Origin of the sequence: Thiococcus pfennigii (assembly GCF_016583835.1) — a bacterium.
Classification (GTDB): domain Bacteria; phylum Pseudomonadota; class Gammaproteobacteria; order Chromatiales; family Chromatiaceae; genus Thiococcus; species Thiococcus pfennigii.
This window is the reverse complement of sequence record NZ_NRRW01000025.1, coordinates 1-54628: the sequence shown is the minus strand read 5'-3', so window position 1 is coordinate 54628 and position 54628 is coordinate 1. Positions and strand designations below refer to the sequence as shown.

Here is a 54628-nt window from a genome sequence, read left to right as displayed (position 1 = left end):
CGACCGAGGATCATATGAGTCTCGCTAAGTGATTGTTTTACAATACACAGCGCGACCTCATTGGAGACCTCTTGTCAAGTCTTTTTTGCTCGAATGGCGAGATTTTTTTGCGTTTCTCGATCGCCCCTTCAGAGGCTCTCAATCCACTGCGGGTCGAAAAACCACCCGGAGACGTGCCGCGCTCGCCTACGGCGTGCCAGGTCCCCGAGAGGGGACCTCATTCAACAGGTCCTGGCTTTTGGGACCGGACACCGTTGGTTCGGCGAATTCCGCGGCGATTCGCCGCGGCCTCATTGAAGCGGCATGCGGCTGACCGGGCGGCAGATTCACAGCGCCCTGAATTCCGCGGCGATTCGCCGCGGCCTCATTGAGGCTCTATTACGTTTAGCGTGGTGGTGTACGGTGGCTACGCGGCCAGGCGAAACGCGTTGGGAGCCTGTTTCAGGTCGAACGGTGAGGCGGGTAAGTGGGTGAGCTGAGCCTACCGACCACGAGGTAGGCGATGGTGATGAAATGACGCACGGTGCCGTGGCCCTTCGCGTTGGCGGCCTCGACGCTTACGCATCGGGCGTCCTAGCGGCCTTCACCTAGGGAGACGCTGATTTATTGGCCGTCCTGGCGAAAAGTCAGCACGGAAGTCGAAAGCGCGGCTTCAGCGACTTGAATCCATCATGAAGCGGTCAACTGCCGTTTTTAGGGTCAGACCTCCCAAACCCGCACCTCCGGCGCGATACCGGCTTCCCGCGCGGCTTTGCAAAATCTGCGATCAAGGGTGTGCAGCGTCGCGGTGCCGCTACTGGCCAGATGCATGGCATCGGCAAAATCACTGCCCGCTTCATACCATTCGATGGCCTTGGCAACCTGTTCGGAATTTTCGATCACTGTGTTCCACGGCTCGAAAATCCGCTTCAGAAACCGGGCGATGAGCTGACGATCAAAGCGGTAACTGTGCCGCAGCACCCATTCGGATTCCAGCAGCACGGTCTTGCTGATAAAGACCCGGTGGTCGCGCACCAAGCGTTCGGCGAGGTCGCTTTGCGCCGCGTTATCATCAACCACCAATCGAATGAGGAGATTGGTGTCCAAAGCGATCATTTCCGGTATTCCTGACATTCCTCATCGGTTAGTTCGACCGGTTTGCAAAGGTCTTCGGTGGAAATGGGCGGGCCATCGTACTTCAACATTCCGCGCAAGTCGGCCAGATTGAGCCGGTCGGCGGGTTTCTTGGACCGCACGGTTAAGCCGGTCGGTGTGGAGATCACTTCCAGTTCGGTACCGGGCTCCCAATGCAGTTCATCACGAATTTCCTTGGGGATGACGATTTGTCCTTTACTGGAAAGGGTAATGGTAGCAATGGTCATGGGGCAGCCTCTTTTGGTAAGGCCAAAAGTAAGTCCAATTATCGGCTTGCAAAGTACTGCCGACAAGCATCATGACGATGGGTCTTCGCTTGCTAGACCATCTAATGTTTCCACTTCGGCCGCATCGACCGGGCCGCGGGATGTTGGCGGATTCCCAAAGGTGGCTTTCGATCTGGTTGAGATTGATCGGAGCTTCGCGCATCGTTATCCGCTGACGCGTCTGGACGTCGAGTTCGGGGAGGACGTCACCGATTCCACGAAGGTCTCCTCCGGGGACGGCCGTCCGAAGAGGTAGCCCTGGAAGGCGTCGCAGCCTCGCGAGCGGAGGAATTGGTGCTGCTCGACCGTCTCGACCCCTTCGGCGACGGACCGGATCCGCAGACGCTGACACACGGCTAGGATCGCCTCGATGAGTGCGGCATCGCTGGTGTCACCGGGAACGTCCTGGACGAAGCCGCGGTCGATCTTGAGCTCGTCGATCGGCAGCCGTTTCAGATAGGTCAGAGAGGAATAGCCAGTGCCGAAGTCGTCGATGGACAGGTTCACGCCCAGACCTTTCAGCCCCGCCATTTTCTCGGCGGCAGTCTGCAGATCCTCGATCCAAACGCCCTCGGTGATCTCCAAGGTCAAGCGTTCTGGTGGGGCCCCGGTGTACGCGATGGTCTCGCGAACGGTCGTCAGGAGGTCGGAGCGGTGGAACTGCCGCGGGCTGACATTGACCGAGACTTGCAGATCGCAGCCGTAGGCGGTCGTATAGGCCAGGAACCGGCAAGCTTCCGCGAGCACCCAGCGACCGAGCGGGAGGATCAGTCCCGTTTCCTCGGCGAGCGGGATGAACGCCGAAGGGGAGATCAACCCTCGGCTCGGATGATGCCAGCGCACGAGCGCCTCGGCACCGGCGAGGCGGCCGGCCCGATCGACCTGTGGTTGATAATACAGCCGCAGCTCATCGCGGCTCAGTGCATGCCGCAACTCGCGCTCCAGATTGAAGCGCTCCTCGACCGCCCGTTGCATCCGGGGCTCGAAGAAGCGGATGCAGTTGCGCCCGCTGTCTTTCGCCTGATAGAGGGCCGTATCGGCTTGGCGCAGGACGTCGTGGACGCTGATCTCGTGGCCGCGGAACAGGGTGATACCGATACTCGCGGATGTGCTCGCCTCCCCTTCAGGCAGGCGAACCGGCGGCACGAGGGTTCGGCGCACCTTCTCGCCGACGAGATTGGCGAAGCGCGATGCGTCCGTCTCCGAGCGGCCTAGGCCAGTGATCAGGATGACGAACTCGTCGCCGCCGAACCGCGCGATCGTGTCTTGCTTGCGGAGCAGCGCACCGAGTCGCGCCGCAACCTGTTGCAGGAGCCGATCGCCGGCCTCGTGACCACGCGCATCGTTGATCTGCTTGAAGTTGTCGAGGTCCAGAAAGAAGACCGCACCGAAGGTGCCGTCGCGCTGGCTGGCCGCTCGGGCATTCGTCAATCGATCCAGAAACAGCCGTCGATTCGGTAGGTCCGTCAGCGGATCATAGTACGCGAGCCGGTGGATCGAGGCCTCGCTGACCTTGCGGTCGCTGATGTCGACGCAGGTCCCGGCGGCTCGGCGTGGGCGTCCGGCGTCATCGTAGTCGAAGCCCTTGCCGCGATCGAGCAGCCAGATCCACACCCCACCCTGGTGTCGAAAGCGATACTCGAGCTGCATCCTCGGACACCTGCCCGAGAGGGTGTCGTCGAACAGGCGCGTGACGGCGGGCAGATCCTCCGGGTGGATGCACGCCTGCCAGTCGGAGATCGTTCTCGGCACTTTGCTGGAATCGCCGCCGACGATGCGCACGAAGCGCTCGTCGTAGATGATCTCTGCGGTTTCCACATTGATGTCGTAAAGGCCGACCTCGGCGCCTTCGAGCGCGAGATCGAGTCGCTCTTGCAGGTGCCTCACCTCGGCCTCGGCCCGCTTCCTGGCGGAGATGTCGCGCGCTACGGCGAGGATACGCGGCTTCATGGTAGGGACGCGCTTCAGGGTGACCTCGGCCCAGAACGCGTGGCCTTCGGCGGTGTGCATCCGACTCTCGATCTGCTGAGGTCTCGCCCGCAGGACGGCTCGCCAGAGGCGCCTCCAGCGCGGGAGATCGGCGGGCATCACCCAGTTCGCCGGCTGCACGAATGGCAAGGTCTCCCGAGAGAAGGCGAACAACTCGAAGGCGCGCCGATTGGCGTCGACCACCGTCGTACCCTTGGTGTCCATCACCAGGATCGCGTCCTGCGCGCTGTCGAAGAGTTCGTGGTAGTTGGCCTCCGATTCGCGGAGGGCGGTCGTGATCACCCGGCGCTCCATCAGGTTGGCGAAGACCTTCAGGGCGGCCTCGGCGACGGCTTGGTCGCCTGGCTCGATGGGGCGCTCCGGTGCTGTGTCTCGTCGACGGTGGCCGATCGCGAGCACCCAGCCCAACGCCGGCGTGGCGACCCAGGCACCACTCGCGATCCCCAGTCGCTCGAGGAGATCGTTCGCGGGCTCGGGTTTCGCCGTGCCCGTCGCAGCGGGTTCGATCGACGAAACGGCCTGGCGCGTCAGGCCAACGGTCTCGATGACCGCGAAGCGGTCGATGTCCCGATCCCAGCGCAACAGCGCCGCTTGGTCGACCCGCAGCCGCTCGATCATCAGCATCAGCAGCTTCTCGCCGAGCGGTTGCTCGCCCAGATCGGCGCCGTCCAGGTCCTCGGCGAAGGCATGCAGCTGTTGGATGGTGCGCGCCAAGGCCTGGCTGCGTCGCGCCTTGCGCCTTGCCTGGGTCAGCTCCTCCTGCAGGCGCAATAGCCTGGCGCCAAGCTCGTCGCACTGCGCACGAAAATACTCGAGCGCCTTGTGCTGGTCGTCCATGGCCGTTGTCTATCCTCGATGAGAGAGCAGGAGCAGGACGCCGGTCCAGTCGAGTGGGCGTGCCCGGCCCTGGAAGGGTGCGATCTCGACGCCGGAATAGAAGCCCAGGAAGGGGCACAGGGCACCGATTTGCTGGCGCACGGGCGCGGACTCATCCTCCTCCATCCCGCTGAAGGCCATCGAGCGACCAGCGCAGTCGATGTAGATCCCACACAGGACGGCGTCGCGGTCGGTGGTCGCGAGGAGTCTCTGCGTCTGCGCGGCGGCGGACTCGATCATCCTGTCCGGCTCGTAGCTCATCAGCTGCACGCGCGAGCCGACCTCGAAGTCGGCCTCGAACAGGACCAATGCCTCATCGGCCGGGTCGAGGGCGATCACCAAGCGGTTGACATACTGACTGTCATTGAACGGGGCGTATGGATCACCGAGCTTCTCCCCGAGCGTGAGCGAAGGCAGCGGCTGGCGAGCGAGCAGCGCCGCGCGCGGCAGGCCCAAGCGCTCTGCCACGAGGGACAGTGCTGGCCGGCCGTCCAGCTCGAGCACGCGGGCACCATCGATCTTCGTGATCTGGAGGAAATCGCTGGCGGGGAGGCAGCCGTGCATGATGGTGTGATCGGCCGCGATGGACGGCGGCAGGACCACGGCTACCGCGGAATGCCTGACGGCCTGCTGGCCGTCGAAGACGTACGAGGCGGACAGCTCCACGTCCGCCAGCGTGCCCGCGCCGATGACCAGCGGTTGGTCGCCGCGCAAGCCTTCGTAGAGCCCTTCGAGCAGCCGGCTCCCGACGTGCAGCACCGGGGGCGGCGCGCTGCGGATCGAGTCGTAGAACAACAGGACGACGGCGCGTGGAGGCAGATCCAAGTCGCGGAGGCGGCCGCCCAAGCGGCGTCCGGCATCCGTTTCGTCGTGGTCGAGTCCATCGACACACAGGATCGCGGTCGGCTCGAGCGCTGAAGAAAAGAGCAGAATGCCGCACTCGTAGCCGGTTGCGCTTGCGCCAGCGATCGATATCAGGCCCGCGCCGCAGCCGCCGACGACGGGCAGCGGCCCGAGCTCCTCGCGAAGCCCACCGAGGAGCGCATCGGGCTCGTGCTGTCCGCCAGCGAAGACCAGCAGCCACGAAGGCTGATGATTGGGGGGCATTTGCTGGCGGGCGTCCCTGGCCGCCATGCGGGCGGCGACTCGGCTGTCCGCATTGAGGGCATGGCCAACGGCCACTGAGCGAGTCGGGGCGTCACTCGGCATCGCGCGGAAACCAGCTGCCGGGGGAGGTGACGCCTGGGCGGCATCGCTGGGCCCGGGTACCAGGGGCGCCCAATTCTTGCGGCTGGCGCCATGTCCAGCGGCTGGAGTCGTGATTCGGCTGGATGTGGGCCATCCGCGATCCCTCGCAACGCAGGTCTTCAGTATAGCGCTAGCGCCCGTTCGGAGATCCAACGGCCACGCAACGACGCCCGCCGGTGCAGTATATCGGAGAAACTGCTCGCCGACCTGCGGCCTGCCCACGCGCACATCGGTCAGAAGCCCCATCGACCGATCATCGCGCGGCGCTCACCCGCGTCAGTGCATCAGGTCCCGCAGAAGGTCTCCTGGACGACCTCGTGGGGCTCGGGCGGCAGCCTGTAACGCTGATACTCGGGGCGGTCCTCCCAGGGGTCGGTCACGACCCGCAGCAGCTCCTCGAAGGGCGCGAGGTCGCCATCGACCGCGGCCGCCAGCGTCGCCTCGACGCGGTGGTTGCGCGGGATCACCGCCGGATTCGCCCGGCGCATCCCGGCGGCGCGCTCCGCCGGGTTGGCCGCCTCGCGGGCGAGGCGGGCGCGCCAGTCCACGACCCAGGCGCCGAGGGCGCCGTCGCCGAACGGCGCCGGGGCTGGACCGTCGGTCTCCAGGGCGGCCGCGCAGAGGGCGCGGAAGCCGTTGGTGAAGTCGGCCCCCGTCTCGGCCATCGCCTTCAAGAGCCGCCCGATCAGGTCGGCATCGTCTTCATGGGCCTCGAACAGGCCGAGCTTGCGCCGGAAGGCATCGAGATAGGCCCGCTCGAAGCGCCCCGGGAAGGCATCGATCGCGGCCTGGGCCGCCTCGATGGCCTGCGCCTCGCTCGGGCCGAGCAACGGCAGCAGGGTCTGCGCGAGCCGCGCGAGGTTCCAGTGCGCGATTCGCGGCTGGTTGCCGTAGGCATAACGCCCCTGGTGGTCGATCGAGCTGAAGACAGTGGTGGGGTGATAGGCGTCCATGAAGGCGCAGGGGCCGTAGTCGATCGTCTCGCCGGCGATCGAGGTGTTGTCGGTGTTCATGACGCCATGGATGAAGCCGACGGCGAGCCACTGGGCGACCAGCTCGGCCTGGCGCCCGATGACGGCCTCGAGCAACGCCTGATAGGGCCGCTCGGCGTCGCGCACGTCCGGATAGTGCCGGGCGATGACATAGTCCGCGAGCTGGCCCAGGGCCTCCCGGTCGTCGCGCGCGCTGAAGTACTCGAAGGTACCGATCCGCACATGGCTGCGGGCGATGCGGGTCAGCACGGCGCCGGGCAGGGCCGTCTCGCGGTAGACCGGCTCGCCGGTCGCCGCGGCCGCGAGCGCGCGGGTCGTCGGGACGCCGAGGGCGTGCATCGCCTCGCCGATCAGGTACTCGCGCAGGACCGGACCGAGCCAGGCCCGCCCGTCGCCCGAGCGCGAGAAGGGGGTGCGGCCCGAACCCTTGAGCTGCACGTCGAAGCGCTCGCCGCTCGGGGCGACGAGTTCGCCCAGGAGGATGGCGCGGCCATCGCCGAGCTGGGGCACGAAGGCGCCGAACTGATGTCCGGCATAGGCCATGGCCAAGGGCTCGGCCCCCTCAGGGACCGCGTTGCCGGCCAGCACGGCGAGCCCGGCGGGCGCGCGCAGAGCCTCGACTGCGAGCCCGAGCTGTCGCGCCAGGGCCTCGTTCAGCGCGACCAGGCGCGGCCCCGCGACCGGTACGGGCGCGAGCCGCCGGTAGAAGCGCTCCGGCAACCTGGCGTAGCTGTTGTCGAACGGAAAGGTCATCGGCGGCTCCGGCTGAGGCTGTCCGCAGGAGATGGGGTTGGTCGGCACCAGCGCAAAGGCGTGGGAGGCGCCGGCCTACGGCGGAGCCGAGGACCGAGTTGCCGTGAAACAGGCGGCCGCCCGTCGGGTCGGGGCGCGCACGATCTCTTGTCTTCCCTGGTCTACCGTGCCGGCGCCGCCCGACCCGACGCGGCCGTGCCGATGTCGCCGGGGCCGGTCGGGTGAGCCCCGCGGGGCGTAACCCGACGGCCGGCAACACGGCTCCGACCGCGGTCCCGCCCGTCGATCGGCATCGCGGCGGGATGCGCTGCGCTTTCCCGTCTTACGGTACTGCCTCCCGATTCGGGGGGCGGCGGGATGCGCTGCGCTTTCCCGCCCTACGGCCGTCCGTCGTCGACGGCCAAGGATTACACGACCTGCGCTATCCCGATCATCAGGGCAGGCAAGAACAGGGACCCGTCGACCCTCAGGTCATACCAGCCCCTCGGGGTGTCCGGCCGCGCCAACGACAGGACGAGACCAGTGGCGATCAACCAGGGAAGGACGACCTCGGGCGGCGGGGCGGCAATCGTTGCGATCCACGCCGACCCGACCAGTAGCCAGGCAAGCCAAACCATCGCCAGGCAGGCCCGCCGCGTCCCTCGCACTCCGATGAGCACAGGCAGGGTGACGACCCCGGCCCGGCGATCCGACTCGATATCGCGGATATCGAATAGGTGGACATTGACTGCTAGAAACAGAAAGAGGAAAAGAAAGGTCGGGATCGCAGACGGCCCGATCGGAGCACCGGCATAGGCGAGCGGAAGGGTGACCAAGGCATAGGCAGCCATTCCAGACACGACCCATGCCTTCGAACCGGGAATATCTTTCAAACGCCGCCAGACGAGGCGTTTCGACCGCCGCCACGGAATCACGGGAAGCCCATACGCCAAGGGCACGATGCCGACGAGACTGAGCAGCAGGACGGTACGGTTGGATTGCATGAGCAAGACCGCTACCGCCACAGTTGCAGCCACCAGAATTAGCCATCCCCAACCATGGCGAAAGAATGCCTGCGCCTGACTGTCCGGGCTCGGTTGCAGGTAACTGTCCGCGATCCGGTCGAGATTGTAGAAGGCCAGCGCGAAGAAGAAGACCAGCAAGACGGGTTGCCGATCGTAATCGAGCCCCATGGTGTGCTGCACCAGAATCACGAGCGACGCGATTCCGGCGGCGACCCAGGCACTCGAATAGACCAGCACAGCCCTCAACGATCGACCAGGGACACTAACCAATGCGCCGGAAAGCGTTGACATAGACAGCTCTTCGCAACCACGGATGGGAGCTGTTCCTGGACTTCGTCCGTGGAAAATCGAAATCCAACGCGGATATCCGATAGGTGGTGGATATCGCGGCGGAAAAACAGGGCGCCGTCGTGGGGCTTGTTCCGCCGGAGGCCATCGCCGATGGACATCGCTGTGCTCGGCCCATCCGGCTGGGGCGCACACGGGGATCGGTGGGCTGGCGGCGCCCATCCGACGGGGAGGCCCTATCGGGGCGCTCGGCCCCGCCGGTCCGACTGCCGACCGACCGAGCGGGCACGGGGCGCAGCAAAAAGGGCGGGGCCTCCCTGCCCCGCGCGGGCGCCGCGACCGTTCGTGGCGCCCGCTAGGGGGACCCGGTCAGTGATCGCGGTCGGAGAACTGGGCCTCTTCGGTCGAACCGGTCAGGGCCGTGACCGACGAGGCGCCACCCTGGATCGTCATGGTCACGTCGTCGAAGTAGCCAGCGCCCACCTCCTGCTGGTGCGAGACGAAGGTGTAGCCCTTCTCGCGCGCGGCGAATTCGGGCTCCTGGACCTTCTCGACATAGTGGCGCATGCCCTCGCCGCGGGCGTAGTCGTAGGCCAGGTCGAACATGTTGAACCACATGCTGTGGATGCCGGCCAGCGTGATGAACTGGAATCGGTAGCCCATCTCCGCGATCTCGTCCTGGAACCGGGCGATGGCCCGGTCGTCGAGGTTCTTGCGCCAGTTGAACGACGGCGAGCAGTTGTAGGCGAGCAGCTTGTTCGGGTTGTCGGCGAGCACGGCCGCGGCAAACTCGCGGGCGAAGCCGAGGTCGGGCGTGCCCGTCTCGCACCAGACGAGATCGGCGTAGGGCGCGTAGGCGACACCGCGGCTGATCGCCTGCTCGAGGCCGTTGCGGACCTCGTAGAAGCCCTCAGCGGTGCGCTTGCCGGTCAGGAACGGCTGGTCGTTCGGATCGACGTCGGAGGTCAGCAGGTTCGCCGCCTCGGCATCGGTGCGCGCGAGCAGCAGGGTCGGCACGCCGCAGACGTCGGCGGCGAGGCGCGCCGCGGTGAGCTTCTGCACCGCCTCCTGGGTCGGCACGAGCACCTTGCCGCCCATGTGGCCGCACTTCTTGACCGCCGCGAGTTGGTCCTCGAAGTGCACGGCGGCCGCCCCGGCGGCGATCATGTTCTTGGTCAGCTCGAAGGCGTTCAGGACGCCGCCGAAGCCGGCCTCGGCATCGGCGACGATCGGTAGGAAGTAGTCGATGTAGCCCGCATCGCCGGGGCCGACGCCCTTCGCCCACTGGATCTCGTCGGCCCGTTTGAAGGTGTTGTTGATGCGCCGCACCATGGTCGGGACCGAGTCGTAGGCGTACAGCGACTGATCCGGGTACATGGTCTCGGAGGTGTTGCCGTCGGCGGCGACCTGCCAACCCGAGAGGTAGATGGCCTCGATGCCGGCCTTGGCCTGCTGCATGGCCTGACCGCCGGTGATCGCGCCCATGGCATTGACGTAGCCCTTCCTCGCCTCGCCATGGAGGAGGCGCCAGAGGCGCTCGGCGCCGCGCTCGGCGTACGTATGGGCGGGTTGCACGGAACCGCGCAACCGCACCACATCGGCGGCCGTGTAGCCGCGTCGCACGTCGCCCCAACGGCGGTTCTGCTCCCAGTCCTGCTCCAGCGCCCTGATCTGCTCGTCGCGGGTCATCGTTCGTTCCTCGGTAGCGGGTGTAGGCCTCGCCGCTGCGGCCGGAACCAGGCGGCCCCGGCGCGTCGGTCTATTGTCGACCATTTTGCTCGGTCTTGATTGTGCAAGATAGCCACTACCGCACTATTTGCAAGTCCAATTATCATAATCTTTTGCATTTGTATTGATAATTGTCTCTGCGCACGACCGACCCTCAGCTGCCCGCCTCGCGGACACGGGTGAGGCCGAGGGCATAGAGGTCGTTGCGCCGCGCCCCCGTGATGCGGGCGGCGAGTTCGGCCGCCTGCTTCAGCGGCAACGCCTCGGCGAGGATCCCGAGCACCCGGGCCTGCTCGCGGCGGGCCGCCTCGTCCTCGCCGGCCGGCGCACCGGCGACCAGGATCACGAGTTCCCCGAGGCGCTGCTCGGCGTCGGCGGCGAGGCGCTCGGCGAGCCCCGCCAGGTCGCCCTCGAGGAAGGTCTCGAACTGCTTGGTCAACTCGCGGGCGACGACGGCACGGCGCGCACCGCCGAGCACGGCGGCCAGGTCGGCGAGGGTGCGGGCGGCGCGCTTGCCGCTCTCGTAGAAGATCAGGGTCCCGGGCTCGTCGACCAGGTCGGCGAGCCAACTGCGGCAGCGCGCCGCGGTGCGCGGCGGAAAACCGACGAAGAGGAAGCGGTCGCTCGGCAGGCCCGCGGCCGAGAGGGCCGTGATCGCGGCGCTCGGGCCTGGGATCGGCACGACCGTTAGGCCCTGCTCGCGCGCCGCGCGCACGAGGACGAAGCCCGGATCGCTGATCAGCGGGGTCCCGGCGTCGCTGACCAGGGCCAGGTCCTCGCCACCCGCGAGCCGCTCGAGCAGGCGGGGCGTCAGCGCCGCCTCGTTGTGCTCATGATAGGCGATCAGCTCGGCGGCGATGCCGCAGTGCGTCAGCAGCCGCCGGGTGTGGCGCGTATCCTCGGCGGCGATCGCGGCGACGTCGCTCAGCACCTCGCGGGCGCGCTGGCTGAGGTCGGCGAGATTGCCGATCGGCGTGGCGACCACGTATAGTCGGCCTCGATCACTGCTCATTTGGTCTGCTCCGATGCTCGGTCCCCGCCGGCGGAGCGACGCCGATCCGATGGACCCGGATGAAGATACTGCCCATCAGCCGCCCAGCGCTCGGGGCCGAAAAGGAACGACTGGCCTGCCGCTTCCTCGAGGCGCGCGGTCTGCGCCTGGTGGCGCGCAACCACCGTTGTCGGCTCGGCGAGATCGATCTGGTGATGACCGACCGCGGCGTCCTGGTCTTCGTCGAGGTGCGCTATCGCCGCTCGGCGCGCTTCGCCGCCCCGGCCGAGACGGTCGGGCCGCGCAAGCGCCAAAGGCTCGCCGCCGCAGCAGGCCACTATCTGCAACAACACCCGACGCGTCTGCCCTGCCGCTTCGATGTGCTCGCGATCACCGGGCCGGATGCGATCGACTGGATCCAGGATGCCTTCCGTGTGGATGAATAGCTCGCCCCCCTCCCCGCTTGTCCGCCATCGCCCGCCGCCCCGGCTGGGTCGCCCCGTCGCCGCAATGCTGTTGCTCGCCGCGGCGCTCGCCGGCGCCGGCCTGCTCGCCGGGTGTGCCCCGGCCATCATCGGCGGCACCGCCGTCGGCGTCTCCGTCTTCCACGACCGGCGCCCGACGGAGATCATGCTCGCCGACCAGCGCATCGAACTGGCCGCGCTCGAGCGGTACAACCAGAACGCCGAGATCGCCGACTACAGCCGCATCTCGGCGACCAGTTACAACCGCGTCCTGCTGCTGACCGGGCAGGCCGAGACCGAGGAGATCCGCCGTCGCTACGCCGAGCTGGCCAGCCGCATCCCCGAGGTGAGGAAGGTCGTCGACCAGGTGACGATCGGACCCGTCGCGAGCCTGGCGCGCCAAGGCGAGGATGCCTACCTGACCAGCCGCGTCAAGGTCGCGCTGGCGAGCGTGCGGATCGCCGGTTTCGACCCGACGCGGGTCAAGGTCGTCACCGCCGCCGGCACCGTCCACCTGATGGGCCTGTTGACGCCCCAGGAGGCGCAGGCCGTGATCGCCAAGGTCCGCTACGTGCCCGGCGTCGTCCAGATAGTCAACCTCTTCGAGACCTACCCGAGGCCGGAGACCTGAGCCGGCCGTCGGGTTACGCCCTGAGGGGCTAACCCGACGACGACCCGGGCGAAGGCCGGCACGGCCCGTAGGTCGGGTTAGGCGCGCCGGCACAACCTTCGATGAGAACGAAGCGGTTGTGCGCGCCGTAACCCGACACCGACCTCCGCAAGCGCTGCGTGGCCGGCCGTCGGGTTACGCCCTGAGGGGCTAACCCGACCTACGGCCCCGGAGAAGGCCGGCACGGCCCGTAGGTCGGGTTAGGCGCGCCGGCACAACCTTCGATGAGAACGAAGCGGTTGTGCGCGCCGTAACCCGACACCGACCTCCGCAAGCGCCGCGTGGCCGGCCGTCGGGTTACGCCCTGAGGGGCTAACCCGACCTACGGCCCTGGCGAGGGCCGGCATGGCCCGGTCGGATTAGGCGCGCCCGCGCGGCGGTCGCCGAGAAGGACCAGCCCAGCGCGCGCCGTAATCCGACATGGGCCTCTGCCGGGCGCCGCGTTGCCGGCTGTCCGATTGCGCCCCGAGGGACCGAGTTTTACCGCTGATTCTCGAATCGTTCCCTGGTCCCGTTCCTCGTCTAGTACCTCGTTCTACCTTATTTTGCAGCCTCAGCGAGACGAGAAGCGGCCGGATGCTAGGCGCGCGAGCGCAGGAATAGCCCGTTCTATTTCAAGCGCGCGCAACAACGCAGACGGCCGCTTCTCGCCTCGCCCGAAGGGAGCCCCCCAAACGCGCCGATTCGGCGTTGCAGGCCTTGGAAATAGAATGGCTATTCCCTGCGGGCTGCGCCTTGTATCGCCACGTTTGGGGGTCTCTGAGAATGCAAAATAAGGTGGAACGAGGTACTAGCGCCCCGGACGCGTCAGACCACCGAGGCCGATCTCCTCGATCGCCTCGAGCAGGCGCCGGCGTACCGAGGCGGCGTCCTCGAGCGGCAGGACGCTCGTCAGGCATTCCCTCGCACGCGCCCGGCTCAGACTGCGGATCACGGCCTTGACCCGCAGCAGGCTGCCGGCGCTCATGCTCAGGCTGTGCACGCCCATGCCGAGCAGCAGCACGACGGCCAGCGGATCGCCGGCCATCTCGCCGCAGATGCTGACCTCGACACCCTCGGCCCGGGCGCCGTCGACGACCTCCATCAGCGCCCTCAGCACGGCCGGGTGCAGCTCGTCGTAGAGCGCGGCGACATGGCTGTTGTTGCGGTCGACGGCCAGCAGGTATTGGGTCAGGTCGTTGGTGCCGACCGACAGGAACTGGACCCGCTTGGCCAGCGACCCGACCTGGTAGACGGCCGCCGGCACCTCGATCATCGCCCCGACCGGGGGCAGCGCCACCGCCATGCCCTCGTCGCGCAGTTCAGCGTGGGCCCGCTTGATCAGCTTCAGCGCCTCCTCGACCTCGCCGACGGTGCTGATCATCGGCAACAGGATCCGCAGGTTCCCCAACCCGATCGCCGCACGCAGCATCGCCCGCACTTGGGTCAGGAAGATCTCCGGGTGATCGAGGGTGATGCGGATACCGCGCCAGCCGAGGAACGGGTTCGACTCGCTGACCGGAAAATAGGGCAGCGGCTTGTCGCCGCCGATATCGAGCGTGCGGATCGTCACCGGGCGCGGGGCGAAGGCCGCGAGGATCTCGCGGTAGATGTTCATCTGCACCTCCTCGCCCGGGAAACGATCCCGCACGATGAAGGGCAGCTCGGTGCGATAGAGGCCGATCCCGGCCGACTCCTCGATGCCGAGCGGGCGCGCCTCGGTGACGAGGCCGGTATTCAGATACAGGGGGAGGACATGGCCGTCGGTCGTCTCGGCGGGCAGGTGGCGCAGCCCCTCGAGCTCCGAGGTCAGGACCCGCTCCTCCTCGATCAGCTGGCGGTACTCGGTCTTGATGGCCTCGCGCGGGGCGACGTAGATGCGCCCGCGGTAGCCGTTGACGATGATCTCGCGACCGTCGACGCGACCGACCGGCAGCTCGCCGACCCCCATCACGGCCGGCACCCCGAGGCCCCGAGCGAGGATGGCGACGTGCGAGGAACCCGAGCCCGTCGTCGAGACGACCCCGGCGAGGGACTCGCGCGGCACGTCGGCGATCTGCATCGCGCTCAGCTCCTCGCCGACCAGGATGGTCGCCGGCGGGTAGGCGATCGGCTGCGCGCTCAGGTTCTGTAGATGCATCAGGATGCGCCGCCCGAGGTCGCGCACGTCGGCGCCGCGCTCGCGCAGGTAGCCGTCCTCCATCTGATCGAAGACCTTCACGTGCTCGCAGATGGTCGCCCGTAGGGCGCCGGGCGCCCAGTTGCCGGCCCGGATCCGCGCCAGCGTGTTATCGACCAGGACATCGCTCTCGAGCATCATCCGCCAGGCATCGAAGAGCGCCCGGTCCTCGAGGCTCAGCGCCCCGGAGAAGCGCACCGAGAGTTGCTCGAGGTCCTCGGCCACATCGTTGATCGCGCCCAGGAAGCGCTCGGCCTCGGCACCGGGTTCGGCGATCGCCTTGTCCGGCACCGCATCGAGATCGGCGAGCGGATAGACGACGACGGCCGTGCCGATCGCGAGCCCCGGCGAGGCGGCCAACCCCTGGAGGAAGTGGTTGGGCAGCCCGTTCGCATCCTGCAGGCGGGCGAGCTCGCCGCTGATGCGGGCGAAGGTGATGGCCCCGGCCAGTTGCGCGGCCAGCGTGACGACGAAGTTGACCTCGTCATCGCCGAAGCGGCGCGGCGCCCGTTGGCGCAGCGCCAACACGCCGAGGACCTTGCGGTTCTGGATGATCGGCGCGCCGAGGAAGCCGCGGAACTGCTGTTCGCCGGTGTCGTTGACGAAGACGTAGCGCGGGTGCTGGGAGCCGTCATCGAGGTTGATCGGCTCGGCCCGCTCGCAGACCAGCCCGATCAGGCCGCGGTTCAGCGGCAACCGCACGGTGCCGACCGAGCGCGGATCCAGGCCGTCTGTGGCCTGCAGGACGTGCTCGCGGGCCTCGAAATCGGTCAGGTAGACCGAGCAGACGTCGGCCCCGACAACCTGCTTGACGCTCTGGACGATAACCTCGAGGGCCTGCTCCAGGTCGGGTGCCTGGTTGACTTTCTGGACGATGCGACGCAGCGGCTCGAGCATTGACCCTCACTGACGGAAATACCGTGAAAACACCCCTGTCATCCGGCGGTGACGCCAGGTCTTGCGGGGTCTGCCCGCAGACGGCACCGAGGGCACCGTCGGCCCTGGTACCGAGCGGCAGGCGCGGGTTGGCGGCAGCGCCAGGCGCGCCGCACTAACGCAGCCGAGGCGGAGATTTCATCCTTCGGAAGGAACCGATCGCCATGGACGCAACCGGCGACACCAGACCCTGGCGGATGATTCCGAGGATCAACGGTGCCCGTGGCCAAGAAGGCCGACCTGCCCGGATGGACAGTCCCGCCGCTCGGGGACCCCGTCCGGATAGACGAGCGGGGCCAGCTCTTCGAGCGCCTGCAGGTAGACATGGCGCTTGAAGTAGACGACCTCGCGCAATGGCTGCCAGTACTTCACCCAGCGCCAGGCATCGAACTCCGGCTTTTCGGTGTGGTCGAGGCAGAAGGCCTGCTCGCCGCAATTGACCCGCAGCATGAACCAGATCTGTTTCTGGCCGATACAGACGGGCCCGCAGTGGCGGCGGATGAAGCGCTTGGGCAGGCGGTAGCGAAGCCAGCGCCGCGTGTACCCGAGGACCTCGACCTGACAGGGTCGCAGGCCGACCTCCTCCTCGAGTTCGCGATACATGGCCTCGATCGGGACCTCGTCGGCCCGGATCCCACCCTGCGGGAACTGCCACGCATTCTGCCCGACCCGCCGCCCCCAGAACAGGCGCTGCTGGTCGTTGCAGATGATGATCCCCACATTGGGTCTGAAACCGTCCGAATCGATCAAGGCCGCGCACCCTGCTGATTAGCGTCGCCATTTTTCCACATTCGCCGCAACACGGGCAACTTGCAAAATCGGCGCCCCCGCGTCCGAGGCGTTGCGTGTCCGCCGGGCACCGGACGGCGGTAGAATGGCGAGCGACCCCGGCCCCGCTAGGGTCGGCCGTTCCATGCATGCGGAGGATCCAGGTGGCGCTCGCGATATTCGACCTCGACAATACCCTGCTCGGCGGGGACTCGGACTATCTCTGGGGACGCTTCCTCGTCGAGCGCGGCGTCGTCGACGGTGCGGAGTACGACCGCCTCAACGAGCGCTTCTATCACGACTACCAGGCCGGCCACCTCGATATCATGGCCTTCCTGCGCTTCGCGCTGCGCCCGCTGCGCGACAACGATCCCGCCGACCTGCGCGCCTGGCGGGCCGAATTCATCGCCGAGAGGATCGAGCCGGTCGTGCTGCCGGCCGCCCTCGAACTGATCGAACGCCATCGCGGCCACGGCGACGAACTGCTCATCATCACCGCGACGAACGCCTTCGTGACCGCCCCGATCGCGGCGCGCTTCGGCATCGCGCACCTGATCGCGACCGTCCCCGAGCAGATCGACGGGCGCTTCACCGGCGAGGTCGCCGGGATTCCATCGTTCCGCGAGGGCAAGGTTGCGCGCCTCGAGCAGTGGCTCGCCGAGACCGGCCACGACCTCGCCGGCAGTCACTTCTACAGCGACTCCCACAACGACCTGCCGCTCCTCGCGCGCGTCGACCACCCGGTCGCCGTCGACCCCGACCCGATCCTCGCCGCCGAGGCCCGCGTGCGAGGCTGGCCAAGCCTCTCGCTGCGCCCCGAGGCCGCGACCTAGCAGCCTATAGATTCAGGGGATTGCCCGTCACGACGCCGTCACGCCCCCAACACAGGCCCGCAACAGAACCCCGATATCCTAGCCGTCTTCATCGACTCTCAATCGGGGACACTCTATGGCGGGTTCTGCGACGGCCCGGTCCGTCAAGCGCGGCGAACGACTCTTCGTCGAGCTTGCGGCCACGGAACGGGAGGTACGCGAGGCGCAGGCGTTGCGCTACCGGGTCTTCGGCGAGGAGCTTGGCGCCAAGCTCAAGGGCGGCGCGCCGGGCCTCGACGTCGATGAGTTCGACTCCTACTGCCAGCACCTGTTGGTGCGCGAGACCAGGACCGGGCGGGTCGTCGGCTGCACGCGAATCCTGACCGACGAGAATGCCGCCCGCCTCGGACGCTTCTACTCGGAGGGCGAGTTCGACCTGGGCCCCATCCCGCGCCTGCCGGGACGCCTCCTCGAGGTCGGGCGCACCTGCATCTCGCCCGAGCACCGCGCCGGCTCGGCCATCGCCGTGCTCTGGTCCGGGCTCGCCGGCTACATCAACCTGCACGGCTTCGATTACCTGTTCGGGTGCGCCAGCATGCCGCTCGGCGAGGACGACATCCAGGCCGCGGCCATCATGAATCGACTGCGCCGCCAGGCCATGGCGCCCGAGGCGATCCGCGTCGAACCGCGCGTACCGCTGTTGACGAACCTGACGCTCGACGACGTCCTCGACGCCCCGCTGCCGGCCCTGCTGCGCGCCTACACCCGCCTCGGGGCCAAGGCCTGCGGCGAGCCCTGCCGCGACCCGGACTTCGCCGTCGCCGACGTGCTGATGCTGCTGAATATCGACGACCTCAACCCCACCTATTCGAGACATTTCCTCGACAGGGCCAGCGACCTGTAACGACCGATGCCGCATGCCACCCGGACTTGGAGACTGCTGCGCCTCGCGGCGACCCTGATCGCGGGGCTCGCGGCGACGCTCGCGATCGCCGCCGGCGAGCGGTTCGGCCGTCGCCCGCGCACGACGCCGCGGGTCGTGCGCTGGTGGCACGGGCGGGTCTGCCGCGACCTCGGGCTGCGGGTCGAGGTCATCGGTACCCCGCTGCCGAACGCACTCCTGGTCGTCAACCACGTCTCCTGGCTCGACATCCCGGCGCTGGGCGCCCAGGGCGAGATCGACTTCCTCTCCAAGGCCGAGGTGCGCGACTGGCCGGTGGTCGGCTGGATGGCCACCGTCGCCGGCACCCTCTTCATCGAGCGCGGCGCCCATCAGACGGCGGGGCTCGCCGAGGCCATCGGGGCGCGCGTGCGGGCCGGTCGGCCGGTCGCCATCTTCCCCGAGGGGACCACGAGCGACGGCACCGCGTTGCTACGCTTCCACCCGCGGCTGTTCGCGAGCGGCCAACAGGCCGGCGTCGTCATCCAGCCGGTCGCGCTGCGCTACGGCACCGGGCCTGCGCCGGACCCGATCGCCCCCTTCATCGGCCGCGACACCCTGCTCGCCCACCTCGCCCGGGTGCTCGGCCACGGGCCACTCGACGTGCGCATCCAGTTCCTGGCGCCCATCGACCCGAGCCAGACCGACCGCCGCCAGCTCGCCGCGCAGGCACGCGCCGCGATCGCCCGGGCGCTCGGGCTGACGGGCGAGCACCCGCCTCGCATCCCGGGCGAGGGCGCCCCTTGCCGGGAGACACCGGCCTCGGCCCGCCGCAGCCTGGTGCCAGCGCAATGACGATGAGCAACACCCCCAAAGGCCTCTCGATCGCGGTCGTGACCGAGACCTATCCGCCCGAGATCAACGGCGTCGCCAACACGATGCGCCACCTGGTCGGCGGCCTCGCCCGTCGCGGCCACCGGGTCCACCTGGTCAGACCCCGCCAGGGGCAACGCGAACGGACCACCTCGCCAGGCGAGGTCGAAGGCCAGACCCTGGTCCCGGGCGTACCGCTGCCCGGCTACCGCGGGCTGCGCTTCGGCCTACCCGTCTACTGGCGCCTGCGCCGCCTGTGGCGCGCGAACCGCCCCGACGTCGCCTACATCGCCACCCAGGGGCCGCTCGGGCACGCTGCCCTGAACGCCACACGCGCGGCCGGGATCCCGGCCGTCACCGGTTTCCACACCCAGTTCGATCAGTACAGCCAGCACTACGGCCTCGGTCTGCTGACCCACCAGATCGGTCAGACCCTGAAGGACTTCCACAATCGCTCCGACGCGACCCTGGTACCGACCGCCGAACTCCGCCAGCAGCTCGCCGCGCAGGGTTTCCGCAACCTGCACCTCTTCGGGCGCGGCGTCGACACGCGGCTGTTCGACCCGGCCCGACGCGACCCGGCGCTGCGCGCCGCCTGGGGCTGCGGTGACGAAGACCTGGTCGTCCTCTACGTCGGACGCCTGGCCGCGGAGAAGAACCTCGACCTGGCCCTCGCGGCCTTCGCGGCGATCGCCGCACAGGAGCCGGCGGCCCGCTTCGTGCTGGTCGGCGACGGCCCCGGCCTCGAGCGGCTGCGCCGCGAGCATCCGCAATACCGCTTCGTCGGCCCCAAGGTCGGCGAGCAATTGGCCGCACACTATGCGAGCGGGGACTTGTTTCTCTTCCCCAGTCTGACCGAAACTTTCGGTAACGTGGTGCCGGAGGCCATGGCCAGCGGCCTGGCCGTCGTCGCCTTCGACTACGCGGCCGCCCACGCCTACCTTGCGCCCTGGCACAACGGGGTCACCGTCGCGACCGGCGATCGGGATGCCTTCATCGCCGCCGCCCTGGCGCTCGCTGGCGATCGCGCGCGGCTTCGGACGCTCGGCCGTCAGGCCCGCGTCGCGGCTGCCGATCTCGACTGGGATCGGGTCATCTGCGGTGTCGAGAGGCAGCTTCAGAGTGTTATTCGCCGTCGCAGCGGATCGGAGAATCGTCATGAGACTGTGGTTGCAACAACTCAATGAGATCGAGGCCCCGCTCTGCCGAGCCTGGACGACCCGGTCGTTGGAGCGCCGCTGGATCTATCGTCCGTTCGCCGTCGTCAGCCGCCTAGGTGACGGCATCTTCTGGTACAGCCTGATTGCGATCCTGCCCCTCGTCGACGGCTGGGACGGCCTCATCACGGGCGTGCACATGCTCGCGACCAGCTTCGTCGCCCTGGTCCTCTACAAATCGCTGAAGGGGACCACCCGCCGCGAGCGGCCCTGCCACTACGCCGCCGGCATCCGCCCGGGCGTCCCCCCGCTCGACCGCTACAGCTTCCCCTCCGGCCACACCCTCCAGGCGGTCGCCTTCACGACCATCGCCCTCTTCTACTATCCGTCGCTGGCCGTGATCCTGGTGCCCTTCACGCTGATGGTCGCCGCCTCGCGCGTCGTCCTCGGGCTGCACTACCCGAGCGACGTCCTCGTCGCCTCCGCGATCGGCCTCGCCCTCGGCCTGACCAGCATCGCACTGTTCGGCTAGGGCGGCCCTCCCCTTCCGCCTGCGCTGGATAGGGGTCGTAGCCCGAGGTATCCCCACAAGATCGGCCTCGACGGCGAGTCGGCACGAACTGGGGGCGCCGGCCTTCAGCCGGCTTCGCGCGCGGGGGGCTCGATGACCCCGGCGCGCGACCTTCGGCGCTGGAACCAGGAGATCACCGATAGGCGCCGCTGGATGGCCGCTGCGCACGTGCCCTTCTACCGGCCCAGACGCCGCCGACGCGGCATCGAGCCGCGACGGCGACGAGCCGGCTGGAAAGCCGGCGCTCCCAGTGAGCCGCGCGACGGCGAGATGGCTCAGATCGCGAGCGCCGGCTTCCGTCGGTCAGTCGACCTGAGCCACGGCGGTTTAGCCCTTCTATCCGGGGATACCTCAGGGTAGGAGCCCGCTTGCGGGCGAACGGGGCGAAGATTGCCTCGGTGGCCACCGCGTCGCCGGCCGTCGGGTTACGCCCTGCGGGGCTAACGCGACCTCGGCCTTCACCGGCACGCCCTGGCGTGTCGAGCTGGAAAAAGAACTGGCCCTGAAGAGCCAGCGGCTGGATGCCGTCATCATCGCGCGGCGCGATCCCCCGCCACCGGACGCCACGGCCCTCGACCTGCCCGATGGCCTCGAAGGCTTGCGCGCCCGCAATGTGCTGACCTACAAATCCCACCAGGAGCCGCTCGACGCCTGGGCACTCGATGAGCTGATCGGTCACTACGTCAACGACCGCAAGCTGCTCGCTGCCCCCGCCAGCGAACGGCTGCTCCCGGAGCCGGCCTTTCAGCTCTACGCCGTGGCGACCCGCACCCCGCGCAAGCTCGTCGACGCGTTGCCACCTGGCGCCGTGCAACCGACGGCTTGGCCGGGGGTCTATGATCTCCAGTGGGGGGCGCGCACGATCCGCCTCATCGTCCTCGGCGAGGTCGCCGAGCATCCGCGCAATGCCCCTTGGGAACTATTCAGCCTGCAACTCGACCGCCTGCGCCACGGCCTGACCCATTACCAGGCCCGCAGCGCGCTGGCCGGCGAACTGCTCTACCGCCTCTACCTGGCCTATCGCCTGGAGCTGCCGAACATGAGCTACACGATCGAAGAGTTCATCCGCGAGACCCACCGGGAGGTCATCGCCCACCTCACCCCGGAAGAGCGGCGCGCCATCCTCGAGCAGACGCCCCCCGAGGAACGCCTACGCGGTCTACCACCCGAGGAGCGCCTACGCGGTCTGCCACCCGAGGAGCGCCTACGCGGTCTGAAGCTCGATGAGCTCGACGCGAACGAACGTGCGACGCTCGAGGCGCTGCTGAAGAAGCTCAACTGAGAACCTGTCAGGAGATCGTCGCGCGCAGGGTCTTCGCCGCCGCGACCATGTTCGACAGCGCCGGGATGACCTCGTCCCACTGCCGGGTCTTGAGGCCGCAGTCCGGGTTCACCCACAGGCGCTCGGCCGCAATGCGCTCGGCGGCCTTCTGCATGAGCGCCACCATGTGCGCCTCGCTCGGGATGTTGGGCGAGTGGATGTCGTAGACGCCCGGCCCGATCTCGTTCGGGTAGTTGAAGTCGTCGAAGGCATCGAGCAGTTCCATGTCGGAGCGCGAAGTCTCGATGGTGATGACATCGGCGTCCATGTCGGCGATCGAGGCGATGATGTCGTTGAACTCCGAGTAGCACATGTGGGTGTGGATCTGGGTCTCGTCGGCGACGCCATTGGCCGTGATGCGGAAGCACTCGACGGCCCAATCGAGGTAGTCCTGCCATTGCGACCGGCGCAGTGGTAGGCCCTCGCGCAGCGCCGCCTCATCGATCTGGATCACCCGCACGCCGGCCCGCTCCAGGTCCAGCACCTCCTCGCGGACGGCCAGCGCCAACTGCCGGCAAGACACCGAGCGCGGCTGGTCGTCGCGCACGAAAGACCAGTTGAGGATGGTCACCGGACCGGTCAGCATGCCCTTCATCGGCTTGTCGGTCAGCGACTGGGCGTAGGTGATCCAGTCGACGGTCATCGACCTCGGGCGGCTGATGTCGCCGAACAGGATCGGCGGCTTGACGCAGCGCGAGCCGTAGGACTGTACCCAGCCGAACTGGCTGAAGGCATAGCCGTCGAGCTGCTCGCCGAAGTACTCGACCATGTCGTTGCGCTCGGGCTCGCCGTGCACGAGGACATCCAGCCCCAGTGACTCCTGCTCGCGCACGCAGCGCGCGATCTCGCCGCGCATGATCTCGGCGTAGGCGGCCTGATCGATCTCGCCCACCTTGAGCTGGCGGCGGGCCTGACGAATCTCGCTCGTCTGCGGGAAGGAGCCGATGGTCGTGGTGGGGAAGCTGGGCAGCCCCAGGCGTTCGGCCTGCTTGGCGGCTCGCTCGGCATAGGGGCGCTGACGCTGGCCGAGCTGGGCGTCGATCCGGGCGATCGCGGCCTTGACGTCGGGGTTGTGGACGCGCCGGGAGTTGCGGCGTGCCTCGCAGGCGGCGCGATTGGCGTCCAGCTCGGCCTTGACCGCGTCGCGCCCCTGATTCAGCGCGCTGGCCAGGACGCGCAGCTCCGCGAGCTTCTGCTTCGCGAAGGCGAGCCAGGAGCGGACCTCGCCATCGAGCTTGCGCTCGGTATCGAGGTCCACCGGCACGTGCAGTAGCGAGCAGGAGGGCGCGATCCATAGGCGCTCGCCGAGCTGCTGCTGGATGGGCTCCAGCCAGTCGAGCACCGCGTTCAGGTCGGTCTTCCAGATATTGCGTCCGTCGATGACGCCGAGCGACAGGGCCTTGCTCGAGGGCAGCAGATTCAGCAGCGGCATGACGTCGTCGCGCCCCCTGACTGCGTCGAGATGCAGGCCGGCCACCGGCAGGTTGGCGGCCAGGTAGGCCTGGTCCTGGAGCGCCCCGAAATAGGTCGCGAGCAACAGCTTGATCGGCGCGCCCTTGAGCTCGTGGTAGGCGACGTCGAAGGCATGGCGCCATGGTGCATCCAGCTCGGTGACGAGGATCGGCTCGTCGACCTGCACCCATTCCGCCCCCTGCGCGGCCAGGGCGGTCAGCAGCTCGGCATAGACGGGCAGCAGACGCTCGAGCAGCGCGAGCCGGTCCGAGCCGTCCTTGGTCTTCCCGAGCGCGAGGTAGGTCACCGGGCCGATGATGACCGGCTTGGCCGGGATGCCCTGGGCCTTGGCCTCGGCCAACTGCTCCAGCAGGCGCGAGGCGTCGAGCCTGAATTCCGTCTCGGCGGTGAATTCCGGCACGATGTAGTGGTAGTTGGTGTCGAACCACTTGGTCATCTCGCCGGCCACGATGCCACCGCACTGGACATCCGCATCCGCTACGGCGGCCGAGCGCCCACGTGCGACGCGGAAATAGTTGTCGAGCACATCCCCTGCGAAGCCGCGCACGCGCTCGGGCTGATTGCCCAGCGTGAAGCTCATATCGAGCATCTGGTCATAGAAGGCGAAATCGCCGACCGGCACCAGGTCGACACCCGCCTGCTCCCGCCAGTGGCGTGCGCGGAGCTCGACACCGACCGACTTGAGCGCCTCGAGCGTGGACTCACCCTTCCAGTAAGACTCCAGCGCGAATTTCAGCTCACGCTTGGCACCGATGCGGGGGAAGCCGAGATTGTGTGTGATCGCCATGTCGATTGTCCCAGTGGATGGATAACGGATGGGACCATTCTCGGGCGCTCATACCATGAAGTATAATGGTATTATCTCACCTAGACATGCACAAGGTTCATATATCGCCATGGCCCAGCTGGAGCGATCCCATTTGTCGATCATCCAGGCCGTCGATCAACACGGCTCGTTGACGGCCGCCGCCGAGCAGCTGCACCTCACCCAATCGGCACTGAGCCACGCGGTGCGCAAGCTCGAGGCGCAGCTCGGCGTCGCGATCTGGACCCGCGAAGGTCGCCGGTTGCGCCTAACGCAGGCAGGCGCCCATCTGTTGGCGGTCGCCAATCGCCTGCTCCCACAGCTCGCCCACGCAGAAGAGCGCCTGCGACAGTTCGCCCAGGGCGAGCGCGGCACATTGCGCATCGGCATCGAGTGCCACCCCTGCTACCAGTGGCTGCTCAAGGTGGTGTCGCCCTACCTCGCGGCCTGGCCGGATGTCGATGTGGATGTGAGGCAGGAGTTCCAGTTCGGTGGCATCGGCGCGCTCTTCGGCCACGAGATCGACCTGCTGGTGACGCCCGACCCGCTCTACGAGACCGGCCTGCGATTCGAGCCGGTGCTCGACTATGAACAGGTCCTCGTGGTTGGGCCGGGGCATCCCTTGCGTGGGGTCCCGTTCGCCCGACCGGAGCAGCTCGCACGGGAAACCCTGATCACCTATCCGGTCGCCATCGACCGGCTCGACATCTACACGCAGTTCCTCCTGCCAGCCGGCATCCGGCCAAAGCGTCACAAGCCGATCGAGACCACCGACATCATGCTGCAGATGGTCGCGAGCGGCCGCGGGGTCGCGGCCCTGCCGCGCTGGCTGGCGGAGGAGTACATCGGCAAGCTCGAGCTGAGCGTGATGCGCCTCGGCAAGCAGGGTATCGCGAAGCAGATCTTCATCGGCGTGCGCGAGCGCGAGACCGATACCGACTACCTGCGTGCCTTCGTCGAACTGGCGCGCGCGCACCGCGACCCCGGGCAAGAGAACGACACGACGCCCACGATGGATAACCAGCGAAAGAGCCGCGAGCGGCGGGATGGCTGCGGCTGACGGGGCATCGCCCGCCGCGAATATTCGTCAGCGGCGGGCCGTCGTCACGGTCAGTCGTACCGATGGTCGAAGGTCACGACGGTGCCGTCGGCTCGGACGAGCTCCCGCGCATAGATCTCGAGGGGCAGGTCATCATCGACGAACCCCCGCACTGTCACGGCCGCTCCCGGGCTCGCCGGAACGCGGTTGGGCCCGACGTAGACGCGCACCGATCCGGTGGCATCCGACATGACGAACTCATCCTCGTCGGTCAGTCGATCCAGGGTGCCCGAGATCGTGACATGGCTGTTGCGGACGAGATCGCCGATCGGAGTGATGGTCTCGGCCCAGACGGGCGTGAGGGAAAGCGCGGCGAGTGCGGCAAGGAATACGCGTTTCATCGCAGCCTCTTCAGTCGAGAGCCAGGAGGACAAGCAGGACGAGCGCAAGGCCGCCCGCGGCGAAGGCCCAACCGGGTATAGGGTCAGGGTCAACGGCGAGCGGAACCAGGACAGGACTGCGGTCGTGCCATTGCGGCTGGAATCGGTCGGATCTGGACTCATGGGACGTCACCTTTCATGATGGCGTACGGGTAAGCTCGTCTCCCAGGTCAGGGTCTTGTGGCCATCTTCCGGCACGATGCATGGGCTGGGAGATTGACACGCTTCTGGGGGTTTCCCAGCGGATGGTCAAGAGCGCGACTCGGCGATATAGACGGATTGCGGAAGCTGACCTCGCGCGGCGGGATACTACACTTTCGGCGTCGGCGACGATCGGCTGGGATTTGCAACGCAGGACGGCATCTTGGACTGCGTCTGCTGTCCACATCGCCGCGATGGTCGCTATCGGATTACCGACATGAGCCCAAAGCCCGATCTCTATCGCGACCCATTGCCCTGGCCCAGCGGTCAGCGCAAGGTGCTGCGGCATGCCAGCTGCGCGCCCTGCAGCGGCGAGATCATCGAGGCGATGCTGGCCTCGGAGATCGACGTGACGGTCCTTTTCTACAACCCCAACATCCATCCGCGTGCGGAGTACGGGCGACGCGAGGAGGAGATCATCCGCTTCGTCGACGAGCTCGCCGTGCCCTTCGTGAATGGCGACTATGAGCGCGACGCCTGGCTCGCGCGCACGCGCGGCCTGGAGCACGAACCCGAGCGCGGTGGCCGCTGCACCCTGTGCTTCGAGATGCGCCTGGCAGACACCGCACGCCATGCCCATGCGGGAGGGTTCCCCGTCATCGCCACCTCGCTGGGCATCTCGCGCTGGAAGGATCAGCAAGCGGTCAACGACTGAGACCACCGCGCCGCCGCTGGCTATCCGGGCCTGGCCTAATGGGACTGCAACTGGCGCAAGCAGGGCAGCTCGACGCGGATGACGACAATCAGACGGCGCGAGGGCTTCTATCGACAGCAATACTGTGTTTGCCCCTACCCGCTGCGTGACGCGGGCTCCGCACCCCTGGGCTCCAGCGCGAGCCCACAGACACGATCGCCGGCGAAACCTCCTCCGCAAAAGGTGCCACATGGTGCACGGCGCGCCCCAGCCTCCCGTCCCCTGCCGCGCCTGCAACGCCGCGAGAAGATTCAATCGACCGAGCACCGGTCACGACAGCAGCCCCGCGCCGGGTCTCTCGGGCACACCGGCGTCGCCCGGCTCGCCTTGCGGCGCGCCGGATCCCGGGTGTAACCTCCCGTGGAAGCGCGGCCACCTGTCGCTCGCTCTCCGTGGTCAGTTACTGCGACGAAAGATGCAAGCCTCCCCAGAAGCAGCCCCCTCGGATCGCCAGATCTTCCACCTGATCCTGATCACGCCCACCAAATACGACGAGGACGGCTATCCGTTGGTGTGGTGGCGCTCGGTCCTGCCGTCGAACTCGCTGGCCGCGCTGAACGGCCTCGGCCGCGACTGCCGAGAGCGCCATGTGCTCGGACCCGAGGTCGAGATCCGGCTGACCGCGATCGACGAGGCCAACCGCCTCATCCGGCCCCAGCAGATCATCCAGATGGTCCGGCGCGACGGCGGCAAGTGCCTGATCGCACTGGTCGGGGTGCAATCCAATCAGTTCCCGCGTGCCGTCGATCTCGCCCAGCCCTTCCTCGCAGCGGGCCTGCCGGTCTGCCTCGGCGGCTTCCACGTCTCCGGCTGCTTCGCGATGCTCCCCGAGACCACCCCGGAGATCCAGGCGGCCATGGATCAGGGCATCGCCCTGTTCCTCGGCGAGGCCGAGGAGGGGCGGCTCGACGAGGTGTTGCAGGATGCCTACCGGGGACGCCTGCGACCCATCTACAACTATCTGGATAAGCTGCCGACGATCGCCGGGGCACCGATCCCGATCCTCGACGAGGAAGACGTCAAGCGCACGATGGGCTGGATCTCCAGCTTCGATGTCGGCCGCGGCTGCCCCTACAAGTGCTCCTTCTGCACCATCATCAACGTCCACGGGCGCAAGAGCCGCTTCCGCACGGCCGAGGATCTGGAGCGGATCGTCGTCGAGAACGACGCCCAGGGGATCCGCCAGTTCTTCGTCACCGACGACAACCTGGCCCGCAACCAGAACTGGGCGGCCCTCTTCGATACCCTGATCCGGCTGCGCGAGGAGCGCGGCATCGTCCTGGAACTCTCGGTCCAGGTCGACACCCGCTGCCACCAGATCCCCGGCTTCATCGACAAGGCCGCCGCCGCCGGCGTCAACACCGTCTTCATCGGCCTGGAGAACATCAACCCGGACAACCTGGCGACGACCGGCAAGGCCCAGAACCGCATCACCGACTACCGCGAGATGCTGCTCGCCTGGAAAAGGCATCCGGTCACCATCTGCGCCGGCTACATCATCGGCCTGCCCTTCGATACGAAGGAGTCGCTGATGCGCGATGTCGAGATCATCAAGCGCGAGCTCGCGATCGATCACATCTTCTTCACGATGCTGACGCCGCTGCCGGGCTCGGCCGACCACGCGCGCATCTATCAGTCCGGCGAGTGGATGGACCCCGATCTCACGCGATACAACACCAACTTCCGGGTCATCCACCACCCGCGAATGACCGACGAGGAGTGGGACGGCGCCTATCGCGAGATGTGGCGCCGTTACTACTCGTGGGAGCACATGACGCGGATGCTCAGGCGCGCCCATGCCCTGCGCGGCGACATCCGCAAGACCCGCAACTACCTCGGTTGGTACCACCACTTCCCGATCAACCTAGGGCTCCACCCGCTCGAGGGCGGGCTGGTGCAGCTGCGCTCGCGGGTCGACCGCCGCCCCACCCTGCCGCGCGAGCACCCGCTGGTCTTCTACCCGAAGTACCTCTTACGCGAGGCCCGCAACATGCTGACCTTCTGGCGGATCGTGCGGCGCATGCACAAGATCGACGCGCGCATCGCCGCCGACCCCGAGCGCTTCGCCTACCGCGACGAGGCGATCACGCCACCGAGCGAGCAGGACTTCGAGGACCTCGGGCTCTTCAAGGACACGCGTGGCGGGCGCGAGGCGGTCGCGAAGGCCGCCGAACGCAAGGCCGCTGCGCCGCGTCGGCGCGTCGCCTGATCCTGGGCCGACGCCACCGCCCCTCATCCAAATTCAGACTCGGCAACGACCATGATGCGCAAGACGACGACCAGCGAGCCAGGCCGCGAGATCTTCCACCTGATCTTGATCGTCCCGGCGCGCTACGACGAGGAGGGCTATCCGCTGCAGTGGTGGCGCTCGTGCATGCCGGCCAACTCGCTCGCGACGCTGAACGGGCTCGGGCGCGACTGCCGCGACCGCCAGGTGCTGGGGCCGAACGTCGACATCCGTATCACCGCGATCGACGAGACCAACCATATCGTCAAGGCGCGCCAGCTGATCGGCATGATCCGCCGCGACGGCGGCAAGGGTCTGATCGCGATGGTCGGCGTGCAGTCGAATCAATTCCCCCGCTCGCTCGACCTGGCCCAACCCTTCGTCGCGGCCGGGGTGCCGGTCTGCATCGGCGGCTTCCACGTCTCCGGGATCATGGCCACGCTCAAGGAGCCGACCCCCGATATGCAGGCGGCCATCGAGCAGGGCATCGGCTTCTTCCTCGGCGAGGCCGAGGAGGGACGGCTCGATCAGGTGCTGAAGGACGCCTACGCCGGCCCCCTCCAGCCGATGTACAACTACCTGGAGAACCTGCCCGAGATCGCCGGGGCACCGATCCCGATCCTCGCCGAGGAAGACATCCGGCGCACGATCGGTTGGATCTCGAGCTTCGACGTCGGTCGCGGCTGCCCCTACCAGTGCTCCTTCTGCACCATCATCAACGTGCACGGCCGCAAGAGCCGCTTCCGCACGAAGGAGGATCTGGAGAAGATCATCCGTGAGAACAACGACCAAGGCATCCGCCAGTTCTTCGTCACCGACGACAACCTGGCGCGCAACAAGAACTGGCCCGAACTCCTCGACGGACTGATCGAACTACAGCAACGGATGGGCATCAAGCTGGAGCTCTCGATCCAGGTCGACACGCGCTGCCACCAGGTGCCGAACTTCATCCCCAAGGCCGTCGAGGCCGGCACCAAGATCGTCTTCGTCGGGCTGGAGAACATCAATCCGGACAATCTCAAGGCCGCCGGCAAGGCCCAGAACCGCATCACCGACTATCGCGAGATGCTGCTGGAGTGGAAAAAGTACCCGGTGGCGATCTCGGCCGGCTACATCGTCGGCTTCCCGTTCGACACCAAGGAGTCCCTGAAGCGCGATGTGGAGATCATCAAACGCGAACTCCCGGTCGACCACATCTACTTCACCCAGCTGACCCCGCTGCCGGGTTCGGCCGATCACGCCCGCCTCTACACGTCCGGCGAGTGGCTGGATCCGGACTTCAATCGCTACAACACCAACTACCGCGTGACCCACCACCCGGTCATGTCCGACGAGGACTGGGACGAGGCGTATCTGCACATGTGGCACAGCTACTACTCGTGGGATCACATGACGACCATCCTCAAGCGCGCCCACGCACTCGGCGGCGACATCCTCAAGACGCGCATGTACGTCGGCTGGTACCACCACTTCCCGGTCAACCTCGGCATCCACCCGGTCGAGGGCGGTCTGCTGCGACTGCCGGCGCGCACCCAGCGCCGCCCCGGCCTACCGCGCGAAAACCCGCTGATCTTCTACCCGCGCTACGTCTACCGCGAGATCCGCGACATCTTCACTTTCTGGCGCGTCGTGCGCCGGCTCCGGGCGATCGACCAGGCCATCGCCGCCGATCCCGAGCGACTCGAATACCGGGACGCGGCCATCACGCCGGCAACCGAGACCGACTACGAGAACCTGGGCCTCTACCAGACCACGCGGGGCGGCATGGATGCCGTGGCGAAGGCCGCCGCACGGGCCGCCGCGCAGGCCAAGCTGCGCCGGACCCACACCCGCCCAGCCGCCTGAGCGGTTCGAGCGACTGGCGAGGGCAGCGCAGCGCCACGCAGAAGCCCAACCCGCTCAAGGACTTCTCATCGCCGACGGCCCGCCGGCGGCGGCCCGTCGCCTTGCGATCGGAACCGCTGCGGGTGTAATCTTGTCGCGTTAAGCCCGCAAGAAGTTCCGCAGGGCGACAGGAGTCGCGTTGCGCCGACGCCCCCAGGCGGCATGGGACCTGTGGTGCCGACGGCGCGCGGGTTCGACGTTCGGCCTGGGCGCGCGCGAGGCGGCATCGAGGGACGCGTCGATCGATTCCGCGCCCCCGGGGGAGGCAGAGGATGCCCCTTCATCTGCATGCGACCGGGCATTCGAAGCTCGGAGGAAGCGGAAGACCGCCCCTGCCGCTTCGGTCGGTTTCTTGCCAGGACGGTCGATAGATCGGCTCTTCGCCAGAGAGGACTCGGACGACACGCGTCCCCCATCCGCATCAGGCCCGGATCGCTCCATGCTGCAACTGTTTCTCGCAACGACTGCCCGCGTGCTGTCGCTCCTCGTCACGAGCCTCGTACCGCGGCGCGGCACCGCCTCCGGTCCTTGGTCGTGGCGGCGCACCCTGGTGATGATCGGCTTCTTGCCCCTGTTCCTGCTGGTCCAGGCCATCCACTGGGTCGGCTTCGCCCTCGACGAGGTCTTCTTTCGCGGCTACCGCCGGGTCCAGGTGCGCGCGCCCCTCTTCATCCTCGGCGTACCGCGCAGCGGCACCACCCACCTGCACCGCGTCCTGGCCGAGGATCCGCAATTCACGACCTTCTCGACCTGGGAGTGCCTGTTCGCCCCATCGGTGACCGAGCGGCGCTTCTGGCTCGCGCTGGCGCGCCTCGACCGCCTCGTCGGCGCCCCGGCGGCGCGCCTCATCGGCTGGCTCGAGACCCACGCCTTCGGCGAGCTCGAGGCGATCCACCCGATGCGCCTCGGCGACCCGGAGGAGGACTACTTCGCGCTGACCCCGGTCCTCGCCTGCTTCATCCTCGTGCTGCCGTTCCCGCAGCTCGGACTCCTGTGGCGCATGGGCGCCTTCGACCGCGACATGCCGGCCGGCGAGCGCGAGCGACTGCTCGACTTCTACGAGGGCTGCCTCAAACGCCACCTCTACGTACACGGCCCCGACAGACGGCTCCTATCGAAGAACGCCGCCTTCGCCCCGCTCGCCGGCAGCCTGGCCGAGCGCTTCCCGGACGCCCGCTTCATCGCCTGCCTACGCCCGCCGGCCGAGACCCTGCCATCGCAGCTCAGTTCGCTGCGTTCGGGGCTCGACCTCTTCGAGGTCGAGGCCCTGGTCCCGGGCTTCGAGGCGCGACTCCTCGCGCAGCTCGCCTTCTACTACGAGAACCTCCACGCGGTCCTCGCCCGGTTGCCGGCCGAGCGACGCATCTGGATCGAGATGCGCGCCCTCGGGGCCGGGCTGACGGCGACGGTCGAGGACGCCTATCGGCGCTTCGACCTGCCCCTCGGCCCCGCGTTCCGGGAGCGCCTGGCGCTCGCCCAGGAGCGGGCGAACCGCTACCGCAGCCGTCATCGTCACGCCGATGGCCTCACGGACGCCGCGACGGCGCGAATCACGGAGCTACTCGCGACGCGCTTCGACGGCCTCTACGAGCGTTTCGGGCTCGGCCGCGACGAGGCCGCCGAGCGGTTCGCACCGCCGAGCCGACCCAGTGCACCGCGGCCCCAACCGAGCCTGCAAACGAGCGGGGGTACCTGATCCCATGTTGAACCTGTCCACGCTGGAGCCCTCGGCCGACGCCGACGAGGCACCCGCCATCAGGGGCCTCGACGCCGCCGGGCTGCGTGTCGCGATCGTCTCGGACGCGGCACCCGAGCGCAACGGCGTCGGCGCCTACTACCGCGACCTGGCCGAACACCTGCGGGCCGCCGGTGCCCAGGTGGAGCTGGTGGCGCCACGCTTCCGCGCCGGGCGCTGGTACGGGGGACTCACCCTGCCGCTACCGGGCGATCCGACCCAGAAGATCCTGGTGCCGCCCCTCTCGCTCGTCGGCCGGCGGCTCCGCCGGCTGGCGCCACACGCGATCGTCGTGCCGACCCCTGGCCCCTATGGCCTGCTCGGCATGCACTTCGCCGGACGCAAGCGCACGGCCCTGATCGTCGGCTTCCATACCCATTTCGAGCGTCTCACCGACCTCTTCCCGGGCTGGCGGGTGCGGGCGCGGATCGCCCAGGCCTGCCTGACCTTCTCGAACCGGCTGCTGTTCGCCAACAGCCAACTGGTGCTCGCCAATACCCAGGAGATGGTCGAGATCGCCCGCTCGATCGGCGCCGTCAATCTCGACGTGATGGGCACCTCGATCCCGCGGCGCTTCCTCGCCGACACGGCCCCGCCGCTCAACCCCGAGGTCCGCAAGGTCCTGTTCGCCGGGCGCCTCGCGCCGGAGAAGAATCTGGACGCGATCGTCGAGGCCGCACGACGCCTGCCGCAGATCGAATTCCAGATCGCCGGCGACGGTCCGCTGCGCGACTGGGTCCTCGCCCAGGCCGCGGACCTGCCGAACCTCCGCTACGTCGGCTGGGTCAAGCGACGCCAGATGTTGTCGCTGATCGACGGCGTCGACTGCCTGGCCCTGCCGTCGAAGGTCGAGTCGTTCGGCACGATCGCCCTGGAGGCGATGGCCCGCGGACGGCTCGTCGTCGTCTCGGCCCACTGCGGCATCACGAGCTGGGAACCGCTCAACCGCGGCCTCTTCCGGGTGCGCGACGGGGAGACCCTGGCCGATGTGCTGATGCGCATCGGCGGCCTCGACCGCGCCCTTCGCGAGCGCAAGGCCCAGATCGCCCGGACCGCGGCCCGCGAGATGAACGAGCGCAACCTGGCCCACTGGCTCGAGGTGCTGACACGCGGCCAGGCCCTGACGGCCCATGGCTGAGGGGATGCCTACCCGCGCCCTCGTCTCGGTGCACGACCTGATGCCCGAGACCCTGCCGGCGGTGCTGGAGATCCTCGCCTTCCTCGAGCGCCATGGCTGCCCGCCGGCGACCCTGCTGGTCGTGCCGGGCGGCGCCTGGTCGCCGGAGCAGCTCGCGACCCTGAAGGCGCTGGCCCGCGCCGGCCACCCCCTCGCCGGACATGGCTGGCACCATCGCATCGCCCGCCTCGGCGGCGCTGCCCACTGGCTCCACAGCCGGCTCATCTCGCGCAACGTCGCCGAGCACCTGGCCCTCGACGAGGACGGCATCGTCGACCTGATCGGCCGCTGCTTCGACTGGTTCGCCGATCAGGGGTTCGCCGCCCCGACCCTCTACGTCCCGCCCGCCTGGGCCATGGGGCGAATCGCTCGGGCGCGCCTCGCCGCCCTGCCGTTTCGCTACTACGAGGTCCTCAGCGGCGTCTACGACACAGATGAGGGGCGCCTGCGGCGCCTGCCGCTCCTCGGCTACGAGGCCGACACGGGGCTGCGCGCGGCCTTCCTGAGGTTTTCCAACGGCGCCAGCCGCGCCCTCGCCGGCCGCCGCCCGATCCGCATCGCGATCCACCCGTTCGACCTCGGCCTGCGGCTCGCCGACGACCTCGCCCGCGACCTGCACCGCTATACGCCGACGGGCTGGCCCGAGCCCCACGCGGCGCCCGCCTGACCCCGCCCGCACGCGCACGCCGATGATGCCGGCCAACGAGCTCCCGCCAGCGCGCTCGGGGACCACGCCGCCCGCGCACCGGCACCGCCGAGGGCTCGCCGCCGTGCTCGTCGCGACCGGCGTCGTCCTGGCCCTGGTCCTGGCCACGCGCCTGCCGGTCGCCGACTGGCTCGCCGCCTGGCGCCTGCACGCCGACGACCTCGGCCTCTGGGCACCGGTCGCGCTCATTGCGGTCTTCTATCTGCTCACGGTCGCGGCCCTGCCGACGCCGCTCGTCATCGCCGCCTCGGGCGCCACCCTCGGGCTGTGGGCCGGCTTCCTCGGGATCTGGCTCGGCTACATGCTGGCCGTGGCCACGGTCTGGGTGCTCAGCCGCTGGTGGGCCGCGCCGATCCGCGCCCGCTTCACCCGGCTGCACGCCGACGCCGAGCGCGTCCTCGCGGCGCTCGCGCGGCGCGGCGGCTGGCTGGTCTTCCTCACCCAGCTGCATCCGATGTCGCCGAACGGGGTCTTCAACTGGCTCTATCCGTCGCTCGGGATCAAGGCGCGCCACGCGCTGCCGGCGATCGGCCTCGGACGGGCGCCGACCCTCTGGCTCTATACGGCGCTCGGCGCCTGGTCCGTCGAGGGGGCGACGACCGACGACGGCGGCTGGTGGTGGCTGGTCTCGGCGCTCGTGGCCATCGCCATCCTCGCGGCGATCGCCCGGCTCGTCTCGCGCGCGCTGCGCGAGGCCCTCTGAACGCCGCTCCGGGTGGCGGTGATACCATTTTCGCGCGCCGCGGGCCGGCGAACGCCGACCATGGAGCGACTCGATAACCACTGGAGAACCGCATGAAGAACGCCATCGGCCTGTCGCTGTTGTTGACGGCCGCGACCCTGTCCGGATGCAAGGCGACCGTCGAGACCGAGGTCACCGTCCTCGATCTCTTCTACAGCAAGACCAGGATGATCTCGGCCGATCTCCACACCGAGGTCACCGACTGCGAGGGTGCGGCGGCCGCCCGCAGCGCCGAGGTCTCGGCGATCTTCGCCGACGCCGAGTACCTGGGCTGCGCCTCGGATGAGGGACGCGACGTCGCCCACTTCCGCATCCCGATCGCCCTCGACAAGGAGCTCGACGGCCGATTGGCCTCCGAGGAGCACATCAATCTCGTCTCGACCGAGGATGCCTTCCTCGTCCTCACGATCCCGCCAGCGCTCAAGGAGCGCCTGACGACGCCCGCCGGGCGGGCGCTGCGGGCCGGGACCCTACCGCTCGACGTGCGGATCCGGATCGACAATGACCACGGCAACGCGATCCCGATCCAGGTCTTTTCGGTCTATGTCGACGGCGAGCCCTTCCTCTTCGGCGACACCCAGATCCCCAAGGCCGGCGCGATCGTCCTGCGCCTCTCCGAGGTGGCAATCGACCACGCGATCGAGAAGGGCTCCTCGGTGCTGCTGATGCGCGAGAGGAAAGAGGAATCCTGACGACGACGCGCCACCCGCTGCGGCCACGGCCGCAGCGGGTGGATGCCGGCTCAGAGGGCGTAGCGCAGGGTCACGTAGAAGGCCCGGCCGGGCTGGTTGTACCAATCGGCCGTCTGGTAGTCCTCGTCGAACAGGTTCTCGACCCGCCCCTGCACGCGCAGGTCCGGGCTGAACGCATATTCGGCGCGCAGGTCGACGAGCGTGTAGCCATCGAGGCGTACGGCGTTGGCGGCGTCATCGAAGCTGCGCCCGGCGACGAACAGGGTCCCGCCGACGCCGATCCGCCCGAACGCGCGGTCCACATCGAGCGTGAAGGTCTGCTCCGGGCGACGCGGCAGGCGGTTGCCCGCGTTCGGCCCGCCCGAGCGATTCTCCGCATCGAGCAGGGTCAGGTTCGCGTCGACCGCCCAGTCGCGCAGTTCGGTCGCGACGACCGCCTCGAGGCCGCGGATGCGCGCCGAGTCGATGTTGTTCGGCGCCCACAGGGCCGCGTCGTAGGCGATCAGGTCGTCGATGTCGGTCTGGTAGAGATTGAGCGACCAGCGCGCAACCGAGAGCCTCCCGCCGAGGCCGACCTCGAGGCTTCGTGACTCCTCCGGATCCAGGTCCGGATTGCCGAAGCCAGGGTAGTAGAGCTCGTTGAACGACGGCGCCTTGAAGGCCGTGCCATAGGAGGCCGTCAGCCGCATATCATTGGAGAAGCTGTAGCCCCAAGCAGCGGAACCGGTCGTATATTCGCCGAACTGCTCGTTGTCGTCGTGGCGCAGGCTGAGCTCGAGGTCATGTCTCCCGAAGCCGCCCAGGTACTGACCGAAGATACCGATATTGTCGCGCTCGTCCTCGGCATAGGCAGTCGTGCCATCGACCTGGTCTCTCTGGTAGTCGACACCGAGGGTGACGAGGTGATCGGCTCCCAGCATGACGTCGTTCTGCCACGACAGGCTGTCCCGCTCGGTCTCGATGCTGTTGACGAAGGCACCTTCGTAGTAGATCCGCGACTCGTCCCAGGCCCGCCCGGCCGTGAGGGTGCTCGTCCAGACACCGACCGGCGTGAGGCGCAGCCGCCCGCCGAGCACCTGCTGGCGGTCCTTCGACTCGTTCCCGCCAAAGGGCGAGCCGTCATAGTCGTTCTCGCCGTCCGAGCGCAACCAGTGCGCCTCGGCCTCGATCCAATCGGTGAACCGATAGCCCATCCGCGCGCTCGCCGATCGGCTCGTGAAGCCGTCATCATCCGGCTCATCGACGAAGCAACCGGCCCCGGGGACGGCTTGGCCATCGCAGGCATTGAAACCATCCGTGTCCTCGTAGCTGGCGCCGACATCGATCCAGCCCCGCTCGCCGCCGGCCGAGAGGCCGCCCGAGACCTTGGCCGTGCCGTAGCTGCCGGCCTCGACCGTGAAGCGCGGACGCGGTTCGCCGCCGCCCTGACGGGTGAAGATCTGGATCACGCCGCCGATCGCCTCCGAACCGTAGAGGCTCGAGCGCGGTCCGCGCACGACCTCGATGCGCTCGACGGCCTCGATCGGCAGGTTCTGAAAGGCCGTCGTGCCGAGCGTCGCCGAGCCGACCTTGACGCCGTCGATGAGGACCAGGACGTGATCGGACTCGGTGCCGCGCAGAAAGAAGGAGGTCGTCTTGCCCGCACCCCCCGTGTTCGTGATCGCAAGCCCCGGGATGCCGCGCAGGGCATCGGGGATCGAACGGGCCTGCCGCCGTTCGATGTCCTCGCGGGTGATGACGCTGACCGAGGCGAGCGTCGCATCGGCGGTCTGGGCGGTGCGGGTCGCGGTGACGATGACCGGATCGACCTCGGTGTCGTCGACGACGACGGCCAATGCAGGGACGGTCGGCAACAGCAAGGCGCCGACGAGCAGGGTTTGACGCATGAGAAGTCTCCTCTGGCCGTGCACACCCGCACGGCGGGCCTGATGGAGGTCCGCAGAGGAGAACGCAGGCGCAGCGGAGACGACAGCGAACTGCGCCGGACACCGCGCCGGCCGTTGCCCACCGCAAGACCGGAACAGCGCCACGGGCCGGTCTCCGGACTTGCGGGGCGGAAGACCGAAGCCTTCCCAGGACGGCCCCTTCCCATGCCCTATCGGCACAGTGGAGTCTTGCCGTCCCTCATGACCCGCCTACCGTTGCGGGGGCAGTGCCGGAATCGCGCGGAACCGAACGGCCGCGCCCACCGGCTTCCCGTTTAACCCCGGCGATTGCCGGGGAACCCGTGGCGAAGGCCGCGAGAGTAACGACTCGTGGCGGCCGACGTCAATGCGCCGTGCCACCAGGCACAGCGCACGACCACCACAGCGCGCCGCGTGGCCGGTACCGCGGCCCCGCTTCGTCACCGGCCACGCCTGCTCGGAGGACCGCCGATGAAATCGGCGGATCAACCGGCAGCCTTGCCCCCGATCTCGGCGGCACTCTTCAGCAACGCCTTGCGTCCGCGCGCGTCGGCCGCGCGGAAATGGCCCAGGAGCGTCTGCTCTTGCTCGGAGAGGAGCCCATCGTCATCGAGACAGAGCAGATAGGCCGGCGTGACCGAGCCGAGGGCGGCCGAGAGGGCCTTGGCCTCCTCCAGCCCCATGCGGCGGATGCCCTGTTCATAGTTGCTGATTCGCGACTTCGACAGCGACCCGCCGGTACGCTCCGAGAGCTGCATCAGCGACAGTCCTTGATCGTGACGCGCAGCGCGCAATCGAAGACCGATGCGCTGCGTAAGACCCTGTTCGGTATTGGGCATTGACGATGCCTCCCGCGGTAATGATCTAATTTTATATCGGGTCATCGGACCCCCGGCCGCCGCACGCCGAGGCAGTGCGCTCGCACAGGTCCAGACCGGCAGCGTTGCCCCCTGACGGCCACGCCGGGGGAACACAGCGAGAGTGTTGCACCGCGAAACGAGGAATAGCAAGTCGCGACCGCGGGCGACCCCGGCGACGATATGGGGGCAAGCGCTGGGACGTCCAATCGACCAATGCCCACCGGACCTTAGCATCCGTATCGAGGCGCCTACCGGCTGCCTCCGGGGCGCGGTCCGGGCCGAACGCGATTGCCCGACACGGCAGGCATCGCGTTTTCCGACCCCCTCCGGCAGAATGGCCCGAAAGGCGCGTCGCGCGGGGTCTTCCGAGCGGGGATCCGCGCCTCGAAGACCGGGCCCGACGCCTGGATTCCGATGCCCACAGAGGAGTGAAGACGATGGTGACAGCGATCGTGGCCTAGAAGGTCGACAGGGGGACGCGTCAACGACGTCGCGGCGGCCCTCGCCGCGATGCCGGACATCACAGAGGTCTACTCGGTCAGCGGCCGCAATGACCTGATCGCGTTGATCCGCACCCGCGACAACGAGACGCTGGCGGACATCGTGACCGGCTCGATGCTCAAGGTCGAGGGGATCCTGGACAGCGAGACCATGCTGGCCCTCCGCGTCCATTCCAGGCACGACCTGGAGGCGATGTTCTCGATCGGCGTCGAGTGACCACCGGCTCCGCGACGGGCGAGTCCGGCCGACGCCATACGAAAAGGGCCGGCGTCCGAGGACGCCGGCCCTTCGATGCGTTGGTGCCCAGGGACGGAATTGAACCGCCGACACGAGGATTTTCAGTCCTCTGCTCTACCAACTGAGCTACCTGGGCCGGGTTGTCGCGGCTGCGCGTGTCCGCCGCCGCGAAGCTGCGTATTAAAGCGGGGTTCCGCGGAATCGTCAACCCTCCGGGACATGGCCGCGGCAGATCGAGCCTGCGTCCCTTCGCGAAAAGACTCGAAACCAGGTCCCGCCATCGGCCTCTTGCGTCCAGTGACGAGGCGGCTGTCGGGTTACGGCGCGCGCAATCGGTGATTTCTCATAGGGGGGCCGTGCGGCGCGCCTAACCCGACCTACGGGCCGTGCCAATCTTCATCGCGGCACCGGCCGCTGTCGGGTTACGTCGCGCGAGCCTAGCCCTTCTCAGAGACCGCCGTGCCGGCGCGCCCCCGCCGTAGGGCTCGACCTGCCGGCCATTGGTCACCGCCCGCCCCGATCGTCCGCGAGCGGCGCCCCTACCGGCCCAGACGGCCCAGACGGCGCCGGCGGTGTCCGCCGGTACGACTCGTCTGCACAGACCCCCGTCGATCAGGACGAATCCGTCTCGGGGACATAGTCGCGCGGTGGCGCGCTGCCCTCGCCGAAGAAGTAGGCCTCCATCTGCTCCTCCAGGAAGCGGCGCGCCCGCGGTTCGACCGGCGTGAGGCGGTTCTCGTTGATGAGCATGGTCTGGTGCCGCAGCCAGCCGGCCCAGGCCTCCTTCGAGACCTGCGCATAGATGCGCTGGCCGAGTTCGCCCGGGTACGGCGGCCGCTCGAGGCCCTCGGCCTCGCGCCCCAGCTTGATGCAGTGGACCATTCGGCTCATGCGGGTGCTCCTGTCTCGTTTTGCCTCGGCCGTTGCGTTGGCCTGGAATCCAAACTTCGCAGCCAGCTACCAACTGCCGGCCTCCAGCGCAGACCCATCGGCGACCCGGCGACCTTCTGCCCCGACCGCGGTCACCCATCGGTGACGAGCACAAGGGGAGGCACCGTTTACGCACGAGGCGACGTGCTCGCAGCTGGCGGCTATCCGCCCTTTCCCGGTGGAATGTGGAGCGCCTCGGCCAGTTCGGCAAGGATCCGCGCGATCGGCGCGGCCAGACCGAGCCCGGCCGGGCGACGCAAGTCGAGCCAGAGCCAACCGTCACCGTCGGCGACCGCCGCGGGCGGCGCGGCGAGGACCAGCCGCAGCGCCTCGATCTCCAGGCGAAAGTGCGAGAAGTCGTGATGGCGCGGCGACAGGCCCGCGACCGTCTCGGGCACGCTCCCCAGGTGCTCGCGACACCAAACCTCGGGATCCTCTTCCGGCCCGCACTCGGGGAGGCTCCAAAGTCCGCCCCAGACACCGCTCGGCGCGCGGCGCCGCAGCAGCACCTCGCCGGCCGGGTTCTGGATCGCGAGCAGGCGGGTGCGGTGCACGGGCCGCTCACGACGGGGCCTGGGGGCGGGATAGGCGCCCTGGCGACCGGTGGCGCACGCCAGGCAGTGCATCGCCAGCGGACAGCGCCCGCAGGCCGGGGCGCTACGGGTGCAGAGGGTCGCCCCGAGGTCCATCAGCGCCTGATTGTAGTCGCCGACACGCCGCGCCGGCAGGGCGGCCTCGGCGAGCGCCCACAGGCGCCGCGCGACCGCCGCCTCTCCAGGCCAACCGGCGACGGCGTGGCAGCGCGCGAGGACCCGTTTGACATTGCCGTCGAGGATCGCGCGCCGCTGGCCCATGGCCAGCGACAGGATGGCCCCGGCCGTCGAGCGACCGATGCCCGGCAGGGCCTGGAGCTCGGCCGGATCGCTCGGCAGCGCGCCGCCGTGCTCGGCGACGATACGCCGCGCCGCGCCATGCAGATTGCGTGCGCGCGCGTAGTAGCCGAGGCCCGACCACAGGTGCAGGACCTCGTCGAGATCCGCCGCGGCGAGGGCGGCGACGCTCGGGAAACGCGCCATGAAGCGCTCGAAATACGGTATGACGACGCTGACCTGGGTCTGCTGGAGCATGATCTCCGAGACCCAGACCCGATAGGGCGTCGCCGGGTGCTGCCAGGGCAGGTCCTTGCGCCCCTCGCGGTCGAACCACGCGAGCAGCGGCGAGGCCAGCGACGCGCCCGCCGCGCCGGGCGCCCCGAGCAGACCGTCCAGGGCCTGGGCTGCGGTCATCAGCGCCCGAGCAGATCGCGCAGGCCCTCGACCCCGTCGACGCCGAGGCGATCCTCGAGCCGCTCGATCAACCGATCGCCGCGCCCATCCAGCCGTCGGCGCGCGACCTCGCGCAGCACCGGGGCCAGATCGACCGACCAACTCGGCTCCCCCAGCGGCCCGCTCACCTCGACCGGGATCGGGATGCCCTCGAGCTCCTTCAGGGCGCGCCGCGGCGGCGGATCGACGAGGACCGGCTGCAACCGGTAGTCGAGGCGGCGTCGGACGAGGTCGATGGTGCCGCGTCCGGTCAGGGTCAGGTGATCGGCGCGCCCGGCCAGGTCGTCGTTGTGCAACACGCCGTCGCGGGCCTCGGCGGTCGCGGTCAGTTCCGAGAAGGCCGTACCCTGACCGCGGCCGCGTTCGGGGGTCTCGCCGCGCAGGCGCGCCCGCGCGGCGTCGATCAGGCCCTCCAGATCGACGCCCGGGACCCGACCGTCGCGGATCGCGAGGCCGAGGCGCCCGTTCAGACTGGCGCGCAGGTCATCGGCACCCGTGCCGGCGGCCGTCAGGTCGAGGTCGAGATCGCCACGGCCCTCCAGCCGCGCGGCACCGCGCAGGTCCTCGAGCAGCGGCCCGACGGCGACCCGTCTCGCCTGAGCGACCAGATGGCCATGCGGCTGCTCGCCGCGGACATCGACCTCGAGACGGCCATCGAGACGCCCTTCGTAGAAGCCGCCCGCCTCGCCTCGCTGGGCGATTTCGAGGACTCCGGCCCTGGACGTGATCGCCAGATCGGCCGGCGCGATCGCGAGGCCGCGGACCCCGAGGTGCCCGACCCTCAGCCGGCCCTCGAGGTCGAGTCGGCGCAGCGCGGCGACGCGCGTCGGCCAGCGGCGCGATGGGGCCTTCTCCCCGTCGGCGACGCCCGGGGCCAGGGCCTGGGCCGGCGCCCCACCCCCCGAGCCGGCGGCCCGGGCGGTAGGCGACCTGGCCGCCTCGCCCGACGCCGATGCGCCCTCGGCCGCCCGCGGCCCGCCCAGTTCCAGACGGTCGGTCGTCAGATCGAAGCGGATACCGAGCGGCCTGGTGAACAGGAGGCGCAGGGTGCCGTCGAGGCGGGCCTCATCGACATGCAACGCCAGCGGCGCCAGCGTCAGGCCCTCGCCATCGCCGGCGAGCGTCGCCTCGCCGGCGACCCGCCGCCAGCCGGCGTCACCCTGCCCCGAGGGCAGCCGCATCCCGTGACGGGTCAGCCAGTCGCGCAGGTCGACCTCGGCGAGGGCCAGGTGCCCGGTCAAGGTCGGCGCCCCAGACAGGGCGGCGACGGCGAGATCGCCGCCCACCTGCAGGCCATCGGCGTCGAGCGCCAGGTCCACCAGGGCCAGATGGCGCCCGGGCAGGTCCAATGCCGCCCGGCCGGTCAGGTGGGCGGCGCGCGCCTCGCCGCCGTCGCCGGCCGGAGGCGTATCGAGCCGCGCGACGATCCCGAACCGCTCGAGCGCATAACGGCCGGCGAGGCGATCACCGCTGACGGTCGCCTCGAGCTCCAGCGCCCCCCGCCGCCCATCGGCCATGACCAGGTCCTCGAGCCCCAGCCGCACCGGCGACGACCCGATCGCGATGCCGTCGCGCCCGAGCGTCAATGCTCCCTCGCCACGCAGCCGCGCCCGCGCGATCGGCCCGACATCGGTCAGCGGCACGGCCAGGCGCCAGCCCGTCGGTTGGCCGAGGACGAGGGCCTCGGTCGAGAGATCGATCCCGCCGATCTCGCGGACCTCCCCCCCCTCGCCGTCCTCCCAGGACAGGGTCAGGTTGCGGATGCGCAGCGGACCGAGCCGCATCGGCGCCCGGTCGTCGCCGGCGGTGACCGGCGCCGCCGGCCGGGGCTCGCCGACCGGGGCGGGTGCCGTGGCCGATTCGACCGCCGGCGCCGCGAGCGGGCCAGCCGGCTCGGCACCGGCGCGCACCAGGTGGAGCCGGACATCGTCGAGACGCACCGAGGCGGTCTCCAGACGGCCGAGGAGCAGTGGCCAGGGGCTCAGCCGTAGCTCGGCCTCGCCGATCCGCGCGAGCGGTGGGCCGACGAGACCAGGCGGACCGGAGAGGCGGACATCCTGGACGGCGATCCCCAGCGGCGGCCAGAACACCAGCCGGCTCGGGCCATCGATCTCCAGCGTGCGCCCGGTGCGCTCCGCGATGGCACGACCCAGGGCGCGCTCGAACGCCTCGCCATCCTGCAGGGCCAGGCCGACCCAGCCGGCCAGGGCGACGCCGCCGAGCAGCAGGACGACCGAGAGCAGGACACCGATCGAGGGCTTCTTCATCGCAACGCATCCTCTCCGTAGGGGCGGCCAGTCGCGACGACGGACGGGGCGCGCCACCCTGTCGATGGCGAGCTGTGTGACGGTGGCAGGCCAAGGCCGGAGGGCGAGGACCGGCGGGATGGCAACGGATCCGTCGCCGTGGGGATGATGGAGCGGGTGATGGGAATCGAACCCACGTCATCAGCTTGGGAAGCTGAGGTTCTACCATTGAACTACACCCGCGTAGCGGGCGATTCTAGTGCCTAGCGCCCGGCGCACGCAAGGGCCGCCGCCGAAGGCGCCACGGCGGACCCGCTCTGATCCGCCGGCGTCGCCTGCGCCGATGGCACGGCCCGTAGGTCGGGTTAGGCGCGCTGGCACGGCGGTTCGGGTAAAACAAAGGATTGCGCGCGCCGTAGCCCGACAGGGGCCTCGGAGGGCGCCACGGTGTCGGCCGTCGGGTTACGCCCCCGCGGGGAGCTAACCCGACCTACGGGCTCGCGCAGAGACGCAGAGGCGCAAAGTGAAGAGAAGGCATTGGTCGATGTCACCAGTACGCCCCTCTTCTCCTTCTCTGCGCCTTTGCGTCTCTGCGCGAGATGTCCTTTTCGGGTGCCCGGCGGAGGCGCGTCGGGTTACGGCGCGCGCAACCTGTCATTTCTGATAAAAGGCCGTGCGGCGCGCCTAACCCGACCACGCGGCCCCACCGCTCGGAACGGTACGACGTGCCGAATCAGCCGTCGAGCCGGTAGAGCCCTTCGATCCGATCCGAGTGGCGTTTGAGCACCTCCTTGCGCTTGATCTTCATCGTCGGGGTCAGCATGTCGTTGTCGACCGACCAGGGCTCGAGCAGCAGGGCGATGCGGCGGATCTTGGCGTAACCTGGAAAGTCGCGCAGGGCATCGCGGATGCGTTTGAGCATGTCCTTCACGAGGCGCGGATCTTCGAGACTCTCGGGCGCCTCCGGCGAGAGGCCGTACTCGCGGGCCAGCCCGATCCAGAGGTCGGCATTGAGGACCACCAGGGCGCCGAGGAACGACCGGCCCTCGCCGACGACGAGGACCTGCTCGATCAGCGGATCCAGGGCGATCGCCATCTCCATGTCCGCCGGCGGTACCTTCTCGCCGTTGGAGAGCACCAGGATGTCCTTGATGCGGCCGGTGATGTAGATGTGCCCGTCGTCGATGCGCGCCTGATCGCCCGTGTGCAACCAGCCGGCCGAGTCGATCATGCGCGCGGTCGCGGCATGATTGTTCCAATAGCCGAGCATGTTGCACGGGCCCTTCACGAGCAGTTCGTCGTCCTCGCCGACGCGCACCTGGACACCGCGCAGCGGCACCCCGACGCTCTCCGGGCGATTGTCCTGCAATGGGTTGACGCTCACGACCGGGCTGGTCTCCGTGAGGCCGTAGCCCTGGACGATCGGCAGGCCGAGGCCGATGAAGAGGTGCGCAACCTCCTTGGGCATCGGCGCCCCACCGCTGACCGCGACGCGCAGTCGTCCGCCGAGCTTGTCGAGGACCGGCCCGGCGACCCGCTTGCGCAGGAAGGGCCACAAGAGCAACAGCGGACTCCAGCCGCGCCGCCCCTGGGCATGCTCGAAGGCCGTCCAGCCGACCTCGACCGCGAGGCGAAAGAGCCACCGCACCGGCAGCGGCCGGCCTTCGACCTGTTCGCGCAGCCGCGAATAGACCCGCTCGAAGACCCGCGGCACCGCGATCATCGCAGTCGGGCGGATCAACCGCAGGTCCTCGGCCATCTGGGCGACCGAGCGGGCGAACGCGACGGTCGAACCGGCCATCATCGGCAGATAGTAGCCGCCGGTGCGCTCGAGCATGTGCGAAAGGGGCAGGAAGGACAGGAAGACGTCCTCCTGATAGCAATCGATGATCGTCAGGCTGGCGTGGGCATCGAACAGGATGTTGCGGTGGGAGAGCATCACCCCTTTGGGCCGGCCGGTCGTCCCAGAGGTGTAGACGATGGTCGCGAGGTCATCGGGGTTGCCCGCGCGCTGGACCAGCTCGGCGCCGCGCACCGGCAGCCAGTCCTCGGCGAGGACGACGCGCGGATCGGACCGCGCCAGGCGCTGCGCCTCCCCGCCCGAGTCGAGCAGGATGACCCGCGTCGGGTTGGGCCGCTCGCCGAGCGTCGCGGCGATGCGCCGCCAGCGGCTGGCGTCCTGGACGAGCAGGACCTTGACCGCGGCATCCTCGATGATGTAGACGGCATTCTCCGGGCGGTCGTCCGTGTAGAGGGGCACGGTGACCAACCCGAGCGACAGGGCCGCCAGGTCGAAGAAGACCCATTCGGGGCCGTTGCGCAGCAGCAGCGCGACTCGGTCGCCCGGGCGCAGCCCCTCGGCCGCCAGGGCGTCGCGCCAGCGGCTGACCTGCGCGGCGGTCGCGCCCCAGGTCAGGCTGCACCAGCCGTCGGCCTTGCGGTCATGGTAGCGGTAGGCGACGCGCTCCGGCGAGCGGTGCGCGCGCTGGATGAACAGGCCGTCCAGGGTACGGGCCCGCTCGATCGAGATGAGATCCTCCGACCATCGGCTCACGGCATGGATCCTCGCTGGTTCTCCGTGGGACGACTCCGGGCCCGGCGCGGCACGCGGCGGACCAGCCCGGCCAGCGGTCCTGGCCGGACGTTGGGGCGCTACGGTAGCGGGGGCGCCTGCTCGTTGCAATGCCATTGCAGCACGCCCCCGGGCTAGAATCGCGGAAGACTTGAAGAAGACCTATCCGACCGATTTATCGGGAGGCGGCGCGACGATACGATTCCCGTTGCGCGTCGTCTTCGGCTGCGGCAACGACCGAAAGCGGCGAGCCCCTCCGCCCCGCACAGTCGCCGTGATTCTTCATGGCACCTTGCGTCGACCGGCCCCAAGCGCCCCACCGCCTAGGGTCGCCGAGGCTGGGGCACGGGAGGCGACCCGCCCCGTGACATTCCATTCTTGATGAGGAGACCCATGCAGATCACAGTCAACGGCGCCCCGACCGAGGTGCGCGAGGACCTCACCGTCGCCGCGCTGATCGAGCACCTGGACCTCGCGGGGCGGCGCCTCGCCGTCGAGGTCAATGCCGAGATCGTGCCGCGCAGCCGCTTCGAGCAGCATCGCCTGGCCCCGGCCGACCGCATCGAGATCATCCACGCGGTCGGCGGCGGCTGAGCGGCGGCGCCGCGGCCTGTTGCGGCGAAATCGTTTATCCTGAGGCGATCCACCCCCCAATCCATGATCGAATTCGAGATGACCGACAGCACCCCTGACACAGACACCCTCGTCGTCGCCGGCCGCCCCTACCGCTCGCGCCTGCTCGTCGGCACGGGCAAGTATCGCGACCTGGAGCAGACCCGCCTCGCGATCGAGGCGAGCGGCGCCGAGATCGTCACGATCGCCGTGCGCCGCACCAACATGGGCCAGAACCCCGGCGAGCCGAACATCCTCGATGTCCTGCCGCCGGAGCGCTACACGATCCTCCCGAACACGGCCGGCTGCTACGACGTCGACACCGCGGTGCGTACCTGCCGCCTGGCCCGCGAGCTGCTCGACGGCCACAACCTGGTCAAGCTCGAGGTCCTCGGCGACGAGCGCACCCTCTTCCCCGACGTGGTCGCGACGCTTCAGGCCGCCGAGATCCTCGTGAAGGACGGCTTCGACGTGATGGTCTACACGAACGACGACCCGATCGTCGCCAAGCGCCTCGAGGAGATCGGCTGCATCGCCGTGATGCCGCTCGCCGCACCGATCGGCTCCGGGCTCGGGATCCGCAATCCGCTGAACATCCGCACCATCGTCGAGAACGCCCGGGTGCCGATCCTCGTCGATGCCGGCGTCGGCACGGCCTCGGACGCGGCGGTGGCGATGGAGCTCGGCTGCGACGGGGTCCTGATGAACACGGCGATCGCCGCGGCCCGCGACCCCATCCTGATGGCCGGGGCGATGCGCAAGGCGATCGAGGCCGGTCGCGAGGCCTACCTGGCCGGGCGCATGCCGGCCAAGCGGTTCGCGTCGGCCTCCTCGCCGATCGAGGGGCTCTTCTTCTGAACGGGATGGACGAGCGCAATGACGCACGGTCCACCGAGACCGGCGCGACCTCGGACGCCACGACCGAGCGCCGGCGCCCGGTGCGCAGCTTCGTGCTGCGCGAGGGGCGCCTGACCGCGGCCCAGGAGCGGGCCTTCGCGACCCTGTGGCCGCGCTTCGGCATCGACTGGCAGCCGGGCCGGCCCCTCGATCTGCCGGCGGCGTTCGGCAACGACCGGCCGGTCGTGCTCGAGATCGGCTTCGGCAACGGCGAGAGCCTCGCGACGATGGCCGAACAGGCCCCGGGGCGCAACTTCCTCGGCATCGAGGTCCACCGCCCGGGGGTCGGTCACCTGTTGCTCGAGATCGAGCGGCGCGGCCTGACCAACCTGCGCCTGCTGCGCCACGATGCCGTCGAGGTCTTGGCCCGCGGGCTCGCCCCCGCGAGCCTGGCCGGCGTCCAACTCTTCTTCCCCGACCCCTGGCCCAAGACCCGCCACCACAAGCGCCGCATCCTGACCCCGGCGTTCGTCGAGCGGCTCGCCCGCGTCATCGCCCCCGGTGGCACCCTGCACTGTGCGACCGACTGGGAGCCCTATGCCGAGCAGATGCTCGAGATCCTCTCGGCGAGCGAGCCGTTCGAGAACACGGCCGGCCCCGGCCGCTATGCCGAACGCCCGCCGACGCGCCCCCTGACCCGCTTCGAGCAGCGCGGCCAGCGCCTCGGCCACCCGGTCCGCGATCTCATCTTCCGCCGCCGCTGATCGCCGGGCGGCGCCTCGATCGCCTGCGGGCTCAGGGCGGTGAACGGCGCCGCGGCGCGATCGCGATCGGCGCGATAGAATCGCGGGTATGAACCAGCCATCCCCGCACCCCTATGCCGACCTGAGCCCGGACCGGATCCTCGATGCGATCGACTCGCTCGGCCTGGTCCCGGACGGGCACCTGTTGGCGCTCAACAGCTACGAGAACCGCGTCTACCGCATCGGCCTCGAAGACGCCGCCCCGGTCGTCGCCAAGTTCTACCGCCCAGGACGCTGGTCCGACGCCCAGATCGGCGAGGAACATGCCTTCACCGTCGAGCTGGCCGCCCACGAGATCCCGACCGTCCCACCGCTCGCGATCGGCGGGCGCACGCTGCACGCCTTCGAGGGCTTCCGCTTCGCGCTGACGCCGATGCGCGGCGGACGCGCGCCGGAACTCGACGACCCCGAGACCCTCGAGTGGCTCGGACGCTACCTGGGGCGGATCCACGCGGTCGGCGCGACGACCCGCTTCGTCGCCCGCCCGACCCTCGACATCGCCAGTTTCGGCGAGGGGCCGAGCACCTTTCTGCTCGATGGGCAGTGGCTCCCGCCCGACCTCGAGGCGACCTACCGCGCGACCGTCGCCCAGGCCCTCGAGGCGGTCCGCGCCTGCTGGGCCGAGGCCGGGGCCCCGACCAGCATCCGCCTGCACGGCGACTGCCACCGCGGCAACCTGCTCTGGACCGATACCGGCCCCCACTTCGTCGACTTCGACGACGCCCGCCTCGGGCCGGCCGTCCAGGACCTCTGGATGCTACTCTCCGGCGACCGCCAGGAGATGAGCCATCAGCTCGGCTGCGTGCTGGCCGGCTACGAGGCCTTCCACCCGTTCGACTACCGCGAGCTGCACCTGATCGAGGCCCTGCGCACTCTGCGCCTGATCCACTTCTCCGCCTGGCTCGCGCGGCGCTGGGACGACCCCGCCTTCCCGCCCGCCTTCCCCTGGTTCGACACCCACCACTACTGGCAGGGCCAGATCCTGCAATTGCAGCAGCAGGTCCTCGCGATGCAGGAGGGACCGCTGTGGCGCTTCTGAGGCCGCTGTCGGGTTACGGCGCGCGCCGGGCTGGTCCTTCTCGGCGAGCGCCGTGCCAGCGCACCTAACCCGACCTACGGGCCGCGCCGTTATCGCCGGGGCCGTAGGTCGGGTTAGCCCCTCGGGGGCGTAACCCGACGGCTGTCGGGTTACGGCGCGCGCCGGGCTGGTCCTTCTCGGCAAGCGCCGTGCCGGCGCACCTAACCCGACCTCGGGCCGTGCCGGTATCGCCGGGGCCGTAGGTCGGGTTAGCCCCTCGGGGGCGTAACCCGACGGCTGTCGGGTTACGGCGCGCGCCGGGCTGGTCCTTCTCGGCGAGCGCCGTGCCAGCGCACCTAACCCGACCTACGGGCCGCGCCGTTATCGCCGGGGCCGTAGGTCGAGTTAGCCCCTCGGGGGCGTAACCCGACGGCTGTCGGGTTACGGCGCGCGCCGGGCCGGTCCTTCTCGGCGAGCGCCGTGCCGGCGCACCTAACCCGACCTACGGGCCGCGCCGTTATCGCCGGGGCCGTAGGTCGGGTTAGCCCCTCGGGGGCGTAATCCGACGGCTGTCGGGTTTGCATACATTAACGCGAATCATTATCATTAAGTGCAGCGGCGGACCGATCGCGCCGAGAGGTGGCCTCGATCGGCGTAACCGAGGCGTCCGTCGACCAGCCACATCGATCCAAAGGGCATGCATCACAGCAGTCAGTTCGGAGGAGCCATGAACCAGACGATCCAACAGTCCAGCTCGCTCGGTCACGCGTCCGCCACCCTGCTTCCGGCCCGAGAGCCGCAGCGCGTGCGCAGCGACACCCTGCTCCAGGGCGGGCGGCGGCTCATCATCGAGCACGGCGGGGCGAGCTACACGCTGCTCCTAACCCGCAACGACAAGCTGATCCTCACCAAGTAGCCGCTCAGGACGAGGCCGGCGCCGCCAGCCGCACCGCCGGTTGGCGGCGCAGCCGCAGGCTGTTGGTGACGACGAAGACGCTCGAGAGGCCCATCGCCAGGCCGGCCGCCATCGGGCTCAGGTGCAGGCCGAAGGCGGGATGGAAGACCCCGGCGGCGACCGGGATCAGCAGGACGTTGTACAGGAAGGCCCAGAAGAGGTTGCCGCGGATCGTCCCCAGCGTGCGCCGCGCCAGCGTCAGGGCCGTCAGCACACCGGCGAGATCCCCGCGCGTGAGGGTCACGTCGGCCGCCTCGATCGCGATATCCGTCCCCGAGCCGAGGGCGATGCCGACGTCGGCCCGGGCCAGGGCCGGGGCATCGTTGATGCCGTCGCCGACGAAGGCGACGCGCCGGCCATCGCGCTGGAGCGCCGCGACGACCTCGGCCTTGCCATCGGGCAGGACCTCGGCCCAGACCTGATCCGCGGCGATCCCGGCCTCGCGGGCGATCGCCTCGGCGACCCGTCGGCCATCGCCCGTCACCATCGCGACCCGCCGCCCGCCCGCGGCCAGCGCCGCGACCACGCCGGTCGCCTCGGGTTTCAGCGCGTCGGCAACCGCGATCAGCGCCTGGACCGCGCCATCGACGGCCAGATAGATCGGCGTCTTGCCGGCCGAGGCCAGCCCCTCGGCCTCCTCGCGAACGGCATCGGCGATCGCGATCCCGTCGCGCTCGAGGAGCCGGGCGGCACCGACGCAGACGGACCGCCCGGCGACCCGCGCCCGGACCCCGTGACCCGGCACGGCCGTGAAGGCCTCGACCGCTGGCAGCTCCAGCCCCCGCGCCTCGGCTGCGGCGACGATCGCCGCGGCCAGCGGGTGCTCGCTGCCGGCCTCGGCGGCCGCGGCGAGGCGCAGCGCGCCCTCGGCGTCGCCGTCGACCGGGCGCAGATCGGTGAGACGCGGCGTCCCCTCGGTCAGGGTGCCGGTCTTGTCGAAGACGAGCGTGTCTACGCCGGCCAGCGCCTCGATCGCGGCGCCCTTGCGGAACAGCACGCCGAGCTCGGCACCGCGGCCGCTGCCGACCAGGATCGCGGCCGGCGTCGCGAGCCCCATCGCGCACGGGCAGGCGACGACGAGGACCGCGACCGCGCTCAAGAGGGCCATCGTGATCGCCGGCGGCGGTCCGAAGGCGAACCAGGCGACGAAGGTCGCCAGCGCAATCGCGAGCACCAGCGGCGTGAAGACCCGCACGACCCGGTCGGCGAGCCCCTGGATCGGCAGCTTGGCGCCCTGCGCCTCCTCGACCATGCGGATGATCCGGGCGAGGACCGTCCCCTCGCCCACCTCGGTCGCCGCGGCGCGCAGCGCGCCGTGCTGGTTGAGCGTCCCGCCGACGAGGCGGTCGCCCGGCCCCTTGTGGACCGGCAGCGACTCGCCGGTCAGCATCGCCTCGTCGACCCAGCTCTCGCCGTCCTCGACCTGCGCGTCGACCGGAATCCGCTCGCCCGGGCGGATCACGACCCGATCGCCGACCCGCAGCGCCTCGGCGGCGACCTCGACCTCGCGCCCGTCGCGCCAGACACGCGCGGTCTTGGCCTGCAGGCCGATGAGCTTGTGCACCGCCGCCGAGGCCCGGCCCTTGGCCAGTTCCTCCAGATACTTACCCATCAGGATCACGGTGATGACGACGGCGCTCGACTCGAAGTAGAGGTGACGCGCCTCGGGCGGAAAGAGCCCGGGGACGAGCAGCACGGCCAGGCCGTAGAGCCAGGCGGCGCCCGTGCCCGTCATCACCAGGCTGTTCATGTCCGGAGACAGATGGCGGTAGGCGATGAGGCCGGCGCTGAAGAAGCGCCGGCCAGGGCCGACAACCACCGCGGTGGTGAGGATCGCCTGGAGCCAGCCCCAGACCTCGGCTGGGGCGAGGCGTGCGAGGGTCCCCTCGAAGCCGGGCACCAGGTGTGCGCCCATCGCGATGACGAACACCGGCAGCGACAGGAGCGCGGCGCGCCAAAGGTCGCGGCCCAAGGCCCGATGCCCGGCCGCACGCGCGCTGTCCTCCCCGCCATCGACGGCCGCCGGCCCGGCCAGCGGGCGCGGCTCGTAGCCGGCCCGGCGGATCGCCTCCTGAATCGTCTCGGGGCTGGCCGCGGCCGGTGCATAGCGCACGCTCGCCCGCTCGGTCGCCAGATTGACGCTCGCCTCGACCACCCCCGGCAGCCGGGCGAGGGCGCGCTCGACCCGCGCCGCGCAGTTCGCGCAGGTCATGCCGCCGACACCGACCTCCAGGGTCTCGGTGATCGGCTCGTAGCCGAGCCGGCGGACCGTCGCGACGACCTCGGCCGGTGTCGTGCGCGCCTCCTCGAGCCGCAGGCTCGCCCGCTCCGTCGCCAGGTTCACGGCGACCTCATCGACCCCGGCGAGGCCCGCCAGCGCCCGCTCGACCCGCGCCGTGCAGGAGGCACAGGTCATCCCCTGGATGTCGAGCTCGAAGCGCCTCATCGGACCCTGTCTCGCCGCCCCCGACCGGTCAGGTGACCGGAGATGGACCCATCTGCGCCTGGAGATAGTTCTCCAGCCCCATCTTGTCGATCAGACCGAGTTGCTGCTCGAGCCAGTAGGCGTGGTCCTCCTCGGTATCGGCGAGGAGCCGGCGCAGGATCTCGCGGGTCTGGTAGTCGCGCTCCTGCTCGCAACAGACGATCGCCTCCTTGAGCGCGGCGGCGACGTCGTATTCGAGCTGCAGGTCGTTGCCCAGCATCTCGGGCACCGTGGCACCGACGCGCAGCGGCTCGCGGCGGGTCATGTCGGGGCTCGCCTCCAGGAACAGGAGGCGGCGGATCAATGCATCGGCGTGCTCGCGCTCCTCCTCGGCCTCATGGCCGATGCGCTCGTAGAGCCGGGCGAGGCCCCAATCCTCGTACATCCGCGAATGGATCCAGTACTGATCGATCGCGGTCAGCTCGTTCGCGAGGAGCCGCTGCATGTGGGCGATGACGTTGCGCTGGCCTTTCATCTGGGCGCCTCCTGGACGGCGGGCTAGGCGGACTAAATCGCGGATTCGAGGTAGTTCGGCAGACCGATCTGATCGACGAGCGCCAGCTGCGTCTCCAGCCAGTCGATCCGCTCCTCGGCCTCCTCCTGCATCTCGGCGAGGTGATGGCGGCTGACGTAGTCGTGCAGCCCCTCGCAGTGGGCGATGGCCGCAATCAGGGCATCGCGCAGGCGGGTCTCGGTCTCGAGGTCGCCTTCGAGGATCTCGACGACGTCCTCGCCGATCAGGAGCTTGTCGAGGTCTTGCAGGTTGGGCAGCCCCTCCAGGAACAGCACCCGTTCGATGAGCCGATCGGCCTGCTTCATCGCCCGGATCGAGGCCTTCTCCTCGCGCGCCTCCAGCCGCCGGAGACCCCAGTGGCCGAGCATCCGCGCATGCAGGAAATACTGGTTGATCGCCGTCAACGAGACCTTGAGTACCTTGTTGAGCTCCTGGTTGACGGTCGCGACTGTCTGCATGGCGAACCTCCTGCGTGGGGTCGGGGCCGACGGCGGCCCCGGGGACTGTTGGCCGTCGACACGCGACAGGGTCGAAACCGCCGATGGCACCAGAGATTACGCCCGCGGCACGCCAGTTCAAGAGGCCGTCGTTCGGGGCGCAGCGAGCCGCGGGCGCGCGGTCGCCATGACCCTGTTGACTTGAGATGGGAATCGTTCTTATTATCGAGACGCATCGACGGCCACCCATCGCCGTCCTGGTCTCCCCACCCGGGGCATCGAGGTTCGACCAATGAGGAACCCTGTCATGTACGTCTGCGTCTGCCATTCGATCAGCGACCGCGACATCCGCGAGGCCGTCGGCCGCGGCGCCCGCACCTTCGAAGACCTCCAGGGCAATCTGGGGCTCGCGATGAACTGCGGGACCTGCCAAGACTGCGCCTGCGAGGTCCTCGACGAGAGCCTGGCGCGGATCGCCATCCCCGCCGGCCAGACGCCGACGGTCCCCTGTCGATGACCGCGGACATGCTCGCGATGAAGGGCACGCTGCGTTCGCGGGTCGTGGAGGCCCTCCGCGATCTCGCCCACGGGATGTCGCAAGGACGCCGTCAACGACGCTGGCGTCTGATCCATGAGCACGCGCGGGAGACCGCACCGCCACCGCGCTCGAAGCCGCCCCCCGAGACCTGATTCCACCC

At 69.1% G+C, this 54628-nt stretch carries 45 protein-coding genes, 2 tRNA genes, 1 pseudogene and 1 riboswitch; of the genes and pseudogenes, 25 read left to right on the top strand and 23 right to left on the bottom strand.

Translation table 11 applies throughout. The features are described 5' to 3' along the window. Positions 1-699: 699 nt before the first annotated feature. The 8 genes from CKO41_RS10115 to rsmI form a co-directional block, all read right to left on the bottom strand. Positions 700-1095: a type II toxin-antitoxin system VapC family toxin gene (locus CKO41_RS10115; RefSeq protein WP_200382108.1), complete on the bottom strand. Its 396-nt coding sequence runs from the start codon at positions 1093-1095 to the stop codon at positions 700-702. Next, positions 1092-1361, bottom strand: coding sequence for an AbrB/MazE/SpoVT family DNA-binding domain-containing protein (locus tag CKO41_RS10110; RefSeq protein ID WP_200382107.1), 270 nt, complete (start codon positions 1359-1361; stop codon positions 1092-1094). The genes CKO41_RS10115 and CKO41_RS10110 overlap by 4 nt, the downstream gene beginning before the upstream one ends. Before the next feature lie 204 nt (positions 1362-1565). Continuing rightward, positions 1566-4226 (bottom strand): putative bifunctional diguanylate cyclase/phosphodiesterase, encoded by a 2661-nt coding sequence (locus CKO41_RS10105; RefSeq protein WP_200382106.1) that lies wholly within the window; start codon positions 4224-4226, stop codon positions 1566-1568. Between the two features lie 9 nt (positions 4227-4235). After that, positions 4236-5372 carry an FIST signal transduction protein gene (locus tag CKO41_RS10100; RefSeq protein WP_200382105.1) on the bottom strand — a complete coding sequence of 379 codons (1137 nt, stop codon included), beginning with the start codon at positions 5370-5372 and terminating at the stop codon, positions 4236-4238. 425 nt (positions 5373-5797) lie between these two features. After that, positions 5798-7258: a protein adenylyltransferase SelO gene (locus tag CKO41_RS10095; RefSeq protein ID WP_200382103.1), complete on the bottom strand. Its 1461-nt coding sequence runs from the start codon at positions 7256-7258 to the stop codon at positions 5798-5800. A 407-nt stretch (positions 7259-7665) separates the two neighbouring features. Continuing rightward, positions 7666-8499, bottom strand: coding sequence for a UbiA family prenyltransferase (locus CKO41_RS10090; RefSeq protein WP_200382101.1), 834 nt, complete (start codon positions 8497-8499; stop codon positions 7666-7668). A gap of 420 nt (positions 8500-8919) precedes the next feature. Further along, positions 8920-10239, bottom strand: coding sequence for an isocitrate lyase (aceA, locus tag CKO41_RS10085; protein WP_200382099.1), 1320 nt, complete (start codon positions 10237-10239; stop codon positions 8920-8922). 193 nt (positions 10240-10432) lie between these two features. Continuing rightward, positions 10433-11290, bottom strand: coding sequence for a 16S rRNA (cytidine(1402)-2'-O)-methyltransferase (gene rsmI, locus CKO41_RS10080; protein WP_200382097.1), 858 nt, complete (start codon positions 11288-11290; stop codon positions 10433-10435). Between the two features lie 59 nt (positions 11291-11349). Between rsmI and CKO41_RS10075 the strand changes: the two genes are divergently transcribed. Further along, entirely contained in the window at positions 11350-11715 is a 366-nt protein-coding gene (locus tag CKO41_RS10075) for a YraN family protein (protein WP_200249598.1), read from the top strand. Between the two features lie 64 nt (positions 11716-11779). Then, complete coding sequence (locus CKO41_RS10070) at positions 11780-12364, top strand: BON domain-containing protein (protein WP_242464222.1); 585 nt, start codon at positions 11780-11782, stop codon at positions 12362-12364. 829 nt (positions 12365-13193) lie between these two features. Here the strand turns inward: CKO41_RS10070 and ptsP are convergent. After that, positions 13194-15458 (bottom strand): phosphoenolpyruvate--protein phosphotransferase, encoded by a 2265-nt coding sequence (gene ptsP / locus CKO41_RS10065; protein ID WP_200382093.1) that lies wholly within the window; start codon positions 15456-15458, stop codon positions 13194-13196. A gap of 249 nt (positions 15459-15707) precedes the next feature. Then, entirely contained in the window at positions 15708-16247 is a 540-nt protein-coding gene (locus CKO41_RS10060) for an RNA pyrophosphohydrolase (protein ID WP_200254688.1), read from the bottom strand. A gap of 182 nt (positions 16248-16429) precedes the next feature. Here CKO41_RS10060 and CKO41_RS10055 point away from each other — a divergent pair, with 182 nt between their 5' ends. From CKO41_RS10055 to CKO41_RS10030, 6 genes are all read left to right on the top strand, one after another. Continuing rightward, positions 16430-17098, top strand: coding sequence for a histidinol-phosphatase (locus CKO41_RS10055; RefSeq protein WP_200382091.1), 669 nt, complete (start codon positions 16430-16432; stop codon positions 17096-17098). Positions 17099-17213: 115 nt separating this feature from the next. Beyond that, positions 17214-17981: a GNAT family N-acetyltransferase gene (locus tag CKO41_RS10050; protein ID WP_200382089.1), complete on the top strand. Its 768-nt coding sequence runs from the start codon at positions 17214-17216 to the stop codon at positions 17979-17981. A 6-nt stretch (positions 17982-17987) separates the two neighbouring features. Continuing rightward, a complete protein-coding gene (locus CKO41_RS10045) occupies positions 17988-18812 on the top strand; it encodes a lysophospholipid acyltransferase family protein (protein WP_200382087.1) in 825 nt (274 codons plus the stop codon). Positions 18813-18814: 2 nt separating this feature from the next. After that, positions 18815-20017 (top strand): glycosyltransferase family 4 protein, encoded by a 1203-nt coding sequence (locus CKO41_RS10040; RefSeq protein ID WP_476718489.1) that lies wholly within the window; start codon positions 18815-18817, stop codon positions 20015-20017. Next, entirely contained in the window at positions 19989-20519 is a 531-nt protein-coding gene (locus tag CKO41_RS10035) for a phosphatase PAP2 family protein (protein WP_200252093.1), read from the top strand. The genes CKO41_RS10040 and CKO41_RS10035 overlap by 29 nt, the downstream gene beginning before the upstream one ends. 637 nt (positions 20520-21156) lie before the next feature. Beyond that, positions 21157-21840: a hypothetical protein gene (locus tag CKO41_RS10030; RefSeq protein ID WP_200382083.1), complete on the top strand. Its 684-nt coding sequence runs from the start codon at positions 21157-21159 to the stop codon at positions 21838-21840. Between the two features lie 7 nt (positions 21841-21847). Here the strand turns inward: CKO41_RS10030 and metE are convergent, their stop codons facing one another. Continuing rightward, positions 21848-24139: a 5-methyltetrahydropteroyltriglutamate--homocysteine S-methyltransferase gene (metE, locus tag CKO41_RS10025; protein ID WP_200382081.1), complete on the bottom strand. Its 2292-nt coding sequence runs from the start codon at positions 24137-24139 to the stop codon at positions 21848-21850. Between the two features lie 109 nt (positions 24140-24248). Here metE and CKO41_RS10020 point away from each other — a divergent pair, with 109 nt between their 5' ends. After that, the gene (locus CKO41_RS10020; RefSeq protein ID WP_200382079.1) at positions 24249-25217 is read left to right on the top strand and encodes a LysR family transcriptional regulator; all 969 of its coding nucleotides are present in this window, start codon (positions 24249-24251) and stop codon (positions 25215-25217) included. Between the two features lie 50 nt (positions 25218-25267). Here CKO41_RS10020 and CKO41_RS10015 read toward each other — a convergent pair whose 3' ends face one another. Further along, positions 25268-25597, bottom strand: coding sequence for a single stranded DNA-binding domain-containing protein (locus tag CKO41_RS10015; protein ID WP_200382077.1), 330 nt, complete (start codon positions 25595-25597; stop codon positions 25268-25270). A 457-nt stretch (positions 25598-26054) separates the two neighbouring features. Between CKO41_RS10015 and CKO41_RS19005 the strand changes: the two are divergent. The 8 genes and pseudogenes from CKO41_RS19005 (at position 26055) to CKO41_RS09975 (ending at position 35694) form a co-directional block, all read left to right on the top strand. Beyond that, positions 26055-26885: pseudogene (locus CKO41_RS19005) on the top strand (epoxyqueuosine reductase QueH). Between the two features lie 61 nt (positions 26886-26946). Continuing rightward, the gene (locus CKO41_RS10005; RefSeq protein WP_200382076.1) at positions 26947-28740 is read left to right on the top strand and encodes a B12-binding domain-containing radical SAM protein; all 1794 of its coding nucleotides are present in this window, start codon (positions 26947-26949) and stop codon (positions 28738-28740) included. A 51-nt stretch (positions 28741-28791) separates the two neighbouring features. After that, a complete protein-coding gene (locus tag CKO41_RS10000; protein WP_200252108.1) occupies positions 28792-30603 on the top strand; it encodes a B12-binding domain-containing radical SAM protein in 1812 nt (603 codons plus the stop codon). Between the two features lie 478 nt (positions 30604-31081). Next, positions 31082-32338 carry a sulfotransferase gene (locus tag CKO41_RS09995; protein ID WP_200252110.1) on the top strand — a complete coding sequence of 419 codons (1257 nt, stop codon included), beginning with the start codon at positions 31082-31084 and terminating at the stop codon, positions 32336-32338. Between the two features lie 4 nt (positions 32339-32342). After that, a complete protein-coding gene (locus tag CKO41_RS09990) occupies positions 32343-33515 on the top strand; it encodes a glycosyltransferase (RefSeq protein WP_200382071.1) in 1173 nt (390 codons plus the stop codon). Between the two features lie 4 nt (positions 33516-33519). Then, positions 33520-34221, top strand: coding sequence for a DUF2334 domain-containing protein (locus tag CKO41_RS09985; protein WP_242464218.1), 702 nt, complete (start codon positions 33520-33522; stop codon positions 34219-34221). A 22-nt stretch (positions 34222-34243) separates the two neighbouring features. After that, the gene (locus CKO41_RS09980) at positions 34244-34963 is read left to right on the top strand and encodes a TVP38/TMEM64 family protein (protein WP_200382067.1); all 720 of its coding nucleotides are present in this window, start codon (positions 34244-34246) and stop codon (positions 34961-34963) included. Between the two features lie 92 nt (positions 34964-35055). Beyond that, positions 35056-35694: a DUF7424 family protein gene (locus CKO41_RS09975; protein ID WP_200382065.1), complete on the top strand. Its 639-nt coding sequence runs from the start codon at positions 35056-35058 to the stop codon at positions 35692-35694. A gap of 50 nt (positions 35695-35744) precedes the next feature. On the opposite strand, the gene btuB is transcribed toward CKO41_RS09975, so the two are convergent. Both btuB and CKO41_RS09965 read right to left on the bottom strand, forming a co-directional pair. After that, on the bottom strand, positions 35745-37580 hold the full coding sequence (btuB, locus tag CKO41_RS09970) for a TonB-dependent vitamin B12 receptor (RefSeq protein ID WP_200382063.1): 1836 nt from the start codon (positions 37578-37580) through the stop codon (positions 35745-35747). Positions 37581-37708: 128 nt separating this feature from the next. Beyond that, positions 37709-37938: riboswitch (cobalamin riboswitch) on the bottom strand. Between the two features lie 145 nt (positions 37939-38083). Further along, positions 38084-38437, bottom strand: coding sequence for a helix-turn-helix domain-containing protein (locus CKO41_RS09965; protein WP_200382061.1), 354 nt, complete (start codon positions 38435-38437; stop codon positions 38084-38086). A 531-nt stretch (positions 38438-38968) separates the two neighbouring features. Here CKO41_RS09965 and CKO41_RS09960 point away from each other — a divergent pair. Further along, complete coding sequence (locus CKO41_RS09960) at positions 38969-39175, top strand: Lrp/AsnC ligand binding domain-containing protein (RefSeq protein ID WP_242464215.1); 207 nt, start codon at positions 38969-38971, stop codon at positions 39173-39175. A gap of 81 nt (positions 39176-39256) precedes the next feature. On the opposite strand, the gene CKO41_RS09955 is transcribed toward CKO41_RS09960, so the two are convergent. The 6 genes from CKO41_RS09955 to CKO41_RS09930 all read right to left on the bottom strand — a co-directional run bounded on the left by CKO41_RS09955 (position 39257) and on the right by CKO41_RS09930 (position 46251). Beyond that, a tRNA-Phe gene (locus CKO41_RS09955) sits at positions 39257-39332 on the bottom strand. A 476-nt stretch (positions 39333-39808) separates the two neighbouring features. Continuing rightward, positions 39809-40087, bottom strand: a complete 279-nt coding sequence (locus CKO41_RS09950; protein WP_200382059.1) for an oxidative damage protection protein — start codon at positions 40085-40087, stop codon at positions 39809-39811. A gap of 200 nt (positions 40088-40287) precedes the next feature. Beyond that, on the bottom strand, positions 40288-41412 hold the full coding sequence (gene mutY / locus CKO41_RS09945; protein WP_200382057.1) for an A/G-specific adenine glycosylase: 1125 nt from the start codon (positions 41410-41412) through the stop codon (positions 40288-40290). Next, complete coding sequence (locus CKO41_RS09940) at positions 41412-43718, bottom strand: AsmA family protein (RefSeq protein ID WP_200382055.1); 2307 nt, start codon at positions 43716-43718, stop codon at positions 41412-41414. Before CKO41_RS09940 ends, mutY begins: the two co-directional genes overlap by 1 nt. Positions 43719-43866: 148 nt before the next feature. Beyond that, positions 43867-43940 (bottom strand) — tRNA-Gly (locus CKO41_RS09935). Positions 43941-44430: 490 nt separating this feature from the next. Continuing rightward, a complete protein-coding gene (locus CKO41_RS09930) occupies positions 44431-46251 on the bottom strand; it encodes an AMP-binding protein (RefSeq protein WP_200382054.1) in 1821 nt (606 codons plus the stop codon). A 411-nt stretch (positions 46252-46662) separates the two neighbouring features. Between CKO41_RS09930 and thiS the strand changes: the two genes are divergently transcribed. From thiS to hemP, 5 genes are all read left to right on the top strand, one after another. Further along, a complete protein-coding gene (thiS, locus tag CKO41_RS09925) occupies positions 46663-46863 on the top strand; it encodes a sulfur carrier protein ThiS (protein ID WP_200254320.1) in 201 nt (66 codons plus the stop codon). 78 nt (positions 46864-46941) lie between these two features. Next, the gene (locus CKO41_RS09920) at positions 46942-47739 is read left to right on the top strand and encodes a thiazole synthase (protein ID WP_200382052.1); all 798 of its coding nucleotides are present in this window, start codon (positions 46942-46944) and stop codon (positions 47737-47739) included. A gap of 5 nt (positions 47740-47744) precedes the next feature. Beyond that, positions 47745-48482: a tRNA (guanosine(46)-N7)-methyltransferase TrmB gene (gene trmB, locus CKO41_RS09915; RefSeq protein WP_200382051.1), complete on the top strand. Its 738-nt coding sequence runs from the start codon at positions 47745-47747 to the stop codon at positions 48480-48482. A gap of 88 nt (positions 48483-48570) precedes the next feature. Further along, on the top strand, positions 48571-49560 hold the full coding sequence (srkA, locus tag CKO41_RS09910; RefSeq protein ID WP_200382050.1) for an SrkA family protein kinase: 990 nt from the start codon (positions 48571-48573) through the stop codon (positions 49558-49560). A 706-nt stretch (positions 49561-50266) separates the two neighbouring features. Beyond that, positions 50267-50455, top strand: a complete 189-nt coding sequence (hemP, locus tag CKO41_RS09905; RefSeq protein ID WP_200254314.1) for a hemin uptake protein HemP — start codon at positions 50267-50269, stop codon at positions 50453-50455. Between the two features lie 4 nt (positions 50456-50459). On the opposite strand, the gene CKO41_RS09900 is transcribed toward hemP, so the two are convergent. From CKO41_RS09900 to bfr (CKO41_RS09890), 3 genes are read right to left on the bottom strand one after another with little or no spacing between them, the layout of a single operon-like run. Further along, a complete protein-coding gene (locus tag CKO41_RS09900) occupies positions 50460-52940 on the bottom strand; it encodes a heavy metal translocating P-type ATPase (protein ID WP_200382049.1) in 2481 nt (826 codons plus the stop codon). 28 nt (positions 52941-52968) lie between these two features. Further along, positions 52969-53454, bottom strand: coding sequence for a bacterioferritin (bfr, locus tag CKO41_RS09895; RefSeq protein ID WP_200382048.1), 486 nt, complete (start codon positions 53452-53454; stop codon positions 52969-52971). A gap of 32 nt (positions 53455-53486) precedes the next feature. Beyond that, positions 53487-53951 (bottom strand): bacterioferritin, encoded by a 465-nt coding sequence (bfr, locus tag CKO41_RS09890; RefSeq protein ID WP_200382047.1) that lies wholly within the window; start codon positions 53949-53951, stop codon positions 53487-53489. A gap of 271 nt (positions 53952-54222) precedes the next feature. On the opposite strand from bfr (CKO41_RS09890), the gene CKO41_RS09885 reads away from it, so the two are divergent. Together CKO41_RS09885 and CKO41_RS09880 are read left to right on the top strand one after the other, a co-directional pair. Then, a complete protein-coding gene (locus tag CKO41_RS09885) occupies positions 54223-54447 on the top strand; it encodes a (2Fe-2S)-binding protein (RefSeq protein ID WP_242464212.1) in 225 nt (74 codons plus the stop codon). Continuing rightward, positions 54444-54620 carry a hypothetical protein gene (locus CKO41_RS09880; RefSeq protein ID WP_200255366.1) on the top strand — a complete coding sequence of 59 codons (177 nt, stop codon included), beginning with the start codon at positions 54444-54446 and terminating at the stop codon, positions 54618-54620. Before CKO41_RS09885 ends, CKO41_RS09880 begins: the two co-directional genes overlap by 4 nt. Positions 54621-54628 lie beyond the last annotated feature (8 nt).

Coding starts and splice junctions, on each gene's coding strand:
- CKO41_RS09880 (WP_200255366.1), top strand. CDS start 54,444: ATGACCGCGGACATGCTCGCGATGAAGGGCACGCTGCGTTCGCGGGTC.
- mutY (WP_200382057.1), bottom strand. CDS start 41,412: ATGACCGCAGCCCAGGCCCTGGACGGTCTGCTCGGGGCGCCCGGCGCG.
- trmB (WP_200382051.1), top strand. CDS start 47,745: ATGGACGAGCGCAATGACGCACGGTCCACCGAGACCGGCGCGACCTCG.
- CKO41_RS10040 (WP_476718489.1), top strand. CDS start 18,815: ATGAGCAACACCCCCAAAGGCCTCTCGATCGCGGTCGTGACCGAGACC.
- CKO41_RS09980 (WP_200382067.1), top strand. CDS start 34,244: ATGATGCCGGCCAACGAGCTCCCGCCAGCGCGCTCGGGGACCACGCCG.
- hemP (WP_200254314.1), top strand. CDS start 50,267: ATGAACCAGACGATCCAACAGTCCAGCTCGCTCGGTCACGCGTCCGCC.
- CKO41_RS09885 (WP_242464212.1), top strand. CDS start 54,223: ATGAGGAACCCTGTCATGTACGTCTGCGTCTGCCATTCGATCAGCGAC.
- CKO41_RS10105 (WP_200382106.1), bottom strand. CDS start 4,226: ATGGACGACCAGCACAAGGCGCTCGAGTATTTTCGTGCGCAGTGCGAC.
- CKO41_RS09950 (WP_200382059.1), bottom strand. CDS start 40,087: ATGAGCCGAATGGTCCACTGCATCAAGCTGGGGCGCGAGGCCGAGGGC.
- CKO41_RS10110 (WP_200382107.1), bottom strand. CDS start 1,361: ATGACCATTGCTACCATTACCCTTTCCAGTAAAGGACAAATCGTCATC.
- aceA (WP_200382099.1), bottom strand. CDS start 10,239: ATGACCCGCGACGAGCAGATCAGGGCGCTGGAGCAGGACTGGGAGCAG.
- CKO41_RS10050 (WP_200382089.1), top strand. CDS start 17,214: ATGGCGGGTTCTGCGACGGCCCGGTCCGTCAAGCGCGGCGAACGACTC.
- CKO41_RS09940 (WP_200382055.1), bottom strand. CDS start 43,718: ATGAAGAAGCCCTCGATCGGTGTCCTGCTCTCGGTCGTCCTGCTGCTC.
- CKO41_RS10100 (WP_200382105.1), bottom strand. CDS start 5,372: ATGCCCCCCAATCATCAGCCTTCGTGGCTGCTGGTCTTCGCTGGCGGA.
- ptsP (WP_200382093.1), bottom strand. CDS start 15,458: ATGCTCGAGCCGCTGCGTCGCATCGTCCAGAAAGTCAACCAGGCACCC.
- btuB (WP_200382063.1), bottom strand. CDS start 37,580: ATGCGTCAAACCCTGCTCGTCGGCGCCTTGCTGTTGCCGACCGTCCCT.
- metE (WP_200382081.1), bottom strand. CDS start 24,139: ATGGCGATCACACACAATCTCGGCTTCCCCCGCATCGGTGCCAAGCGT.
- CKO41_RS10075 (WP_200249598.1), top strand. CDS start 11,350: ATGAAGATACTGCCCATCAGCCGCCCAGCGCTCGGGGCCGAAAAGGAA.
- bfr (WP_200382048.1), bottom strand. CDS start 53,454: ATGAAAGGCCAGCGCAACGTCATCGCCCACATGCAGCGGCTCCTCGCG.
- CKO41_RS10070 (WP_242464222.1), top strand. CDS start 11,780: ATGCTGTTGCTCGCCGCGGCGCTCGCCGGCGCCGGCCTGCTCGCCGGG.
- CKO41_RS09985 (WP_242464218.1), top strand. CDS start 33,520: ATGCCTACCCGCGCCCTCGTCTCGGTGCACGACCTGATGCCCGAGACC.
- thiS (WP_200254320.1), top strand. CDS start 46,663: ATGCAGATCACAGTCAACGGCGCCCCGACCGAGGTGCGCGAGGACCTC.
- CKO41_RS09990 (WP_200382071.1), top strand. CDS start 32,343: ATGTTGAACCTGTCCACGCTGGAGCCCTCGGCCGACGCCGACGAGGCA.
- CKO41_RS10005 (WP_200382076.1), top strand. CDS start 26,947: ATGCAAGCCTCCCCAGAAGCAGCCCCCTCGGATCGCCAGATCTTCCAC.
- bfr (WP_200382047.1), bottom strand. CDS start 53,951: ATGCAGACAGTCGCGACCGTCAACCAGGAGCTCAACAAGGTACTCAAG.
- CKO41_RS09995 (WP_200252110.1), top strand. CDS start 31,082: ATGCTGCAACTGTTTCTCGCAACGACTGCCCGCGTGCTGTCGCTCCTC.
- CKO41_RS09975 (WP_200382065.1), top strand. CDS start 35,056: ATGAAGAACGCCATCGGCCTGTCGCTGTTGTTGACGGCCGCGACCCTG.
- srkA (WP_200382050.1), top strand. CDS start 48,571: ATGAACCAGCCATCCCCGCACCCCTATGCCGACCTGAGCCCGGACCGG.
- CKO41_RS10015 (WP_200382077.1), bottom strand. CDS start 25,597: ATGAAACGCGTATTCCTTGCCGCACTCGCCGCGCTTTCCCTCACGCCC.
- CKO41_RS09900 (WP_200382049.1), bottom strand. CDS start 52,940: ATGAGGCGCTTCGAGCTCGACATCCAGGGGATGACCTGTGCCTCCTGC.
- CKO41_RS10095 (WP_200382103.1), bottom strand. CDS start 7,258: ATGACCTTTCCGTTCGACAACAGCTACGCCAGGTTGCCGGAGCGCTTC.
- CKO41_RS10020 (WP_200382079.1), top strand. CDS start 24,249: ATGGCCCAGCTGGAGCGATCCCATTTGTCGATCATCCAGGCCGTCGAT.
- CKO41_RS09920 (WP_200382052.1), top strand. CDS start 46,942: ATGACCGACAGCACCCCTGACACAGACACCCTCGTCGTCGCCGGCCGC.
- CKO41_RS09960 (WP_242464215.1), top strand. CDS start 38,969: ATGCCGGACATCACAGAGGTCTACTCGGTCAGCGGCCGCAATGACCTG.
- CKO41_RS10035 (WP_200252093.1), top strand. CDS start 19,989: ATGAGACTGTGGTTGCAACAACTCAATGAGATCGAGGCCCCGCTCTGC.
- rsmI (WP_200382097.1), bottom strand. CDS start 11,290: ATGAGCAGTGATCGAGGCCGACTATACGTGGTCGCCACGCCGATCGGC.
- CKO41_RS10045 (WP_200382087.1), top strand. CDS start 17,988: ATGCCGCATGCCACCCGGACTTGGAGACTGCTGCGCCTCGCGGCGACC.
- CKO41_RS09965 (WP_200382061.1), bottom strand. CDS start 38,437: ATGCCCAATACCGAACAGGGTCTTACGCAGCGCATCGGTCTTCGATTG.
- CKO41_RS10000 (WP_200252108.1), top strand. CDS start 28,792: ATGATGCGCAAGACGACGACCAGCGAGCCAGGCCGCGAGATCTTCCAC.
- CKO41_RS10115 (WP_200382108.1), bottom strand. CDS start 1,095: ATGATCGCTTTGGACACCAATCTCCTCATTCGATTGGTGGTTGATGAT.